Source organism: Hydrogeniiclostridium mannosilyticum (assembly GCF_003268275.1).
Classification (GTDB): Bacteria; Bacillota; Clostridia; order Oscillospirales; family Acutalibacteraceae; genus Hydrogeniiclostridium; species Hydrogeniiclostridium mannosilyticum.
This window is the reverse complement of record NZ_QLYR01000001.1, coordinates 633,634-691,304: the sequence shown is the minus strand read 5'-3', so window position 1 is coordinate 691,304 and position 57,671 is coordinate 633,634. Positions and strand designations below refer to the sequence as shown.

Genomic DNA, 57,671 nt, shown 5'->3' with positions numbered 1-57,671 from the left:
AGTGCTTGGCATGAAAGCAGATTATTTTATCCATTATGACTATGGGTATTATGGCTATAAGGAGTATTATGCCTACGGGGAAATCAAGGTCATGGCTTCTGATGAGGAACACATGGGAGTATTTTTGGAATTAAAAGGGGCAGGCTCACGCAACATGGAATATGTTTTACAGGCACAGAACAGGGATTGGTATTCATTCTTAAACCGCTGTCTTGACTGTGGCGGTGTTATCCGACGTTTTGACTTGGCAATCAATGATATGTGCGGTCTGCTGGATATTCCTGTTTTATCTGAAAAATACAGAAATGGCGGTGCAGATTGTCGCTGTAAAAACTATGAAAATGTGCAGGGCGGTAAACTAAGCGGAAAAAACCGCAATTTAGCAAGCACCCTTTATATCGGCTCAAAGACAAGCACAAAATATTTCTGCCTGTATGAAAAACAAAAGGAACAGGCAACGAAAAAGAAACATACGGATATTATCAACCGTTTTGAAATCCGTCTGCGTGACAAAAAGGCAGTACAGGCAGTTGAGGAACTGTTATTGACCTATAACCCTCATGGGCTGGTGTTTTATCTCATTACTGATTTTGTGGACTTTCCCGACTATCCGTTGTGGGAGATATTCATTTCCCATAGCGATTTACCGTTTGAAATGAACCCCGTACCCGTCAATATGGAACGTACTCTGCAATGGCTGGAAAGACAGGTCATGCCGTCCATTGTGATGATAGAGGAAATCGACAGGCTGACAGGCTCAAATTACATGAAGATGATTGATGAATGTACCCACCTTTCCGAAAAACAGGAAATGCTTGTGGAACAGATATGTACGGATATAGCAGACGTAATCGAAAGTGAGGGGGTGTTTTATGAGTAATGCACAGGATATTCCCGTATGGGAAAAATACACCCTTACCATTGAAGAAGCGTCAAAGTATTTCCGTATCGGAGAAAACAAGCTAAGACGATTGGCAGAGGAAAACAAGGACGCTGGCTGGCTCATTATGAATGGCAACCGCATACAGATTAAACGCCGACAGTTTGAAAAGGTCATTGATAAATTGGACGTAATCTAGTGAAAAAGGAGCTGGTATATGTTATGATGAGAATAAGTCATATCGGGACTCTTTCAGAAGTGGAAAGGAGCGAAGATGAGCGAAAAAAGACGGGACAATAAAAACCGTGTTTTACGCAATGGAGAGAGTCAACGTAAAGACGGAAGATATATGTATAAGTATGTAGATAATGCTGGAAATGTGAAATATGTGTATAGTTGGAAATTGGTAAAAACCGATACCATTCCACAAGGAGCAAAAGATGATATTCCCTTACGGGATAAGGAGAAACAGATACATAAAGATTTAGAAGATGATATTGTTTCTTCGGGTGGAGATATGACAGTCTTGGAGCTTGTGAAAAAATATATTTCACAGAAAACAGGCGTAAGGCATAATACAGAAGCAAACTATAAATTTGTTATCAATATCATTGCTAAAGAAGCCTTTGGAAAGAAACGGATTGACAAGGTAAAACTATCAGACGCAAAAGGCTGGCTCATTAAATTGCAGGCAGACGGTAGAGGGTACAGCAGTATTCATTCTATCCGTGGTGTTGTAAGACCAGCGTTTCAAATGGCTGTTGATGATGATTTGATACGAAAGAACCCTTTTGAATTTCAGCTTGCAACGGTGGTTGTCAATGACAGCGTAACAAGAGAAGCTATTACAAGAAAGCAGGAGAGAGCGTTTCTTGAATTTGTAAAGCAGGACAAGCACTTTCGTAAGTATTATGAGGGCATTTACATTCTATTTAAGACAGGACTTCGTATTTCTGAATTTGTTGGATTGACGATTTCTGATATTGATTTAGAAAAAGGTGTTATCAATGTCAATCATCAGTTGCAACGTAAGCGTAATATGGAATATATTATAGAGGACACAAAGACAGACAGCGGTACAAGACTTGTGCCTATGACTGATGATGTAAAGGCGTGTTTTCGTAAGATTATTCAAAACCGTAAAAAGTCAAAATCAGAACCTGTGATAGACGGTAAAAGTGGTTTTCTGTATTTAGACAAAAATGATATGCCTATGGTTGCTTTGCATTGGGAGAAATATTTTCAGCATATTTGCGAGAAGTATAATAAAATATATAAACAGGAATTACCTAAAATTACACCTCATGTTTGCCGACATACCTTTTGTTCTAATATGGCAAAGTCGGGAATGAACCCTAAGACATTACAGAAGATTATGGGACATTCTGATATAGGAGTTACGCTGAATACATACACGCACTTGGACTTTGACGATATTCAAAAAGAGATGAAAGAAGTCTGCAATCGGTAAGTTGTAAAGTTGTAAAATAAGGGTAGTTTTACAACTTATTTTACAACTTTTGACTGCCAAAACATGAGAATTTATAAGAAGATACAGAAACTACAAGAAAAATGAAAGTTGTAAAAAACCTTTAAATACAAGGAAATATGACGATTTAAGGAGTTCTAAGAACATGATAAAAGTACTATTCATTTGCCACGGCAACATTTGCCGTTCGCCCATGGCGGAGTTTGTACTGCGGGATCTTGCTGAAAAACGCGGGCTTTCCGAGGAGGTCTCCTGTGCTTCCGCTGCAACCAGTACGGAAGAAACCGGCAACCCCGTCCATCCGGGCGCCCGGCGAAAGCTTGCCGGTGCGGGGATCTGCTGCTCGGGCAAAAGGGCGCGGCAGATTACGCAGGCTGATTATCAGGAGTATGACCTACTCATTGGAATGGATGAAAATAATATCAGGAACATGCGGCGGTTCTGGCACGGAGATCCAGCGGGCAAGGTGCACCTGCTGCTTGAATATGCCGGGAGGGTGGAGTCGATTGCAGATCCTTGGTATACTGGGAATTTTGAGGACACATGGCGGGATGTGCAGGAGGGGTGCCGGGCGCTGCTGCGCACATTGACAGAGGGAGATCAGGGTTAAGTCGGCTGTAACGGCTCTGTGGGGAGTCCGGGGATAAAAGGGCTTTTATGTGATATGCTATCACGGAGGGCGCGGCGCATTTTGTTTTGCCGCGGTGGAGCATTTGTGGTTGTAAGGACTAAAAAGAAAGCGCTTGACAAATGCTGCATTTTATACTATGATAATAATACCCCACGGGGGTATTGTGTTCTAAAGGAGGCCTTGATATGGCAAAAGAACGTTTTGCTGTTACCGGAATGACCTGCAGCGCATGCAGTGCGCATGTTGAAAAAGCGGTGCGTAAGCTGGAGGGGGTGCAGGATGTCAGCGTAAACCTGCTGCAAAACAGCATGCAGGTTTCCTTTCAAAGCGACCGGGTAAAACCAGAGCAGATCGTCCAGGCGGTTGAAAAGGCTGGCTACGGCGCCGCGCTGCAAACTGCCGCCGCGCAGAAAAAAACAGCGGCTAAAAGAGATGGCCGGGTGGAGGAGCAGGTGCGCTCCATGAGAAACCGTTTAATTGTGTCGGTTTGCTTTTTGGTGGTGCTGATGTATGTGTCCATGGGCCACATGATGGGGCTGCCGCTGCCGGCTTTTCTGCTGGGAACGGAAAATGCCCTCACGCTGGCCTTCACACAGTTTCTGCTGACGCTGCCAATCCTGCTGGTCAATCAGAAATATTTTACAGTCGGTTTTAAAACCCTATTTCAGGGCGCGCGACAATGGACAGCCTGATCGCAATCGGTTCGTCTGCGGCTGTCCTCTACGGTATTTTTGCTATTTATTCCATCGGCTGGGCGCTGGGGCATGGGGATAGCATGATGGCGATGCACTATTCCATGGACCTGTATTTTGAGTCGGCGGGGACGATTGTTACCCTGATTACGGTCGGTAAATTTCTGGAGACGCGCTCCAAGGGAAAGACCTCCGAGGCTATTACAAAGCTGATGGACCTGGCGCCCAAAACAGCGCTGGTAGTCCGCGACGGCGCGGAGGTGGAGATCCCGGTGGAAGAGGTACGGCCGGGGGACATCATTCATGTAAAGCCGGGCCAGAGCGTGCCGGTTGACGGCGTGATTACGCAGGGACAGTCCGCGGTGGACGAATCCGCTTTAACGGGTGAGAGCCTTCCGGTGGAAAAGACAGCCGGGGACCGGGTGACTGGCGCGACGGTAAATAAATCCGGTTGGTTTGAGATGCAGGCCCTCAAGGTGGGGGACGACACGGCCTTGGCGCAGATTATTCACCTGGTGGAGGATGCCAACAGCTCCAAGGCGCCCATTGCCAAGCTCGCCGATAAGGTCAGCGCGGTTTTTGTGCCCACAGTCATTACCATTGCGGTGCTGGCCACAATTGTCTGGCTGCTGCTGGGTTATTCTTTCCAGTTTGCGCTTTCCATCGGCATCGCGGTGCTAGTGATTTCCTGCCCCTGTGCGCTGGGGCTTGCTACGCCGACAGCCATTATGGTAGGCACGGGCAAGGGGGCAGAGAACGGCATTTTATTTAAGACCGCTGAAAGCCTGGAGGCATCGCGGGCCGTCGATACAGTGGTGCTCGACAAAACGGGGACTGTCACCGAGGGAAAGCCGTCGGTCACGGATTGCATCCCCGCCGGTATTTCTGAAAAAGAGCTGCTTGCGCTTGCGGCCGCGATTGAGAACCCTTCTGAGCATCCGCTGGCCCGCGCGATTGTGGAGTATGCCGCGGCACAGCGCATTCAACTGCCGGCGGTTACCGGCTTTTCATCGGAAACAGGGTTCGGCGTAACGGGAGACATAGAGGGAAAAACAGTTCTTGCCGGCAACCGGAAGCTTATGCAGAACCGTAAAATTGCAACAGAGGCATTGGACAAGGAGGCCGAACGGCTGGCAGGCCAGGGCAAAACGCCCATCTACTTTGCCTGTGCGGGCCGCCTGTGCGGTTTGATCGCCGTGGCGGACGTGGTAAAGCCCAGCAGCCACCAGGCAATTGCCGAATTAAAGGAAATGGGCGTTGATGTGGTCATGCTGACCGGGGACAACGCGAGAACGGCTGCCGCGATTCAGAAACAGCTGGAGATTTCACGGGTGGTAGCAGAGGTTCTGCCTCAGGATAAGGAACAGGAAATCCGGCGGCTGCAGGCTGAAGGCCACCAGGTAGCGATGATTGGGGATGGAATCAACGATGCTCCGGCGCTGGCCCGCGCCAACGTGGGCATTGCCATTGGCGCCGGGACGGATGTTGCCATTGAGTCGGCGGATGTAGTGCTGATGAAGAACGACCTGCTCGACGGGGTCACGGCGTTACAGTTAGGCCGTGCTGTCATACGGAACATCAAGGAAAACCTCTTTTGGGCTTTTTTCTATAATGCCATCGGCATTCCGCTGGCAGCAGGAGTGTTTTATACCCTGCTGGGCTGGAAGCTCAACCCGATGTTTGCCGCCGCGGCGATGAGCCTGAGCTCCGTCTGTGTGGTCACCAACGCCCTTAGGCTGCGCTTTTTTAAGCCGCGTTTCCGGCGCGCGGACTTGGCTCCGGCGCCCGGTGAAAGCTGCCCGGTTGCCTGCCGGTCTCTCAACCGTGAGCCGGCGGATCCCATAAATCAAGAAAACGAAAAAGGAGACTCTAAGATGAAAAAGACAATTGAAATTGAAGGCATGATGTGCGCGCATTGCTCCGCTCATGTGGAGAAGGCCCTAAACAGCCTGGAGGGTGTTCAGGCCACCGTGAACCTGGAGGCCAAAAACGCGGTAGCCGAGGTGCCCGAGTCTGTGACCGATGCCATGCTGAAGCAGGCGGTGGCGGACGCCGGTTACAAGGTTACCGGTATTCACGATTAACGCGCACCAAAAACAGCGGAAGGATGTGGGGATGTGAAGGCGGATAAGGCGAAGGTGGCCCGCTTGCTGAAAACGGCCCGAGGGCAGATTGACGGCGTCCTGAAGATGATTGACGGGGACCAGTACTGTATTGACATCGCCAATCAGATCATGGCGGCAGAGGCCGTGCTGCAGCGGGCAAATAAGGAGATTATCCGGGCGCATATGGAGTGTTGCGTTCTGGAGGCGACCAAGTCGGGCGACGAGGAGGAACGGCGTAAAAAATTGGATGAAATTGCGGCTGTTCTGGATAAGCTTGCCCGCTAGGCCGCTGTTAAAAGGCGGAGCCCTTTTGTATGTACTATACAGAAGGGCTCCGTTTTTTATGCCGAAAAGCGTACGCTGTAACCGCAGCGCCCAAGAGAAACGGAAAATCCGGGCCGATGGTTTGCGCGTTGCCGCTTCTTCGGGAATAAATACCGGAAAGATGGCGAATCAATGAATAAAAAATGAATAAACTATTGATTTTGAAAAAATTTGTTGTATACTATAGGTAGTTGATTCCCATAAAGACATCCACTGGTGCTTGCTGCCGTTCTGTTTCAGCATGCTTTGAGGGCTTTAGATGGGGGTCAAAAATTTTTTCTAACAGGAGCGTGAATCTCTTGGAAAAATTCTTTAAGCTCAAAGAGCATGGCACCACGGTCCGTACTGAGGTTATCGCCGGTATTACGACCTTCCTCGCAATGGCGTACATATTGGCGGTAAACCCCACCATCCTTTCCGAGGGCGGCATGGATAAGGGCGCGGTCTTTACGGCGACTGCTATTTCGGCGGCGTTTGCGACCATTATCATGGGTGTGTTTGCCAATTACCCGGTGGCCCTGGCGGCCGGCATGGGCCTGAATGCTTATTTTGCGTATTCAGTAGTGCCGATGGTAAAGGAAATGGGCGTCCAGGACCCCTGGAAGGTGGCCCTTGCTGCAATTTTGGTCGAAGGCATCATTTTCATCATCCTCTCTCTGTTTAAATTCCGTGAGGCGCTGGTGAATTCCGTTCCGGCAAACCTGAAGTACGGTATTTCTGCCGGTATCGGGCTGTTTATAGCCATTGTCGGGCTGAAGGGCGCCGGGGTCATCATTGGGGATGCCTCCACGCTGGTAGCGCTTGGCGATGTCGGCAGCGCCGCTGTGGTGCTTTCCATTGTCGGCCTGCTCATTATTGGCGTTATGTGGCACTTCAAGGTGCGCGGCGCTATTTTGTGGGGGATTTTAATTACCTGGGTGCTGGGGATGCTGGCGGAGGTCAGCGGCTGGTACAGCGGCGCTTCCACCATTCCCAACCTGGCGCCGGAAAACCTGCTTCCTCCTTCGCTGGCGCCGACCTTCTTCCAGTTTGACTTCAGCTTTGCCTCTTCTCACTTAATGGAATTTATCATGGTGGTGTTTGCCTTCCTGTTTGTCGATCTGTTTGACACGGTCGGCACCTTGATTGGTGTTGCAGACCAGGGCAACCTGCTCGACAAAGACGGCAAGCTCCCGCGTGTTGGCGCAGCCTTGTTGAGTGATGCAGTCGGCACTGTTGCGGGCGCCTGCCTGGGTACCTCCACGGTTACCAGCTTTGTAGAGTCCACCGCAGGTGTTGCCGAAGGCGGCCGCACCGGCCTGACGGCACTTACAACTGCGGCAATGTTCATTATTGCACTCTTCCTCTCTCCAATCTTCCTGGCGATTCCCAGCTTTGCCACCACACCGGCGCTGGTATTTGTCGGCCTGCTGATGATGAAGTCTGTGCTCAAGATGAAATTCGACGGGGATATTGCGGATGTAATCGGCGGTTTTGTCGCCCTGATTATGATGCCGTTCTCCTACTCCATTGCCAACGGTATTATGTTCGGCATTATCGTTTGGGTAATTTTGAAGGTTTGCACCGGCAAGATCAAGGATATCCATCCGGTTATGTGGGTGGCTTTCGCACTCTTTGCCATTCGGATTGCAACCCTGATTATCGGATAATTACTGCTCTGAAAAAAGAGGCCCGGTGCTTTAGAAAAAGCACCGGGCCTCTTTGCGCTTGACCTTGGAGTGCCGCCGGGTTCTGCCCGCAATTTGCGCCCCGCTCAGCGGACGGCTATAGCGGCAACGCTGCAGGCGGGGAGCTCCAGGTCGAAGCAATCCCTGCCAATATCAACGTTTTTCAGCGGCGCCGGCTGAATGCGCTGGGGGGCTTCAAAGTCATTTTTACCCTGAATTGCACCGGATAATACCTGCGCCGAAACGGTGCCGATTTCCTCCATACCTTCCAGTGTGGTGCGTATGGAGCAGGAGCTGGAGGCAGAGAGGTTGACCAGGGTAATGTGCAGAACGCCGTCGCCATCCACAGAGGCGGACTGGCTCAGCAGGGGGACCCGGCAGCCGGCCGGGCCGGTTTCCCCTGCTTCCAGCCAGCTGCCGACCAGTGTGGCTTCTTGGTGAACACTGAACAGGTCGAAGACGTGGTAGGTTGGGGTAAGCACCATTTTGGCCCCCTCGGTCAAAATCATGGACTGCAGCACGTTGACCATTTGGGCGATGTTTGCCATTTTGACGCGGCTGCTGTATTGGTTGAAGATATTGAGCGTTGCGGCGGCGGCAATGGCATCCCGCATGGTATTTTGTTGGTAGAGAAACCCGGGGTTAGTTCCCGGCTCCACATCGTACCAGGTGCCCCACTCGTCAACGAGCAGCGCGACGTTGTGCGCGGGGTCGTATCGGTGCATGATTTGCAGGTGGCTGGAAACCAGCTCTTCCATCCGCAGCGCATTTTTTAGGACAACATAATAATCATTTTCGTCAAAATCAGTCGCGCTGCGGTTTTTCCCAGGCTGTGTGTAGTAGTGGAGCGTCAGGCCGTCCATGTAGGGGCCGGCAATTTCCATCAGCTTCTGCGTCCAGTTATAATCGTCCGCATTTGGGCCGCAGGCTATGCGGAATACTCTATTATCGCCGTAGTTGCGCACATAGGTCTGGTAACGGCGGTATTCGTCAGCATAATACTCGGGGCGCATACTGCCGCCGCAGCCCCAGTTTTCATTACCCACGCCGAAGTAGTGAACGCGCCAGGGCTGTGGGTGGCCGTTTTGGGCGCGCAGCTCGGCCATGGGGGAGATGCCGTCAAAGGTCATGTATTCCATCCATTCGCTCATTTCCTGAACGGTTCCACTGCCGAGGTTCCCATTTACATAGGGCTCGCAGCCAAGCTGCCGGCAGAGCTCCATAAATTCATGGGTGCCGAAGCTGTTGTCCTCTACCAGGCCTCCCCAGTGGGTATTGACCATTTTCTTTCGGCTTTCACGCGGGCCAATGCCGTCCTTCCAGTGGTATTCATCGGCAAAGCAGCCGCCCGGCCAGCGCAAAACGGGCACCTTAATTTTTTTCAGGGCCTCAACTACATCCTGGCGCATGCCGTTGATATGGGAGATGTCCGAATCCTCCCCTACATAAATTCCTCCGTAGATCCCGCGGCCCAGGTGCTCGGAGAATTGGCCGTACAGGTTGCGGCTGATGGTGTTTTTTCGATTGCGCAGGTTAATAGATAAATGGTTCATTACAAAACCTCCCAACTGTTTTAGCCTTTATTTGCTGGTTTTACTTTATCACAGGAGGGGAAAGGATTCAATCCTGTTTTCATCCTCCCCGGGGAAAATAAAATAATTCACTGTTTTTACACAATATTTTTATAAAAAGCAGTGGCTATTTCTTTAAAAATCAGGTACAATAGGGGCGTAAAATCGTTTTTATAAATTGTGATAATATTTTTTTGAGAAAGGTTGAAGCTTATGTTGGAATCAGCACTGAACCCTCAGGCCGGAAAGGCCCAGTGGATTTGGTATCCGGGTGATTTTGAGATGATGCTGCTTTTGCGCGTTCATTCCAGGCGCTATGAACGCGGTATGCAGATTACACCCTGCTGGCATATGGATACTTTTTTCCCAAATATTAAGTTTCGCCGCCGTTTTCATTTGGAAAAGCCGGTGGTGTTTCAAGTGCATGCGACTGGGGAGGTTGCGGTTGAGGTAGACGGCGGCGGCCGCTATTGCTATGATTATCAAGACGGCGTTCGGTTGGAGCCCGGCAGCCACGATCTGTGCATCACGGTTTTCAACCCGCATGAGCTTCCGGCGCTGTACATCGATGCGGACGGCCTTCAAACCAATGGCGCTTGGGAGGCCAGCAATGTAGACAGCCGCTGGCTCCCGGCAGGAAGCTGGAATTTTACCAGCCCCTCATGTCCCCCGTCGGATTTCCGGCTGGAAATGCAGCCCTTGCAGCCTGTCTCCGTCGAAAAGATAGGTCAGGGCGTTCTGTTCGATTTTGGCAAGGAGATGATGGCTTCCTTAAAAGGCGAGGGCTTTAAGGGCGAGGGTATTTTACATATCAGCTATGGTGAATCCCGCGAAGAAGCGCTGAATTATGCGGAATGTGAGGTCCGTGAGGATGTGAAGGTCACAGAGGACTGTTTTGAAACCACCCTGCCGCGCGCGTTTCGCTTTGTGTTCCTGGCCCCGGAGGGCGGCCTCAGTGCCGGCGGTTTAACGGCCTTATACGAATATCTGCCCATTGAGAATAAGGGCAGCTTTGAGTGCAGCGACGATCTGCTCAACCGGATTTATGACACGGCGGTCTATACGCTGCATCTGAATTCCCGTGAATTTTTCTTTGACGGTATTAAACGCGACCGCTGGGTATGGGGCGGAGATGCCTGCCAAAGCTACCTGCTCAACTATTACAGCTTCTTTGACTCCGAGCTCTGCAAACGCACTATGCGTGCCTTGCGCGGCAAGGACCCTGTTCACCAGCATCATAATACCATTCAGGATTATACCTGCTACTGGTTCATCAGCCTGTATGATTATTACCTGTATACGGGCGATGCCGCCTTTCTGCGCGAGGTTTACCGGAATGCCCGCACGCTGATGGACTTTTGCCTGGAGACAACCGACGAGCGCGGCTTTATGAACGCCCGTCCGGAGGATTGGGTATTCGTGGATTGGGCCCCCATCAACAATAAGGGCGACGTCAGCCTGATTCAGATTCTGTTTGCGCGTTCGCTGGAGGTAATGGCGCTGATTGCCGGGCTCTGCGGCGACGAGAACGGGCGCGCGTTCTATCATAGCCTTTGGCAGAAATGTCTGAAAAACTGCTTTGAGATCTTCTGGAGCGCACGGTATAACTGCTTTACCCATGGCCCGGCAGCCGCATCGGATGCAGTGGTGACCAAATATGCGAATATGTTTGCGCTCTCCTTTGGCTACCTTTCGGAGGAGCAGAAGGCGGCGGTCATTCAGAACGCGCTGCTGAACGAGACGGTTCTGCCCATTACAACGCCCTACATGCGCTTTTATGAGCTGGCGGCACTTTGCGATGCAGGCTGCTATGAGGATGTGATGGGCTTCCTGCGGGAATACTGGGGCGGCATGCTGCGGCTGGGAGCGACCTCGTTCTGGGAGGCCTATGACGCCGCCGAGCAGGGCGCGCAGCATTATGCGATGTATGGCCGTCCCTTTGGCAAGAGCCTGTGCCACGCATGGGGAGCCGGGCCGATTTTGCTGGCGGGCAAGTACTTTCTGGGTGTGCGGCCGGAGGCCCCGGGTTATGAAAAATTTACGGTATCGCCTCACCTCGCGGGTCTCGCGTATATTCGGGGAAGCGTCCCCACCCCGGGCGGTACAATTGACGTATTCTGCGATGGAGAAAAGGCGGAGGTTGTAAACCATACGCCGTTTGAGGGCGCCTTGGAATGGAAGGGGCAGGTGGTGGCTGTTCCGCCGGGGCAGACGGTTTCCCTGGGCTGAGGCCTTTTTAGCTTTAATATGCATGGTTCCAGGGCCCGATGCGCCTCAGCATTCATTTAATGGCAATGCCGGCTGTATGCGGCCGGGCGTGGATTTCAAAGCGGGTGAGCGCTATAAAACCTGAGAGTAAAGGAGATGGAAAAATGGACCCTAGATTGCAGGAAGCATTGAATGGGGCCGGCGAAAATTATATCGCGCCTTTTTTCTGGCAGCATGGTGAAGAGGACGGCATTCTTCAAGAGGAAATTGAAAAAATTTATCAGAGCGGTATCCGGGCCGTATGTGTGGAGTCCCGCCCGCATGAGGGCTTCTGCGGCCCTTCGTGGTGGGAGGATATGGATCTGATCCTTCGTGAATGCGAGCAGCGGCAGATGAAGGTGTGGCTGCTGGACGACAAGCATTTTCCCACTGGCTATGCCAACGGCATATTGGCCCATAAGGACCCGGCGCTCCGGCGTTGGGAAATTCGTGAGCAGCATGTGGATATCATGGGCCCTTTAAAGGACGGAGCTGTGCTTGCGGAAGGGCGCTGCAGGGGAGAAGACCGGATTATTGCCGTGCTTGCCTGCGAAAGGATTCCGAACGGGGAAAAGCTGACCGGCCGTGTGCTGGATATTACCGGGGGCCTTTCCGACGGTATGGTTTATTTTGACTTGCCGGAGGGCTGCTGGCGGGTTGTGTTCCTGCTCCAGACCCGCAGCGGGATGCCCGAGTGGCGCAGCCTGTACTGCGACCCGCTTTCCAGCGAGTCGATGGATGCCCTGGTGGAAGCGGTTTACGAGTCGCACTATGCGCATTACCGGCAATATTTCGGCGGTACCTTTGCGGGCTTCTTTTCAGATGAGCCCTGCTTTGGCAACAATGACCCGGAGGACGCGATGCCGTCCCTTGGCAACCGGTATTATGCCTACCCCTGGCGGGATGAGCTTTTTGCCGCGCTGGAAGAAGAACTCGGCGAGCCGGCGCTTCCGCTTGTCCCCGCTCTGTGGTTTGACCTGGGGCCGCGGCTGACGGCCAAATTCCGGCTGGCCTATATGAATGTTATCACCCGCCTGTACCAGCGGAATTTTTCCGAGAAGCTCGGCGATTGGTGCCGCGCGCACGGCGTGCTGTATATTGGGCACGTGGTGGAGGATATGAACGCGCACACCAAAACAGGCTGCAGCACAGGGCATTTCTTCCGCACTTTGGAGGGCCAGGATATGGCGGGAATCGACGTGGTTCTGCATCAGATTATTCCCGGCCTCGCAGAGTACATCAATGCCGCCAGTGTAGGCTACCAGATTGCGGACCCGGAGTTTTTCCATTATACGCTGGCGAAATTGGGGGCCTCGCATGCGCATTTGCAGGGCCTGAAGCAAGGGCGCGCCATGTGCGAGATTTACGGCGCTTACGGCTGGGCCGAGGGCCTTAAAACCATGAAATGGCTGACGGACCACATGCTGGTGCGGGGTATTAATTTCTTCGTTCCGCATGCGTTCTCGCCTAAATTCCCAGATCCCGATTGCCCGCCGTATTTTTATGGCCGCGGGCATAATCCGCAGTACCGCGACTTCAGGCGCCTGATGGAGTACATGAACCGGATGTGCCACCTGCTTTCAGGCGGCGTCCATAAGGCCTCGGCCGCTATTTTATACCAGGCTGAGGCGGAGTGGTCCGGCGCGGACTACATGCCGATGCAGAAGGTTGCCAAAAGGCTGTATGATGCCCAGCTTGACTATGACTTTATTCCCTCGGACTATTTGGAGCGGGCGCGTGTGGAAAAAGGCCAGCTTTGCCTGGAGCAGGAAAAATTCCCCTGCCTGGTCATCCCTTACGCGGAGTGCCTGCCCGGTTCGTTGCTGAAAAAACTAAATGAACTGAGCGCGCGGGGGGTGTCGGTCCTCTTTATCAACCAGTTCCCGGCCTTTACGCCGGCAGGGGAACGTGCCTCACAATTACTGGCCCCTTCTCCCACGCTCCAGACCATTTCATTGGACAGCCTGCCCGCCTGGCTGCGGAACCGCGCGATGGACGATGTACAGATTCATCCGGCAAATTTGTACCTCCGGGTTTACCATTACGTCCGAAACGGCTTGGATTATTATATGCTGTTCAATGAAGATGTCAACCACGATGCCATGGTGTCCTTTTCCTGTAAGGCCTTTTCCGGAGGGGACTACCTGGCATATGATGCGATGGATAATTATTTGCATAAGCAGACGGCTGCCGGCAGTAAGATCATGCTGCGTCTGCCGCCCTATCATTCGCTGCTGCTGATTTTCGGCGATGCCGGCGAGCTGGAGATTCCAGAAACAGCCAGGGGGTGGGATCTGCCGCCTGTTATGCCGCGCATGGCGCCGGCTACAGCTGTAAATGGCCCGTGGCAGGTGTCGCTGTCCACTGAAGAGGAGTACCCGGCGTTTACCCCTTATGCGCAGCTGGAAACACTTGAAAATATGAGCGGAAAGGGGCGGCTGCCGCGTTTTTCGGGGCATTTCCGCTATGAAACCGTCTTTACATTCCCAGCAGTGGCCCCCGCGGCACGCTATTTCCTGAATTTGGGTGCGGTAGGCGAAACAGCCGCCGTTACTTTGAATGGTAGGACAGTTGGCACAAAATTGGTTCCACCCTACCGCTTGGAGGTGACGGACGCCCTCGTGGAAGGGGAAAATAAGCTCTGTATAGAGGTTACCAACCATCTGGGCTGGCAGCAAAGGGATATGTTCTCACGCTTCCTGGCCTTTGAGCCCTCCGGCTTGTTGGGCCCGGTTCAAGTAACGGAAGAAAAAAATCAATCGGTATAAAATGCAGGGGGAGCCTTTGTGGGCTCCCCCTTTCTCCGCCGCATCTGCAAATGAAGGAGAAAAAATTAAACTGGAAGCGTGTTTGTCTTGGAATCGACAAAAGACAGCTGTTATGATTTTAAGCGCGGCTGGATAGGCTTTGTCCGCCGGCACTCCTCCGGGAGGAGAATTTTTTATTACGGATCTGCGTTTGTTAAATTTGCAACAAATAATATAATAAAATTCGTTAACATGGATTTATTTTTAAGAGAAAGCTATAAAAGTATTGATATTCTTTTCAATTATGATATGATTAAGTCATAATGGTAACAGCTGTCCGTATGAATGGTTTTTAGCATGAAGGGAGCGCTTCTTGTGGCGGTAAATGGTGAACAGAAAAGACTGGATATGTGTGAACAAGGGAGCGTCCCGCTATACCTATTTCACCAGGGGACGAATGCGAAGGCCTATGAATACCTCGGGCTGCGCGCTTATTCAGGCGAGGAGGGCGCCATGTCCTGCAGGGTGTGGGCGCCAAACGCGCTGGCGGTCTCATTGGTGGGGGATTTTAACGCCTGGAACGAGGAGGCGCACCCCCTGCATAAAGTCAGCGATGGTGTGTGGACGTGCTTTCTGCCTGAAATGCTGCCGGAGTTTACCCTGTACAAGTTTTGCGTGACGGCAAAGGACGGGCAAAAAACCTATAAGTCAGACCCGTATGCCTATCACTACGAAACGCGCCCGGGCAACGCCTCCCTTTACTATGAGGTGGACGGCTATGTTTGGCAGGATGAGGCCTGGCAGCGCGCCAAAAAGAGAAAGCCCCATTATGCTCAGCCGGTGAATATTTATGAGCTGCATGCGGGCTCCTGGCGCAGATATCCGGACGGCAACCCTTATTCCTATGAAAAGCTGGCTCAGGAGCTGGTTCCCTATGTCCAGGAGCTGGGCTATACGCACATTGAGCTGATGCCGCTGACGGAATATCCCTACGACGCCTCCTGGGGCTATCAGGTGACAGGCTATTTTGCGCCGACATCCCGTTATGGCACGCCCAAGGGCTTTATGCGGTTCGTGGATGCCTGTCACGCAGCTGGGATCGGTGTTATTATGGACTGGGTGCCCGCTCATTTTCCCAAGGATGAAGCGGGACTGGCCCGGTTTGACGGCACCCCCTGCTATGAGTACGGCGACCCACGCAAGGGGGAGCACAAGGATTGGGGAACCCTAGTTTTTGATTATGGGCGCAATGAGGTGGTCAGCTTTTTGGTTTCCAGCGCTGTTTTCTGGCTGGAAAAATACCATATCGACGGCATCCGGGTGGATGCCGTGGCCTCGATGCTCTACCTGGATTACAGCCGGGAGGATGGGGAGTGGCTGCCCAACAGGGACGGCGGCCGGGAAAACCTGGAGGCGGTGGCGTTTCTGCAAAAGCTCAATGAGACCGTTTTTGCCCTTTTTCCCGAGGTAATGATGATTGCGGAGGAGTCCACGGCGTGGCCCATGGTAAGCAAGCCGACCTTCTGCGGCGGCCTGGGCTTTAATTATAAGTGGAATATGGGGTGGATGAACGACATGCTGCACTATATGTCTCTGGACCCCATCTACCGAAAGTTTAATCATGATAATATTACCTTTTCCTTTTTCTACGCATTTTCGGAGAACTTTATTCTGCCGGTCTCGCACGATGAGGTGGTTTACGGGAAGGGCTCCTTGGTGCAGAAGATGCCCGGCAGCTGGCAGGAAAAGCTGGCGGGCGCACGGGCGTTTGCGGCCTATATGATGGCGCATCCCGGCAAAAAGCTGATGTTTATGGGCAATGAGTTTTGCCAGGTTAATGAATGGAACTTTGAAAAGGCGCTAGACTGGGACCTGCTGCGGGAGCCCAGCCATTACCGGCAATGGACATTTTTTAAGGCGCTGAATACCTTTTACAGCCAGAATACGCCCTTGTGGGAGATCGATTTTAGCTGGGAGGGCTTCAGTTGGATTTCAAATGACGATTACACCCAGAGCGTGATTGCCTTTCGGCGGGTGGATAAAAAGGGAAAGGAATTAATTGTCGTTTGCAATTTTGTCCCGGTTCGGCGGGAGCATTACCGCATCGGGGTGCCTTGGGAGGGCATCTACGAGGAGGTTTTTTCAACGGACTGCGCCGAGTTTGGCGGCGGCGGTGCTACAAACGGGAACCAGATCCGCTCGCAGCCGCTGGGAATGCACGGCTTTGAACAATCGGTGGAGCTGACGCTGCCGCCGTTGAGCGTGTTCTACCTGCGCTGCCGCCGTAAAAAACCGCAGCCCAAGCCGGCGGTGGCAGAGCTTGAAATCGGCCGTGGGCAGGGTGCTGCCCGCGGCGCGCAAGGGGCCTATATGCAGGGGCGGTAGCCCGGTTTGGCTTATCGCCCGTGGTTTTCATTTGTAAAGAACGTGCAAGGAGGATTACTATGCTGCCAAAACAAGAAATTGTGGCAATGCTGCTGGCCGGCGGCCAGGGCAGTAGGCTAGGGGTACTGACAAAAAACATGGCGAAACCGGCGGTACCCTATGGAGGAAAATACAGGATTATTGATTTCCCTCTGTCCAATTGTGTAAATTCGGGCATTGATACGGTCGGTGTTTTAACGCAATATCAGCCGCTGGAGCTCAACGAGTATATTGGAAGCGGCCAGCCCTGGGACCTGGACAGTATGAACGGCGCGGGAGTACATGTGCTGCCCCCTTTTCAGGGCAACCAGCGGTCGGATTGGTACAAGGGGACGGCTAACGCTATTTTTCAGAATATCCCTTTTATTGAGCGCTATCACCCCGAGTATGTAATCGTTCTCTCGGGGGATCACATTTACAAGATGGATTATTCCAAAATGCTCGCCTACCATAAGGAAAAAGGAGCGGATTGTACCATTTCGGTCATTGAGGTTCCCTGGGAAGAAGCGCCGCGGTTCGGAATCCTCAACACCAATGACGGCGGCGCAATCTATGAGTTCGACGAAAAGCCCAAGCAGCCTAAATCCAATAAAGCGTCTATGGGAATCTATATCTTTAATTGGGAAAAGCTGAAGGCGTATTTGACGGCGGACGGCGCGGACCCGGATTCTGACAACGATTTCGGCAAGAACATTCTTCCTGCCATGCTGCATGCGGGCGAGCGGATGTATGCCTATGAATTTGAGGGGTATTGGAAGGACGTAGGTACCATTGAGAGCCTATGGGAATCCAACATGGATTTGCTCAACCCCAAGGTTCAGCTAGATTTAAGTGAAGAGCGCTGGAAGATTTATTCCCGCAATCCAGTCATGCCGCCTCAGTATGTGGCAGCCGGGGCCAGGGTGCAAAATTCCTTGGTTGCGGAGGGCTGCAGCGTTTACGGTGAGATTGATTTTTCAGTGTTGTTTGCCGGGGTTTATGTCGCGCCGGGCGCAGTGGTAAAGGACTCTATTCTCATGCCCGGCAGCCGTGTGGAGGAAGGTGCGGTGGTCCAGTACGCGATTGTGGCAGAGGATGCCGTTGTTCAAAAGGGTGCCGTTGTCGGCGCACGGCCGGAGGATATTGAAAACAAGAACGAATGGGGAGTTGCGGTGGTTGGCGCCGGCGCGGTGGTTTTGCCGGGGGCAGTGGTGCCGCCCCGGGCAATGGCAGAACCCGGGAAGGATTATGAAGGGGAGGCTCGGTAATGCGCGGCAATAATATTTTAGGAATTGTTTTTTCAAATATACACGATGAAAAAATACGGGAATTAACGGAAAAACGCGCGATGGGCTCTGTCCCATTTGGCGGGCGCTACCGTTTGATCGATTTTCCGCTGTCCAACATGGTGAACTCCGGCATCAATAAGGTAGGGGTGATTACGAAGAGCAATTATCAGTCGCTGATGGATCATCTCGGCTCCGGAAAGGCCTGGGACCTATCGCGCAAGCGCGAGGGGCTGTTTATCCTGCCGCCCTTTGGCCGTGAGGCTTCAAATACGGACAGCCGCATCGAGCTGCTCAGTTCCATCAGTTCTTTCCTGCGCAACTCCAATGAGGAGTTTGTGGCGCTGTCGGACTGCGATATTTTGTGCAGCATCAATTTTTCGTCTGTTCTGTCGTTTCATCTGCAGCATGATGCGGACATCACGATCGTCTACCGCCATGGACGGATTCCACTGGATATGGCGGATCCGGCCGTATACACCGTCGGCCCGGACGGCCGGATTCTGGATATGCTGATTTCGCCGCGGACAGACGGCGCATGCGACTTCGGCATGAGCTTTTTGCTGATCCGCCGCGAGTTGCTGATGTGCCTGGTGGATGATTGCATCAGCCGCAACCAGTATCATTTTGAGCGGGATCTCCTGCAGCGCAATTTGGCGAAGTATAAGGTCTGCGGCTACCAGTACACAGGCTATATGAGGTTGATTGGCTCTGTGCAATCCTACTTTGAGGCCAACATGTCCCTAATGCTGCAAGAGGTGCGGGAGCAGCTGTTTGCCAAGGACCGCCCTGTGTTTACCAAGGTGCGGGACGATATGCCCGCCCGCTACGGCCTCGGGGCCAGTGTGTCCAATTCCATCATTGCAGACGGTTGTGTCGTGGACGGAACAGTAGAAAACTGTGTGCTTTTCCGGGGCGTAAAGGTCGGCAGGGGAACCGTGCTGCGCAACTGCGTGATTATGCAGGACGGCGCCATCGGCGCGGGCTGCCAGCTGAGTTATGTAATTGCGGATAAGGATGTGGATATTAAAAACGAACGGTCGCTGATGGGGTTCCAGTCTTATCCGGTATTAATTAGTAAAGGCGCGGTCGTATAGCAAGGCCCCGGTGTTGTGTAAAATCATCCGGGTGGGCAGGGGCCTTTCATCAATATTGAAAGTGTGGGGAGCGTGACTTATGAAAGTGTTGTTTTGTACCAGTGAGGCAAGGCCGTTTGCGGCAACGGGAGGGCTGGCGGACGTTTGCGGTTCCTTACCGCAGGCACTCCGGCTCCGGTTGGTTGGATGCCGGATTGTTATGCCGCTCTACGAGGATATCCCGCCGGAGCTGCGGGAAAGTATGAAGTTTATCACGAGCCTGTCGGTTCCTGTTGCCTGGCGGCGCCAGTATTGCGGGGTGTTTGAGGCGCGCTCCGGCGGCGTAATTTATTATTTGCTCGATAACCAGTACTATTTCAAGCGGAAAGGCCTCTATGGCCATTATGACGATGCCGAACGCTTTGCGTTTTTAAGCCGGGCCGCGCTGGAAATGCTTCCCTATATTGATTTTAAGCCCGACGTCATCCATTGTAATGACTGGCAAACCGCCTTGACGCCGGTGTATTACAGCCTGTTTTACGCGGGCCGGGAGTGGTTCCAGGGCATTAAAACCGTATTTACCATTCACAATATCCAATACCAGGGGAAATATGGCATGGAGCTGCTGGAGGATGTGCTCGGCATCCCTATGAGCGCGGCCTCGCTGCTGGAATATGACGGCTGCGTCAACCTGATGAAGGGCGGCATTGAAGCGGCAAATTGCGTCACCACGGTGAGCCCGACCTATGCGAAGGAAATTTTGGACCCCTGGTACGCACATAAGCTGGAGGCTATTTTACGGGAGCGGGCCTGGAAAATTACCGGGATTTTAAACGGCATCGATACGGTCAGCTATGACCCAGCGGCGGACCCCGACCTGTATGCCCCCTATTCCGTACAGGACAGGAGCGGAAAGGCCCTGAATAAAAGGGAGCTGCAGGCTCGGCTGGGCTTGGAGGAGAATCCCGGCGCCCCGCTGATTGGCATGGTTACCCGAATGGTGCAGCACAAGGGGCTGGATCTAGTCAAGGAAACGCTCGGCCAGCTCATGCAGGAGTCAAATGCACAGTTTGTCATTCTGGGGTCCGGGGAATATGAATACGAGATGTTTTTCCGCGCTATGCAAGACCAATATCCGGGGCGTTTATGTGCGTGCTTTGGCTTTATACCGGAGCTGTCCAGAAAGATTTACGCCGCGGCGGATATTTTTCTGATGCCGAGCCGGAGCGAGCCCTGCGGGCTTTCTCAAATGATCGCCCTGCGTTATGGGGCAATCCCGGTAGTGCGTGAAACCGGCGGGCTGAAGGACTCGATTCAGGACAGCGGCGACGGTAAGGGCAACGGCTTTACCTTCTGTAATTACGACAGCGGCGACATGCTCTATGCGGTCCGACGGGCCCTGAAAGGTTATGAGGACCAAGCAGGCTGGCAGCTCCTGGTGGACCGGGCTATGGAGGCGGACAATTCCTGGGGCCGTTCCGCCAATGAGTATATCCGCCTTTACCGCGATTTGCTCAAGGAAGATTGACATATCGTCTATTAAAATCAGCTAAACCGGATTCCTGAAAATAAAGGAATCCGGTTTTAATCATGGCTATTCGCTTGACAGAACGGACGGAAAGATGGAGAATAAAAAAAGACAGAATGAGAGGGGGATGGGCTTGACGGGACGGAGAGGCTGGAGGGGCGGCGGAAAAACAGTGCTGCTGACCGTGGCTTTGACGCTGGCGGCCGTAGGCGTGGCATATGGGGCGCTGAGGCTTTCCAATCTGCTGGTGTGGAACGGCAGCGGGGCGCAGTCGTCAACGGCGGAGCTTCCGCTGGAGAGCCGTTCCATGCCGGAGGAGGGCTCCGCCGCCGCTGCTTCTGAGCCAGCGGTGTCTCAGCCGGAGAAAATCGGGATGGGGAGGCTGTCTATGCAGGATTTATTTGCCGGTTATTACAAGGCCGCCGAAAAAAAGGCGGAGCAGATGACCGTGCGGGAAAAGGTGGGGCAGGTCTTCCTTTTTCGCTGCCCGGCTTCGGGACAGCTCGAGGCGCTTGAGACCTATCAGCCCGCCGGCTATTGCCTGATGGCCGATGCCTTCGCTGATAAGACGAAGGAGCAGGTGCGCGCCATGACGGACTCCTTTCAGGCAGCAAGCGACATCCCGCTTGCCTTATGCTGCGACGAGGAGGGCGGCACGGTCGTCCGTGTCAGCCGCTACCCTGCCCTTGCCGGTCAAAGGTTTCAATCGCCGCAGCAGGTTTTTGCCCGGGGCGGCATGGATGCGGTCCGGGCGGACACCGTGGATAAAATTGAGCTGCTGCGGGAACTGGGGCTAAATATGAATTTGGCGCCGGTAGCGGACGTCTCAACCAACCCCTCGGATTTTATCTATGACCGCAGCTTCGGCCGGCCGGCGGAGGAAACGGCGGCGTTTATCCGCACTTCTGTCAATGTTTACGAGGCCAACGGGTTTTCTTGCGTGCTTAAGCATTTTCCCGGTTATGGGAACAATGCGGACACGCATACCGGCATCGCCTATGACAGCCGCAGCTACGATACGTTTCTAAACTCGGATTTTATTCCCTTTGAAGCGGGCATTTCGGCGGGGCCCCCTGCATCCTGGTAAGCCATAATATTGTAACCGCCATAGACCCGGATGCACCGGCGACGCTGTCGGGCAGGGTCCACGAGGTTTTGCGGGAGGAACTGGGCTTCAGCGGGGTGGTCATCACCGACGATCTCAGCATGGAGGCTGTTCCGCAGTATACCGGTGGGAAAAATCCTGCTGTTCAGGCCTTTAATGCCGGGAATGACCTGCTGCTGTCCACCTATTATGCGGACGATTTTACGGCCTTATATGATGCGGTGCAGAGTGGCGTGGTCAGTGAAGAACGGCTGGATGAATCCGTGATTCGCGTGTTGGCCTGGAAATATGCAATGGGAATCCTGTATTAATTAGATGGAAGCATTTAGGAGGTTAAAGATGGAGCTGACATGGAGAGAAAAGCACCTGCTGAGAGCGATTGGACAGGCCTGCCGTTACCCGGTAGCCCGTTTTGAGCTGCACAGCGACAGCTCGGAGGAGCTGGTAATGACGGCGCTTGATTATGTGCGGATTACAGAGCCGGAGGACTCAATGGAGCTGATTAAGGAGCGGGCCGGGGCCCTGAAGGCCCTGCGCCAAAAGGGGCTTATAGCCGCCGACTTTTCCGTAAATATCTGGGTGGCCGGCGATTATGACGTTTATTACCGCAGCGCTGTCTATGAGCTGCTGTGCCATACGGCGATGGAGGCGGCTAAGCGGCCGGATACGCTTTTTACCATTCCGATGCTGGTCAAGGGGTATCTTCGTTTGACACGCCGGGGAGAGCAGTATTGTAAAATAAAATAAGTTTTTTGCGTTGGATATCCGGCCTTAGAAGGCTATAAAAAGCACAACCAAAGCCCACGCTTTTCATGGCTACACGGGCCTTTGCGGGCCTTTTGGCTCCGCGGGGCTTGCCGCGCGGCTTTTTAGAAATAAGCGCACCCGGTCCAGAAGCTGGGGCTGGATTTCAGGATATGTCCAGTTGGCGGGCGGCTCGGTAAACAGCTCGATGCGCTCCATTTCGAACTCAGCAGGCAATGGCCCAAGGGTTTGAATCTCAGCGAAATAGAGCATTCCGTAGCTTTCCTCACCGCTTTCCGGTTGGTAAACGGAATAGCTGCAGACCGGCGCCAGACGGTAGTCCTTGGCGCCGGTTTCTTCATACAGCTCGCGTGCGGCGGCCTGGTCAACCGGTTCGCCGGGTTCCCGGTGGCCTCCGGGGCATTCATAGGTGTTGCGCTTCCGATGCTTGCAAAAGACCCACTGCCCTTGATAGCGGGCAACGATGACGGCGAATTTGAGCAGGCGGTCGTCTGCTTCCAAATAAAAACGAACCTCTGGCATAGCAGGAGCTCCTTTCTCAAAATAGAATTTTTACCGGAGGATTGACTTTCATGAAACTAGCTTGTATGATGAAGCTAATTGAAAAGGGGGAGTAACATGGCGACATTACAGGAGATTCTGGCGGCCCGGAAACTTCCGGAGCTCATGACGATGAACGACGGCGGGGCCGTTGCCGGAATAGGCGGCTGGGAAAAACGCAGAGTGGAGCTGCTGGACGTTTTAGCACAGGAGGTTTACGGGGTTTCGCCCGCGCCGGTTCCGGCTTCATGGAAACTGGAGGAAGAAGCGGCGGCTTATGCGGATAAGGCGGTAGAAAAACGCTTTACAGTAAGCTTTGATACGCCGAAAGGGGTATTTTCCTTTCCTCTTTACCTGGCGGTGCCGCGGTCGGAGAAGCCGGCGCCGTGTATTCTGCTCATGAATTTCCGTGCACAGATTCCCGACGAGTATTATCCGGTTGAGGAAATCCTGGACCATGGGTTTGCCACGGCCTGTGTTTATTACGAGGACGTAAGTTCGGATGATGCCGATATGGAAAACGGCCTTGCCGGCTGTTATTCTCTGGCAGAGAGAAGGGACGGCCAGATGGGAAAAATCGGCTGCTGGGCTTATGCAATGAGCCGGGCGGCCGATGTTTTGCTGGAACAGCCGGAGCTTCGCAAAGACGGCATTATAACAGCGGGACACTCCCGGTTGGGAAAGACCTCTCTGTGGTGCGCGGCGCAGGACAGGCGGGTCGCTGGGTGTATTTCAAACGATGCGGGCTGTTCCGGCGATGCCGTTACCCGCGGCAAGCTGGGGGAGCATATTGTGGATATTACTGCCAACTATCCCTTCTGGTTTAGTGCCTCCTATCAACGCCACCGCAACCGCGAGGAACAGATGCCCTTTGACCAGCATTTTCTGCTGGCGGCTATTGCCCCGCGCCCGTTGGCGATTGGGTCCGCACAAATTGACGAGTGGGCGGACCCGCAGTCTCAGCTGCTTTCCTGCATAGCGGCCGGCCCTGCCTGGCAGCTTTATGGCCTGGGTGCGTTGGCAATGCCGCAGGAGATGATTCCGGTTGACAGCGCTCTACAGGATGGGGCGGTGAGCTTCCATTACCGCAGCGGCACACATTTTCTTAGCCGCCGGGATTGGCAGTACTATCTCAATTTTTTTGCCAAAAAACTGAAGCTGTAAGGCAAGATTGCGTACCTGGGGGGATCGGCCCGGGGTAGAGAACAAAAAGAATGCCCTGCAATTCACCGCTGAATTGCAGGGTGTTGTGTTCTTTTCCGGTACGGCTGCGGGGCTCGCACGGCTTTTATTTTTTCTTTTCCTTTTTAACGCCCATACGGCTCTCCGCATTCTGAATGAGGTTAAAAAGCGAGGCCGCAAACAGCGGGTAATCTGTTGAGAGCTGCTCTGGAGAAAGCGCTGGAGCGGCGCCCTTTTTCAGCCCCTCCAGCTCCTCCACATCCATGCCGGCCGCCAGGCAGACGGCGTTGGCCTCGGCAATATCCTGTGCGGCGGCTGAGCGGCTGTCGCTGAGCGGCTCCGGAATGGAGAAAAGCCCCTGGGGGTTCTTCTCATTCGCCGAGTATAAAATGCGGAAAGAACGGTACACGGCGGCGTTCAGGCCGGCCGAGATCTCGCCCGTCAACGCTTTGTTGTTGCTTTTTTGCAGAAGATCGTAGATAATATTAAGGGAGTTTGCTAAAAGCTTTTTGTTCAGTGTCGGCAACAGGCTGCCGCGGAACACATTTTCCTTCCCGGCGGCATCGGGCTCGGGAATATCCTCGACCGAGAGGATGGCGCCGTTGCGGTTGGGCGACCTGCCCAGCAGGTAATCGCAGGAAACATCGTAAAAATCAGCGGCGCGGGTCACAAAATCAAGTCCGCATTCACGGATTCCTTTTTCATAGTGGGAGAGCAGGGCCTGGGATACGCCGAGGGCCTCGGCCGCCTTTTTTTGACTCAGCTTCCGCTCCTTCCGCAGAAGCGTAATGATTCTGGGAAAATGGTCATTCATTCTCAGTAAGCCTCCGTTGAACAATGTAGAATCAGGGCAGAAAATCAAATAACTTATCGTAAAGTATACAGGAATTATAACCATTTGTAAAGGGCTAGATACAGTGTTTGCCAGGCTGTCGAACCACATTTTACCCGTCGTTTCCCACAAAATGCGCGCTTAAAAATTGGGCGGCGCCACAGCGGCAATAAAAAACCTTACAAAAGTCAAGGAGAAGAGGTTGAAAGCATGCAGTCTTATGTCATTCATTTTATACGGCACGGCCTGACGGAGGGCAACCTGCAGGGCCGCTATGTCGGGCGGACGGATCTGCCGCTTGCTCCGGCCGGCCGGGCCCAGCTCGAGAAGCAGCGGCGGGCTGGGGGATACCCCGCCGCGCAGGCCTATTTCTGTGCGCCGCAGCTGCGCTGCCGGGAGACATTGGAGGTTTTGTACCCACAGGCACGGCCCGCCTTGGTCGATGGATTCAGCGAATGCGATTTTGGCGCGTGGGAGGGCAAGACTGCAGGGGAGATTGCCCAGGCCGACCCGCACTTTATGGAGTGGATGAACGGCGGCCCCCAGGCCGGCCCGGCCGGCGGTGAAAGCAACCAGGCCTTCATGTACCGGGTATGCGCCGCGTTTGAGGCCCTGGTTGAGCAGCTGCTGCGTACGCAGACGGTCAGCGCCGTTGTGGTGGCCTCCGGCGGGGTGATCATGTCCCTGCTGGCGGCATATGGCTTGCCGCGCGCGCAGGCCTATGAGTGGATGATGGATGCCGGCTGCGGCTACTCCGTGCGGATTACGCCTGGCCTGTGGATGCGCTCCATGGTGGCGGAGGTCTACGCACAGCTGCCGCCGCGCGAAGATCCGGCGGAGAACGGCGGCATCCTCAACCTGGCCCGGGAGGCGGCAGCCCGTAGCTATGGCGGCCAGGATGAAGAAGCGTCTCGGCAGGAACCGTAAACAGGATATGATAAAAGGGGGATCTATAATGGCGGAAAAGATGAGTGAAGGGTTCTGCAATATTCAGGAGCAGGCGCGCACGGCGGCAAAGGAACTGCTGGAGCAGGCAAGGCTGGAAACGGGCAGCCTTTTTGTAGTCGGCTGCTCTTCCAGCGAAGTGACCGGCCATAAAATCGGATCCGATTCCAGCATAGAGGCGGCGCGCGCGGTGTTTGCGGGTATTTACCCGGTACTGCGGGAGCAGGGGGTTTACCTGGCGGCGCAGTGCTGCGAGCACTTGAACCGCGCTCTGATTATTGAGGAGGAGGCGCGGCGCGCATACCGGCTGGAGCGTGTCAATGTGGTGCCGCAGCCCAAAGCGGGGGGATCTTTTGCCACGACGGCCTGGGAACAATTTGTCCACCCATGCGCGGTTGAGGCGCTGCCTGCCCGTGCGGGCATGGATATTGGCGGGACCCTGATCGGCATGCACTTGGTCCCGGTGGCGGTTCCGGTGCGGCTTTCGGTTGCTAAAATCGGTGAGGCGGTTTTGATTTGCGCCAGAACGCGGGCAAAATTTGTCGGCGGCGCCCGCGCGCGTTATCAGGAGGAGCTCCTGTGACGGCCGGAAATTGCAGTGAATTTTCAGCTTGACATTTTAAAAGACCGGTTCTATAATAAGAGTAATATCAAAAGGCAATGAAGGGAACAAGACGCATTGCTGAAACCGTCAGAGAGCGGGCGGCTGGTGAGAGCCCGCGGTTAGCTTTGTGTGTATAACTCATCCTGGAGCCGCCGGTTCGAAGAGGGCCGGACGCATGGGCTGCGTTAAAAGCTAAGGCCTTGTTAGAGGTTAGAGGGTACTTGGTGTACTGAATTTGGGTGGTACCGCGAATGGTTGATTCGCCCCGAAATTCCGTTGAGGAATTTCGGGGCTTTTTGTTGCTCCTCTAGTGTCTTTCGTGCCTTTATTGTCTTGCCATTTTTAAAATAGGAGGAATCTGTCATGTATCAAGGCTTTAAGAAGTACATTCCATTCCAGCCGGTTTCGCTGCCGGACCGCACTTGGCCGGATAAGGCGATTACCAAGGCGCCGGTATGGTGCAGCGTGGATCTGCGCGACGGCAACCAGGCGCTGATTGACCCGATGAACCTGGAGGAAAAGCTTCAGTTTTTTAAAATGCTGACGGATATTGGCTTTAAGGAGATTGAAATCGGGTTCCCTTCCGCTTCGGAGACGGAGTATGAAATCTGCCGGGCGCTGATTGAGCGGAATTTGATTCCTGACGACGTGACCATCCAGGTGCTGGTGCAATGCCGCCCGCACCTGATTCAAAAGACCTTTGAGGCAATCGACGGCGCTAAAAACGTCATCGTCCATTTTTACAATTCGACCTCTACCCTGCAGCGTAAGGTAGTCTTTAAGACGGATATGCAGGGGGTGACGGACATTGCCATAGAGGGTGCGAAGCTGGTGCGCGAACTGACGGAGAAGGAGGTTGCCCGCACGGGTGCCAATATCCGTTATGAATATTCGCCGGAGAGCTTTTCCGGTACGGAGATGGACAATGCCGTATATATCTGTGAGCAGGTGCTGGAGACATTGGGGGCGACCCCGGAAAAGAAGGTCATTCTCAACCTGCCCAACACGGTTGAAATGTCCACGCCCAACCACCATGCGGACCAAATTGAGTACTTCTGCCGTCACCTGAAGCATCGGGAGTGTGCCATCATCAGCCTTCATCCTCACAATGACCGTGGTACCGGCACGGCTGCGACAGAGCTGGGGCTTATGGCCGGCGCGGAGCGTGTGGAAGGAACACTGTTCGGCAATGGTGAACGGACCGGCAACGCCGATATTTTGAATATCGCCATGAATCTGTATTCCCAGGGTGTGGATCCGCGGCTCGACTTTTCGGATATCCCGCAAATCCGCAAAATCTATGAAAAATGTACGCGCATGACGGTGCATCCCCGCCACCCCTATGCGGGCGACCTGGTGTTCACTGCGTTCTCGGGTTCTCACCAGGATGCCATCAGCAAGGGTGTACAGTATATGAGTGAAAGCGGCACGCCCTATTGGGAGGTTCCGTACCTGCCGATTGACCCCGCCGATGTGGGGCGTGAATATGAACCCATCATTCGCATCAACAGCCAGTCGGGCAAAGGAGGCGCGGCCTTTGTCATGCGCCAGAGCTTTGGCTATGACCTGCCCAAAGCGATGCATCCCGAGTTTGGCGCCATGGTTACGGCGGCATGCGACGAGGCTGGCCGCGAGCTGAAGCCGGAGGAAATTTTCTCGATTTTCCGCAGGGAATATTTGGACCTGCGCTACCCTTACAATCTAAAGCAATATAAGCTGTTTGAAGAAAATGACACCGATTCCGACAATACCGTCGTTCATTTTGACGGCATCCTGCGCTTCCGCCATGAGGACCATCCAATCAGCGGTAAGGGCAACGGCCCCATCGCCGCGTTCTTCAACGCGCTGCGCGGCGTGGGTATTACCGATTATAAATTTGTATCCTATAGTGAGCACGCGGTCGACAAGGGCGCTGACTCCAAGGCGCTTTCCTATATCCAGCTGCGTACGCCGGAAGGCAAATCCGTGTTTGGCGTGGGGATGGACGGCAACATCAGCCTGGCCTCCATCAAGGGGATCATCTGCGCCATCAACCGGGCAGCCAATGAAAAGGAGCAAAAAGCTTAAGGCTCAACTATATATCGTTATGGAGGATAAAAAGATGAAGGAATATCAAGTAGTACTGCTGAAGGGCGACGGCATCGGCCCGGAAATTGTAGGGCAAGCGGCGCGTGTGCTGGAAAAGGCCGGGGAGCGTTTTGGCTTCTGTATGAAATTTGAGGAGGCGCTGCTCGGCGGCTGCGCCATTGATGCGGCGGGAACTCCGCTGCCGCAGGAAACGATTGACAAATGTATGCGTGCGGACTCTACGCTGCTGGGCGCCGTGGGCGGCCCTAAATGGGATGGGCTGCCGGGCAACCAGCGCCCGGAAAAGGGGTTGCTCGGCATCCGCAGCGCGCTGGGCCTGTTTGCCAACCTCCGTCCGGCGGTGATCTTTCCGGAGCTGCGGGAGGCCTCTCCGCTAAGACCGGAGATCATCGGTGAAAAGCTCGACATCATGGTGGTGCGTGAGCTGACAGGCGGCATCTATTTTGGGGAGCGCGGCCGTAGAACGCTGGAGGACGGCGCCGAGGCCGCCTATGACACAGAGCAGTACAGTGTGCCGGAGATTGAACGCATCGCGCGCGTGGCATTCTCCATGGCGCAGAAGCGTTCCCGAAAGCTGTGCAGCGTGGATAAGGCCAATGTGCTGGAGAGCTCCCGCCTGTGGCGCGCAACGGTGGAAAGGGTGGCGCAGGAGTACCCGGAGGTTGAGCTGAACCACTTGTATGTGGACAACTGCGCCATGCAGCTGGTGCGCAATCCCGGCCAGTTCGACGTGATCCTGACTTCGAATATGTTCGGGGATATTCTTTCGGACGAGGCGTCCATGATCAGCGGCAGCATCGGCATGCTGGCGAGCGCAAGCCTAGGTTCGGGCCGTGCGGGCCTTTATGAGCCGATTCACGGCTCCGCGCCTGACATCGCGGGCACCGGCAGCGCTAACCCGCTGGCAACCATTCTCTCTGCCGCAATGATGCTGAAATATTCTCTGGATGAGCCGGAGGCTGCCGCCGCCATTGAAGGCGCTGTCTCGGAGGTGCTTAAGCAATACCGTACACCCGACATTTATACGGAGGGCGCCCGGAGGGTCACCTGTGAGGAAATGGGCGGCCTGGTTTGCGAATATCTTGCAAAATAACGCGCGCTATATATGAAAAAACGATCGGGTGACAATATGCCAGAACAAAAACCTTCGGCGCTGACCTTTCGCAAGGGGCTGAGGGACGGCCTGCCTATCTGCCTGGGCTACATCAGTGTGTCGTTTGCCTTTGGCATGACGGTGGTGCAGGACGGCCTGCCCGTCTGGCTGGCGGTGCTGATTTCCATGACAAACCTGACCTCGGCCGGGCAGTTCGCGGGGCTTGCGCTGATTGTGGCGGGCAGCTCTTATGTGGAAATCGCTGTGACGACCTTTGTTATCAATATTCGCTATATGCTGATGTCGCTCTCCCTCTCGCAAAAGGTTGACGAGGCGATGACGGCCCTGCAGCGCTGGACACTATCCTTTGGTATTACGGATGAAATCTTTGCGGTTGCCAGCCAGCAGAAGGGGGCCGTCAACGCGCGCTATTTTTCCGGGCTAATTTTGATGCCGTATATCGGTTGGGCGCTGGGGACCCTGCTGGGGGCAACGGTAACGGAGCTGCTGCCGCCGGTTCTGCGCAGCGCGCTGGGCATCGCAATTTACGGGATGTTCCTGGCCATTATTATCCCGCCGGCCCGTAAGGCGAGGCCGGTCCTGTGGGTGGTGTTGTTTTCCATGGGATTGAGCTGCGCTTTCAAATGGACGCCGTTCCTCTCCGGGATTTCTTCCGGCTGGGTAATTATTATTTGCGCGGTGGCAGTCTCTGCTTGGGCGGCGATGCGCTACCCGGTGGACGATGTGCCGGCGGAAGAGGAAGGGGGCGCGCCGGCGTGAACTACCCTAGAATCCTCATCTGCGTAGCGGTTATGGCCCTGGTGACCTATCTTCCGCGGGTGCTTCCGCTCGCAATTTTTCGTAAAAAAATCAATAACCGCTTTGTCAAATCCTTTCTGTTTTATGTACCCTATGCGGTTTTGGCGGCCATGACATTCCCGGATATTTTATATTCAACGTCCAGCATGGTTTCCGGCCTGGCCGGCCTGCTGACGGCGCTGCTGCTGGCGTATTTCGGCAAGGGCTTGCTGACAGTGGCGCTCGGCGCTACAGCGGCGGCGTTCCTCACCGAGCAGCTTTTATTGCTTTGCGGCATGCTGGCCTTCTAATGCTTATGCGGTTTTTCTGCGGCAAGTCCGTGGGAGGGCCGCTTTGTTTTTTTATAGATTTATGGTAAAATAACAATTAAGAGATCTTGCAGAGAGGATCTCTGCCGGGATGGGCTTTACCGCGCGAAAAGCACGCGGTTGTTTTTACGGCTATATTACTGAACGGATGGGGGTACCGGTTTGATTAAGCTGATTGCGTCTGACATGGATGGAACGCTGGTTAAAAGCGACGGCACGCTGGATGGGGAAATTTTTCCGCTAATTGAGCAGCTTACCGCACGGGGTATTATTTTTGCGGCAGCCACCGGCCGGCAGCTGCTCAATATTGAGGAGCTGTTTGCGCCTGTTGCGGAGCGGCTTTTGTACATTACACAGAACGGCGCGCATGTTTCCTACCAGAAGCAGACCCTGGCCTCGTGCGGGCTTTCAGCGGAGTTGGTGCTTTCCTGCCTTGACGAGGCAGCGTCAATCCCGGATTTTTACCCGATTGTCTTCGACGAAAGCTACGGCTATGTTCAACATGAGGACGAGCGCTTTCAACGGATGCTGGAAAAGTTTAACATCATTCATCGTAAGGTGCCGGATCTCAGGGCTCTGGCAGAAACGCACCCGCTTTTACGCTTTACCGGCTGTGATTTCAGAGACACGGAGCAAAACGGCTGGAAACGCCTGCAAGCCTGTATTGGGGCGCGGGCGCAGGTTACCTTTTCCAGCGCCATGTGGCTGGATGTGGTGGCAAAGGGGGTCAGCAAGGGCGCGGCGATGCAGAGCATCCAGCAGCGTTTGCAGATTGCCCCTGAGGAGGTGATGGCGTTCGGAGATTTTTACAACGACCTGGAGCTGATCGGCGCCGTTGGGCACAGTGTAGCAATGGCGAACGCCTGCGAGGCGGTGAAAAAGGCCGCCCGCTATGAAACACGCTCCAACGATCAGGGCGGGGTGGTCTGGGCGATTCAGCATTATTTGCGGGAAGGGAGCCTATGTAGCCTGCGGCGCGTTTAAACGCCGCAGGCGCTTGCCGGGCCTTAATCCCGTTTTTGAAGCTCCCGGATATTTTCCCGAAGGGCTTCAGCGGAATGCCCGCTTTTCTGGAGCAGGCGCAGCTGTGCATCCTCGGGAAGTGAAGAAAAATAGCCCTCAAAATCAGAATCGCCGTGCAGCAGGTCAACGCCGCCTAAAGCGATATAAAGGCCAGAATTCCATCCGGCTTCTTCACCGGGCAGGCCAACAGGGATGTTATTGATCATCGGTTGTGCCCTTCTTTCATGATAGGCCGGTTGACAGACCAAATAAAATCGAATCAGGAGAAGGGAGGCCTAATTTTATTTTATCTCCCGGCTGCGGTCAAAATCGCAGCCAAGCTGTATTCGTTCTTGCGCTTTTAAATCAAATTCGTTTATAAAATAAAATTGCGGCTTCGCTCCTCGTTACTTATTTTATCTGGAACCGATGCGCTTAACCGTGTTAATGCCTGCCAGTTTTGTGAGAAATTTGCAAGAAAAAGCTGCCGGTCATGTTCCGGCAGCTTTAAAAAAATATTTTTTCAAATTAATTCAGCTCGGCCATCCAATACTTGCGGTCCAGGCTGCGGTACTGCACAGCCTCGGCGGCATGGTATGGCTGAATGATTTCACTGCCGTCAAGGTCGGCAATGGTACGGGCAACCTTGAGTACCCGGTCGTACGCACGGGCGGAGAGCCCCATGGTTTCAAAGGCTTTTTTCAGCAAAAGCCTGGCGTTGTCACTCAGAACACAGATTTTTTGCAGGCGGTCGGGGGTGATTCGCGCATTGCAAGAGATATTGCTGCCCGTGTAACGTTGGTTTTGCAGCGTTCGCGCTCTGTTGACGCGCTCCTGGATAGCGGCGGAGGACTCTGCGGGTTTCGTTGAGGCCAGGGCGTCGAATTCAACCGGCGGGACCTCAATATGCAGATCCAGCCGGTCCAGCAGTGGGCCGCTGACCCGCGACAGATAACGGGAAACAGAAGCCGCGGTACAGGTGCACGCCCGCGTGGGATGCCCGAAATAGCCGCAGGGGCAGGGGTTCATGGCGGCGACGAGCATAACGGAACAGGGGTAGGAAACCGTACCGTTGACACGGGAAATCGTCACCCGTCCATCCTCAAGCGGTTGCCGGAGGACCTCCAGCGCCGCACGGGAGAAAAAGGGCAGCTCGTCTAAAAAGAGTACGCCGTTGTGGGCAAGCGACAGCTCCCCGGGCCGGGGAAGGGTTCCTCCGCCGGACAGCCCCGCAGGGGATACAGTGTGATGCGGCGAGCGAAAGGGCCGATGGCGTACAAGAGCGGAGCCGTTGGGAATGGTGCCGGCGATGGAATGAATTTTTGTAGTCTCAATCACCTCTTCAAAGGCCATGTCCGGCAAAATGGAGGGAAGCCGCTTGGCGAGCATGCTCTTACCGGAGCCCGGCGGGCCGATCAGAAGAATATTGTGGCCGCCCGCGGCGGCGATCTCCAGGGCGCGTTTGGCCTCTTCTTGGCCGCGTACCTCGGAAAAATCCGGCCAGAAGGTTTGACTTTGACAATCCTGGCCCGAGGGGCTGCAGGGCGGAAGGCGCTTTTGACCCGAGAGATGGAGAAACAGCTCCTCGACGGTCTTCGGCGCATACACGGTAAGCCCGTCGACGGCGGCGCCTTCCGCACCGTTTTCAGCCGGGACAAAAAGCGTGTGAAACCCGCGCTCCCTTGCGTGTATGGCCATGGGCAGCACACCGCGAATCGGCCTCAGCTCGCCGCTTAGAGAGAGTTCTCCCACCAGAGCGCAGCCGTCAACGGCTTCCGCGGCAATCTGCCCCGTAGCGCACATCAGGGCGGTGAAGAGCGGCAGGTCATAAAGCGATCCCTCCTTGCGCTGATCGGCAGGGGCAAGGTTAATAGTGATTTTGTTGACCGGAAAGCTGAACCCGCTGTTCTTCATGGCGGAACGAACCCTGTCCCGAGACTCCTTTACAGAGGCATCCGGCAGGCCGACAATATCAAAGGCGGGGATTCCAATGCTCAAATCGGCCTCAACCTTCACGGTAAATGCATCCATTCCCCATAGGCCCATGCTGTGTACCTTGGCGACCATAGGCGCACCTGCTTTCCTGTTTGTTTTTTTGTATTATACCCCAGCTAAAGAATTGGTTTAGTTCATTATTGGAATAAAAGACTGAAATTTGACAGAAAACCGAAATAAAAGGCGGAATATGTATTTTTATTTAGAATAGACAGAGCTTATATTGCCGCTTTAAAAGGGGTTCTGGCGGTGAAAATTCCTAAAATATAAAAGGCGTCGAAAAGTATTTTATCTTTTTAATATATTTTTAGCAAAAGTGAGCAGAAAATCAGTTGACTTCTCCAGAGGAATGATGTATGATTATCTAAACTAAAAGAATGTTATTTCCGTTGGGGTGTTTTAGCTTGCAGAATGTTTGCCAGGAAGATGACTGGGGGAACCATACGGACAGCCAGCTTTCTGCTCTGGTGCGGGATGGCGTGGCGGAAGCTTTTGTTGAATTGGCGGACCGTTTTATGCCTTTGATTAAAGTGAAGGCGCGTTCATTCCACAGTATGTCGCTTGAAATAGATGATTTGTGCCAGGAAGGGCTTTTGGGGCTACTGGATGCAGCTGAACATTATCAGTCAGGCAGTGAAACCGCTTTTAAAGCATACGCCGGTGTCTGTATTCAAAACCGAATGATGATGGCTTACAGAAAGACGAAAAGCCAAAAGCGTTTGGGGTTGGGCCGTTTCGTGTCGCTCAGCAACATGGAAGAGGAAACGGACTTGCCGGACTGCTCTCAAAATCCGGAGGATCTGGTGCTGGACGGCGAGAATGTAAGCCGGATTAAAAGGCAGATCAGCCGTTCGCTTTCACCGTTTGAACAGAAAGTCCTTTTCTATCACTTAGACGGATGCCCTTATGCTGAAATTTCGGAAAAGCTTTCCGTTACAGAGAAAGCGGTGGACAATGCCCTGCAGCGTGTGCGCAGGAAATTGAAGCAATCCTTTCATTAATCATGTTGCGTGTTCAACATTCTATATGCCCGGGTAGCTTAATCTAGAGCGTTGTAAATCAAAGGCGTCGGTTGAAATCCGTCTATGGGCAAAATATCTTTATTTCAAAGCGAGGTAAATTCAAATGTACGAAGACAAGACTCTCATCTGTAAAGAATGTGGCGCTGAATTTGTTTTCACCGCCGGTGAGCAGGAGTTCTATGCTTCCAAGGGCTTTGTAAACGAGCCCCAGAGATGCAAGGCCTGCCGTGATGCGCGCAAGAATGCTTCCAAGCCTGAGCGCGAGATGTTTACCGCCATTTGCGCGAGCTGTGGCAAAGAGGCAAAGGTTCCCTTTAGACCCCGCGAGGATCGTCCTGTATATTGCAGTGAGTGTTTCGCAAAGATGAGAGAAGAATAATATAGATCCGTATTTTCTTTTCGTAAAATACCCCGTGGGTTTACCCGCGGGGTATTTATTTTTGGTATTGCAAAAGAGAGAATGGGGTATTATAATAAAAACCAAGGTTTTATGAAGAAAAGGAGGTATATCTAAATGGCTTCAATTACAAAAGATACACTGATTGGCGATATTTTGACGCTTGATGAGACAACGGCGCCCTTTTTCCTGGAAATGGGTATGCATTGCCTGGGCTGCCCGGCTTCCCGCGGCGAGTCCTTGGAAGAAGCATGCATGGTTCACGGTGTGGATGTGAATGAGATTTTAAATAAGATCAACGAGCACATCAAAGATAAGTAAGCCGGAAAACCGCCGCCCGCCTGATTGACGGGCGGCTTTTTTGTGAGGTGAGTAAAATGCCGCGCCCTTTGTTTACACTTGAGCCTCGCCTTCAGCTGTGCGCGGATTGGGTGCGCCCCGGGGTAAAGATGGCGGATATTGGCACAGACCACGGCTATCTGCCGATCTGGTTGGCAAAGCAGGGAAAGATTTCACACGGAATTGCAGCAGATATTGCGCTGGCTCCTCTGCGGGCCGCCCAGCGCAATATCGACCGCTACCATGCGCAGGGCCTTGTTCATGCGCGCCTCTCCGACGGACTGGCGCAGGTTTTTCCTCATGAGGCGGACGATGTGGTGATTGCCGGCATGGGCGGTGAAAACATCCGGGAAATCATCCGTGCGGCAGCATGGCTGAGAAACCCGGAAAAGCATTTGATTTTGCAGCCCATGTCCTCCGCGGAAGACCTGAGGCTTTATCTGGCTCAAGCCGGATTTTTCATTGAAAGAGAGCAGGCTGTGGCGGAAAAAAAACATATTTATTCGGTGCTGTTGGTCCGCTACCTGGGCGCGGTGGAGGTTTTCAGCGCTGCCTACCCGTATATCGGCAGGCTGGATGCCGCCGCTGCGGAGAATAGAGCCTATCTGAGGCAAAAGCTGGCCGGCCTGCGCAAAATGGAAACAGGAGCGCGCTGTGCGGGCAAAACGGCTGAGGCCGAGCAATATGCGGCCGCAGGGGCGGAGATAGCAGCCTTGCTGGAAAGCGCGGAAGGGAACGGTGAAGCATGAATACAGTCGGGGAAATCTATCGGTTTATAGATGAAATCGCTCCGTTTCATACGGCTATGGACTTTGACAATGTGGGTTTGCTGGTTGGGGATGAGAAGCAGGCAGTTGATCGGGCCTTGGTGGCGCTGGATATTACTCCCGCGGTAGTGGAAGAGGCCTCGGCCTGCGGTGCACAGCTCATTGTCAGCCATCACCCGGTTATTTTTACCCCGCTGCGCCGTCTTACGGCGGGCAGTCCCCCTTTTTTGTTGGCTCAAAAAGGAATTTCCGCCATTTGTGCACACACCAATCTGGACCTGGCGGCAGGCGGAGTGAACACGTGTCTGGGCGAGGCCCTGGGGCTGAAACAGCTGAGCCTGTTAACAGAGTACCAGGGCTCCGGCTTGGCGGAGACCATGGCCGGGGAGTTGGATCAGACGCTTTCTCCGCGCGCTTTCGCGGCGTATGTGAAACAAAGGTTGGGCTGTGAAGGGCTGTTCTATGTGGAGGGCCGCTTGCCCGTTCAAAGAGTCGGCCTTTGCAGTGGCGCGGGCGGGGGCCTGATGCCGGGACCCGAGGCGGGGATACAGGCGTTTGTCACCGGCGAGGCCAAGCATCATGAGCTGCTACAGGCGGAAGCGGCAGGCATCACGCTGGTGGCAGCCGGGCATTATGACACGGAGGCGGTGGCGGTTTCTCCTCTTGCCGCCCGTTTGGCACAGGAGTTCCCCTCAGTGGCGTTTCAGGCCGCGAAAACCATGCGGCGGCCTGCGCGTTATCTATAAGGTGTGGGTAATAACAAGTTGAAGATGGAGAACAGGGGATCATGCCTATTATTTTGGGCGCCATCTTTTACGTTCGGCCGCGGCCCGGGAGAGTCAGCCGCAGCCGGTAAGGACGGAGGGTACCGTCGCCAAAGCAAAGCCTTTGGGCGATCTGTAAACAAAAGTTAGAGAGGCATGGTAGGCGAATGAGGGCACTGCCCAGAACGGGTAACGGGCCGGCGGCCCGCAAGCCGGCATTCGCCACACAAACAATTCCGGCCGTGGCCGGGAATCAAACCGGATTGAAAAGGAGGGTGTGACCAGTGGCGCTGGATGGTTCTTTTTTAAGGCATTTAAAGGTAGAGCTTGAGTCCCGGGCACTTGAGGCCAGAGTGGACAAGGTCTACCAGCCAAACAGGGAAGAAATGGTTTTGCAGATGAGAACGCGTACGGATCATTTTAACCTGCTGCTTTCTGCTCGAGCGAACAGCGCGCGCATTCATTTTACCAGGTCCATTCCGGAAAATCCCAAGCAGCCGCCCATGCTGTGCATGCTAATGCGCAAACGGCTGTCCGGTGCCCGCCTGCTACGGGTAGAGCAGCAGGGGCTTGACCGTGTGCTGCGTCTGGTCTTTGACGCCGTAAACGAGCTGGGGGACCGGGTGGAGCTTTCTATTTACATGGAGATTATGGGGCGCTACAGCAATATTATTTTTGTGGACGAACAGAATAAGGTCATCGATTCGCTGAAGCGGGTGGATGCAGAAATGTCCTCGGCACGCCTGGTGTTACCGGGACTCAGCTACCAGGCGCCGCCGCCGCAGGACAAACGATGCGCGCTTGAGGTACCGGCTGAAGAGGTGGTGGCGGGCCTCCGTACCGGCAATAGCGACATTGCGCTTTCCAAAGCTCTGCTGAATACCCTGCAGGGTGTTTCGCCGGTTGTGTGCCGGGAGCTTTCCCACCAAACGCTGCGCGGGGCGGACCGCACGCTGTATGAGCTGACCCCGGAGCAGTGGGATCGGCTGCGTTTTTTCCTCTCAAGGCTTTTTGATACCGTTCGCCGGGCGGACGGCGTGCCCCATATGGTTGCAGATATGACTGGAAAGCCAAAGGATTTTTCCTTCATACCGATTGAGCAATACGGCTTAAGCGCCATTGTCAGCCGAAAAGAGACATTCTCCGTGCTTTTGGAGGACTTTTATGGGGAGAAGGACCAGATTGAGCGCATGCGCACGCGTGCCCAGGATATTCTGCGCCTGCTCACCAATACGGCGGAACGGCTGGAGCATAAAATTGGCAAGCAGCGCCTGGAGCTGGAGCAATGCGCCAAGAGGGAAGAGCTGCGCTTGTGCGGCGAGCTGATCAACGCCAACCTGTACCGGCTGCAAAAGGGAATGGCGGCGGCTGAGCTTGAAAATTTTTATGAGGAGGGCCTGCCCCTGCTCCGCATTTCGATGGACCCGCTGCTTACGCCCGCGCAGAATGCCCAGAAATATTTTAAGGAATACCGAAAGGCCAATACAGCCGAGAAATATTTGACGGAGCAAATCGCCCTGGCGGAGGAAGAGCTGCAGTACATCGACACGGTCTTTGAGGAGCTCAGCCGTGCGCAGACAGAACGGGAGCTGGCGGAAATCCGGCAAGAGCTGGTGGAGCAGGGCTATATCCGTCCACCCAAGGGCAAGCAGAAACCGCCGCAGGGGACGCAGCCGCTTTCCTTCCTGTCCAGTGACGGCCTGCCGATTTTAGTCGGCCGCAACAACCGGCAAAACGATCAGCTCACCCTAAAAAAAGCTGCCAATAATGATTATTGGTTCCACACTAAGAACATTCCCGGTTCCCACACCATTTTGGTTACAGGGGGAAAGGAGCCGCCGGAGAGCTCCATGCTGGAGGCTGCTCAACTTGCGGCTTATTTCAGCAGGGCGCGCGAGTCCGCCCAGGTGCCGGTGGATTATACACAGGTGCGCAACGTCAGCAAACCGAGCGGCGCGAAGCCCGGCCGGGTGATTTATGTTGGTTACAATACTGTTTATGTAACGCCGGGCCCGGCGTTGCCAGAGCAGCTGACAAGGTCATGAGGCGCGCCTGAAAAAGCGTTTTCCGGATATTTACAATATTGAAGGAAACCTCCGCCAGATTTAAAGATAATTTGTGAATTTTTTCTGTTTCGTCGGGAAAAGGGTTGCATTTCTGTAACAACTATGATAGACTGTAACCAACTTGTTACAAAATGGTTACAGTTCAAAAGAAATCAATAACAAAAATGAGATAAATTACAGGAATGTTTCATGACTGGTTCAGGGAGGGACCCTTCTCCATGCGAAAAAAAGTTTTTAAGCGTGTAATGGCTGCAATGATGGCGTTGTTTACAGCGGCTGCGGTTCATATTGCCGCCCCGGCAACCGTTGAGGCGGCGGGCGGAAAAACCGGCGCCGGCCTGGCTGAATTTGCAATTATGGCTTACAATCAGGGCTGGAAATATCAATACGGCGCAGCCTCTTGGGGGGTAACCGATTGCTCCGGCTTGATGTATGTTTATACGAACGGCGCTACACCGCGGAGCAGTTCCGGGCAAATCAACGGCTCCAGTGAATCGGGCCCTATTTCCTCCATTCCGAGAATACATGGCCTGGGCCTATGGAAACCGGGACATGTGGGCGTCTATGTGGGCAACGGCATGTTTGTGGATAACAGCGAGCCCGGCGTCAATATGCGTTATCAGGCTGTCACCACAAGGCTATGGGGAACATCGGCCCGCTGGTATAAGGTGCCCGGCGTGTCCTATCCTACAACGGGCTGGGTGACATTTAACGGCAATAAATATTATTATGAAAACGGCCAGTATGTAGTCAGCTGTACCAAAACCATCGACGGCACGTCTTATACCTTTAACGCCAACGGAACGGTCCAGGGCGGCGGCCCCTCGGGCGGGGATACCGCAAATCAGGTGGCGGCGCCGGCTGGCGGCAGTGGACAGGCTGCCGCGAAAAGCGGCTCCTCCAGTACGGCGAGCCCGGCCCCAAAGACTGTACAGGAGCCGTCCTATACAAAGCTGTCCGTGGGCGCTCAGGGATCGGCGGTCAAGTCCATGCAGCAGCGTCTGAGCGACCTGGGTTATTATTATGAGGGAATCAACGATTATTACGATTATGCGCTTTATGATGCAATCGCGCTCTATCAGAAGGAAGCGGATCTGGAAGTGACTGGCGAGGCGACGGTCGAGACGCAAAAAAGCCTCTTCGGCAGCAACGCGCCGGAAAACCCCAGCAAGGGAACCATTTACCCTGACATGCACAGCAGTCTGGTTCATCAAATGCAGGAGCGTTTGGTGGAACTGGGCTACATGAGCGGAGAAACAAGCACCTTTTATGGCGAGGCGACTAAGGCAGCGGTTTTGAAATATCAAAAGGCTGTAGGCTTGGAAGAGAACGGCATTATGGATGCCGCAGCGCTGGAGGGGCTTTATGCCGAGAGCGCGCCCAAAGCTGTCCGTGTAGAGGATCTTGCGGATGCCACCGCTTTTCTGTGTAACCTAGCGGTGGACACTACGGGCCAATATACGCCGGTATCTTCAGAAATTTCCACCGCTTCTCTTACGAGGAGCGACGATACGGCCAGTAAAGCTGCCCGATCGGCCTTTATTCCTACGGTTGAAGCTGCCGTGATGACGGCGGAAATTGAGCCCGCCGAGGAGGACAATGGCAACAGTGTGGTTGCTTTCCTGCTGGTAGTGCTTTGCGTTAGTCTGACCTCGGTGATCTTTGTATTCCGCAAAATGCGGATAAACGGCCAGACAGTGGTTCTTGCGGAGAGAGTGCAGGGTATGGCAGGCGGCCTATTGAAAAAAATAAAAAAATAATCCTGCTGGAATTTAGCACAAAGCCTTCCCGCTGCGTTATATCGCGGCAGGAAGGCTTTCATTTTACGGAATATTTTGTAATAAAGGCGCCCGCGTGCAGGCTTCTTTCCACAATGGACGCAGGCCGGAAGAGCGCTGCGCCAGAGAGGCTCAGCTGTCCGCTTCCGTAAGCTCTTCGGAAAAATCGGTTACGATCTGCCGGCTGCAATCTGCCGGAGAATAGGTGAAACGATCCATATGTGCGCCTTCAAAGAAATAGACCGGCGCACTGGGACGATATGTATAATCGAAGGTGTCAATGATGACGAGCTTTACCTTCATGCGGTTGGGAAGAATGCTTTTAATATATACACTTGCCTGCTGGCCCGGCAATACGTTTTCCTTTGCCTCCGCAAGCCCCGCCAGATTTGGCGCCAGCTCAACGAAAATCCCATAGGGCTCTACGCTGCGGATAATTCCCGCAACGGTTTCCCCAGCATGAAAGCGTGAGACGTTTTCCTCCCAGGTGCCAAGCAGTTCTTTATGGCTCAGTGTGATGCGGTTGCCTTCAATAGACTTGACGACAGCCCTGATATCCATGCCCACGGCAAAGCGCTCTCTCGGGTGGTCAATGCGGGAGACGGAAATGGCGTCGATTGGCAGCAGCGCTACAACGCCGCAGCCAATATCCGCGAAGGCGCCGAAATTCTCCAGGTGGGTAATTCGGGCGTTGACAACATCTCCTGGGCTTAATTGGCGGATGTAGCTGTTCAGGCAGTCTTCTTGCGCGGCTCTGCGGGAGAGAATGGCGGTTGTGCGGCCTTCCTCATCCTTTTGAAACCCGGTTACGGTAAAGCAGACAGGGCGGTTTACACGGGAGATAATGGCAATATCCCGCACGCTGCCTTCTTTTATACCCAAAGCGCCCTCTTCACGGGGAATAATCCCCTTGCAGCCGCCCAAATCCACCAGTAAATTATGCTCGCTGTCGCAGACAAGCGCCCGTCCCTCTAAAATAAGCCCCTCTGCGCAGGCCGCTGTAAGCGTGGATATATTTTGCATGGCCGTTCTGTTTTCGGGGGTGTCAATTCTCCACCCTTCAGGGCTGAAATTGCTGTTCATTAAACAAACCTCCTCTTTTATCTTCCGTTTATCTATATGCGCCGGATTTACCGCGCATACTGAAAAGGGATGTAAATTAGGATTATTTTCTAAAGTTTTCCAGGCGGCTTGCATAATTGGCCGAAGTATATTAAAATGGTAGACAACCGAACAAGGTATTATATTTGGAAGGATGTTTGTTAGTATATGAAAAAAATAGTTGCGGCTTTGTTGGCCGGGGTAATGATAGTGGGGGCGGCCGCGGGCTGCCAAAGTGAACCAGCGAGCGGCGGTACAGAGTGGAATATTCGCCCGGACGATGGCAAAGAGGTTGGCTACCAGCTGGATAAGCCGGCAGACGGCGAAGAAATCGCGGTTCTGACCACCAACATGGGTGAAATCAAAATCCGTCTTTTTCCGGATGCCGCGCCAAAGACCGTACAAAATTTTAAGGAGCTGATTCAAAAGGGCTACTACAATGGCGTGACCTTCCACCGCGTAATCAACGATTTTATGATTCAAGGCGGAGACCCGGAGGGAACCGGCCAGGGCGGCGAGAGTGCTTTTGGAGAAGATTTTGAAGATGAATTTAATACCAATCTGCTGAATCTGCGCGGCGCGCTGTCTATGGCGAATGCCGGCGCAAACACCAACGGAAGCCAGTTCTTTATTGTACAGTGCTCTGATAAGCTGACGGATGATACCGCCGAAAACGCTATGCTGACCATGTACATGAATCGTTTTATACGCGTAGCAAAAAAAGAGCTGGCAGATAAACAGGCGGCAGGGGCCAGCGATGAGGAGCTGCAAACGCTGGTCAATGAGCTGAACCAGGAATTGTCGGATAAACAGGCGGCGGGCGTCCCGGAAGCGGATAAGGCTGTTTTAGAGAAAGCGGTTGATGTTTACAGGCAGATCGGCGGTACGCCGCACCTCGATTATCTGCATACGGTTTTCGGCCAGGTATTTGAAGGCATGGACGTTGTAGATGCGATTGCCGCGGTTGAAACCGCTGACGATAAGCCGGTGGAGGATGTCGTGATTGAGAAGGCGGAGCTGGTTACCTATCATGCGGAATGATCGGTTATTTTCGGACAATACCGAAAAATAACGGACCCGTGCCATGGGTAACGGCACACGGTAGGTGCAGGGGCTCGGCGCTTCTCGGAAAATAGATTAAAAAGCATATGAGAAAAGGGGTGCTGGAAATGGCTGAAGTCATTCACGCAACAAAAAATGATTTTGATAAGCTGCTGGCAGATAACGCGGTGGTCTTGGTAGATTTTTGGGCGACCTGGTGCGGTCCCTGCCGGATGGTTGCGCCGATTATGGAGCAATTAGCGGTTAAATATGCCGGGCGCGCGGTGATTGCCAAGGTCGATGTAGATGAACAGAATGAACTGGCGGAACGGTTTTCCGTCATGAGCATTCCAACGGTTATTGTCTTTAAAAACGGGACGGCTGCCGCAAAATCGGTTGGCTCACGTTCCTTTGACAATTACTGCGACATGCTGGACGGAGCGCTGGCATAAAACCGGCGGCCTCGCTGCCGTATATAAAAACAGGTCCCTGCGTACGGCTGTTTCCCCTGATGCGGGAGGAGCCGTACGCAGGGATCTGTTTGTTCATGCGTTTTTTCTGTGCGGAAGCCCAGCAGCGTTTTCATGAGAAACTAAAAAAGGGTCTTGTTATCGGGGGAAAATCATGCTACAATAGCGGCGAAATGAAGACCGGCCAGAATGGTTCCGGCGGGAGGAGTTTGACTATGAGTAAAAATCCCTTTGGGGCCCTGCGCCTCATCCATGATTTTCCCTATGAGGCCCAGGCGGCTATTGAAGAAAAGAAACGTGTGGCGGCAGAGACGCTGAAAATGATTCAGGGCCTTGGCTATGCCGGCATCGTTACCAATGTGTCGGCTAAAAATAATTATTTGCAGGATGAAGAGGAATGGGAGGTTCTCCGTTTTGTGCTTGAGCAATGCGGCCGGATGGATCTGCGTGTTTGGCTGTATGACGAAAAGGGCTACCCCAGCGGCGGAGCCGGAGGCCAAACAGTGGCGGAGGACCGCTCCTATGAAGCCCGGGCGCTTGTGCTGCTGCACCGGCTTGTGCAGCCGGGTGAAACGGCGGAGCTGGCCTTTCCCCATGGGCATACGCGCGGAATAGCCGCTTATGCATATCTGGTGCCCGATGAGGGGATACAAGCTATCCATGCGGAGTCGCCGTACCGTACCTATGCGGTGCGCGACACCCAGGAGAAGATCACGGTGGTCAATGAGAGCGGGCGGGAGCTGCTGCTGGTTTATTTTATTGAAAAACCGTTTTATGAAGGCGCGCATGCGCAGCATAATGTCTGCGAAAGCCGCCGCTATATCGATGTTTCCAATAAAAAAGCAGTGGCTGCCTTTCTGCGCAACACATACCAGAAATATACGGACCACGTCGGCGACCAATTTACAGGCAACGGCGGCGGGATCGAAGCGATTTTTACCGATGAACCGTCCTATATGGGCAAATATATCAATGCCGGGCTGTACCCGGACGATGTTTACGACCCATTTGATGACACCATTGCGCTTTATCCACCGGTAAATTGGGGCCCGGACGTGGAACGAGCCTTCGAGGAGAAGAGGGGCTACGCCCTAGCGCCGGTGCTGCTTTACCTGTTTTTGGGCAAATCAGAACGGGCAAAGCAGGTGCGCCGCGACTTTTACCAGACGCTGACGGATTTATACGAAGCCAGCTTTTTTATGCAGATTGCGGAGTACTGTAAGGAGCATGGACTGCCGTTTTCCGGCCATATACTGCTGGAGGACGACATCCGTCTCCATCCCGTTTTTGAGGGGAATTTCTTCTCCTTATTGCGCCACATGACCTACCCCGGAATCGACATGCTGAGCTCCGTCCCCGAAAAGAACTGGGCGGATGCCTTTACGCCCAAGTTGGTTTCGTCGGTGGCGGCGGCCTACGGCAGAAAGCATGTGATGAGTGAGTCCTCCGCCCATGTTGAGGGCGGCAAGGTAAGCAAGGAGCAGATGCTTGCAGCGCCGCTGCTTCAGCTGGCGCTGGGCGTGGACATTTTTACCTCGTATTATCTGGACACCGCCCAGCCCCAGCCGGATTTTCAGGTTTGGAACCGCGCCATTTCCGGTACGGCGGAGCGGATGGCGGCGGGAAGACTCCGCACACCGTATGCGCTTTATTATCCCATCGAAACCATGAACGCCTATTATGTGCCGGAGAACGGCCTTGGAGACCCTGCCTTGCAGAATATGATGGATGCCTCCGCGGATAGTATGTCAGAGGCAATGTACACCATCCTGGGCCACCAGTCCGATTTTCGCTTTGTTGATCTGGAGATCCTGCAAAAGGGGACCTGTGAACAGGGGGCTTTCCGCTTTGGCGATATTGCGGTACAGGCCTTGGTGCTGCCGGCCTGTGAGACGGGCGAGGCGCTGCTGAAGGCTGTAGAACGGCTGGTAAAAGAGGGGCTGCCGGTTTATGCTCAGGACTGTGAGGCGTTCCATGCGCACTGTACGGCACTGTGCGGCGCAGGCGCCAAGGCGTTCAGAACGCAACGGGAGCTGGTCGAGCTGCTGGAAATTCCGAGCCGTGCGCCCATCGTTCTTGCTGAGCCCCAGCCGATGCTGATGGCTATGTGCAAAGAGGGCGAGGAGGGCACCAGGGTATTGCTGGTGAACAGTAAAGACAGCGCTGTGCGGCAGGAGATCACACTTCATTTTGCCGGGCAGGCCGAGGTTTACTCCCCCAGGGTGGATGCAGTCATCGGGACGCTTCGTTCAGGGGATATCCTGCAGCTTCAGCCCTACGAGGCTGTAATTCTGCTGGGGCCCGGGTGCAAGGCATAAGCAGGGCGTTTTTCTCGGTTTGGGGCTCAAAATGTTTTCCTACCGTTAAAATCGGATAAGATTTTTCCAAAATAGTAAATTTGTTCATAGAAGTTTTGGCGGGAGTTTGATATACTGGACTCAAATCAGAACCAAAGAAAAGAGGCTGTGAATATGAATACAAGAGCTTGGCTGGAGGATTTGAAAAAGGCAGAGCATAAAAAGGCAATGCCGGTCTTGTCCTTCCCGACAATTTCATTATTAGGCATAACCGTAAAGGATTTGATCAGCGACAGTGATTTGCAGGCCGAGGGCATGAAGCGGGTTGCCGACCGTGTGGATTCGGCGGCATCTGTCAGCATGATGGATCTTTCGGTAGAGGCAGAGGCCTTTGGCGCGGAAATCCGTGTCAGCGACGATGAGGTCCCCACGGTAATCGGTACATTGATTCATGATGAGGATGAGGCGAAGGCGCTTGCCGTTCCCCAGGTTGGGGCGGGGCGTACCGGGCTGTATATTGAGGCGATTGAGAAGGCCTGCAAGCTCATTACCGATCGCCCTGTATTTGCGGGCGTAATCGGCCCCTTCTCGCTGGCCGGCCGTCTGATGGACGTGACAGAGGCGCTGATTAACTGCTATACAGAGCCCGACATGGTTCATATTTTAATGGAGAAGGCCACGAAATTCCTGATTGAATATATTAAGGCGTACAAGACAACCGGAGCAGGCGGTGTGGTTATGGCGGAGCCGCTGACCGGCTTGCTTTCGCCGGACATGGCCGCGGAATTTTCCGAGCCCTATGTCAAGCAGATTGTAGATGCGGTTCAGGATGATAACTTCCTGGTAATTTACCATAACTGTGGGAATAATACCATCCTGATGATTGATTCGATTCTGAGAACGGGGTCCGCTGCCTATCACTTCGGCAACGCAATTGACATGAAGGAAATGCTGGAGCATGTTCCCGCAGATATTGTCACCATGGGAAATGTCGACCCGGCACTGCAATTCAGAAACGGAACGCCGGAATCCATCAAGGCTGAAACAAAGCGTATTATGTCCGAATGCTGCGGCCATTCCAATTTTGTTATTTCCTCGGGCTGCGATATTCCGCCCGCCAGCAGTTGGGAAAATATTGACGCTTTCTTCGAAGCGGTTAAGGAGTTTTACGGCGAAGCTTAAGTGCTGCCCGTTTATTCGTTTCATAGTTTACAGGCCTCGTCTGGTTTTTTCCAGGCGAGGTTTTTTGTTTGAAAACAAAATATTTCCATTGTGTAAACTTTGGCGGTTTCATATTGACGAATCAAAGCCTCTGTCTTATACTTAAATTGTTAATATCATTAACAATTTATTTAATGAATAATTAATGAACAAAGGAGGGATAGGAATGGAAGAAGAAAAAACGAGTAAAATAATTGATACGTTTCAGCGCTTTCATCAAAGCCAGCGAAAACCATTTGCACCAAAGATAGAAGGTATTACACAAAATGATTTTTTTCTGCTGCATCATTTAATGATGTGCCTGAAGCAGAAAAAGGAGCTGACCGGCGACACCGGCGAGCGCCTGGGGATTCAGATTTCGGTGCTGAGTATGGCGGCAAATATGAGTAAGCCGGCAGTGTCACAGGCCTTAAATTCCCTGGAGGACCGGGGGCTGCTCGAACGGTTTACAAGCAAGGGGGACCGCCGGGCGGTATATGTAACCATGACCGACAGGGGCAACCAGGTCATGGAGCAGGGCTGGAAGGTATTTGTCAGCTTTATGGACCGTGTTGAAAAGGAAATGGGCGAGGAGAATACCCGCCGGTTGGTCGAACTGGTCGAACAGTTTATGAACATTATGCAGCAGGTTCGCGGCGAATTTGAAATGGAGTCGGACAATGGAGGGAATAAATAAGCTATGACGAAGCTAGCCCGTTATTTAAAGCCATATATTCTGCCACTGGTGTTTTGTGTGCTGTTTCTGTTTGGGCAGGCCATGTGCGATTTGAACCTGCCAAACCTGATGTCTGACATTGTAAATGTCGGCATACAGCAAAGCGGAATCGAGGAGACAGTCCCCAAAGCGGTCAGCGCAAAGGGGATGAATTTTTTAAAGCTCTTCATGACGGAGGAACAAAAGAGCGCAATTGAGCAGAGCTACACCCAGGTTTCGGCAGGAAGCAGTGAGGCGGAGGCCTACTCGAACGACTACCCGCTCGTAAGTACGGAGGATATTCTGGTGCTTCGGGCAGATGCGGATACGGAAGCGGTGGAATCGTCCTACGGGCAAGGAATTATGACCTTTGTCAGCGCCATGAAGGAAATGGCGGAACAGGAAGGCGCTTCGACGGAGGGCACCGGTGCGGATGACTTGGAGAATGTAGATTTTTCCAAGCTTTATGAAATGCAGCCCATGCTGGAGCAGCTGCCTTCGTCCTATTTTGATTCCGCCCGTGAAAGTGCCGGGGCGGTAGACAGCTCCCTGCTCTCTCAGATGGGGGTTGTTGTAACAAAGGCGTTTTATGAGGAGTTGGGCATAGATACCGGCGCCCTTCAAATGGCCTATATTCTGCGGGTGGGCCTGTATATGCTTCTGCTCACCCTGGCAGGCGCGCTGGCGACCATCGGCGTTGGGCTGCTGGCCTCAAGAATTGCTGCGGGCGTTGCGAGAGCGCTGCGCCATGACGTGTTCAGCAGGGTGGAAAATTTCGGCAGCCGCGAGTTCGACGAATATTCTACCGCTTCCCTGATTACGCGTACAACCAATGATGTTATGCAGGTGCAAATGCTCCTGATTATTGGAATCCGCATGATCTGTTATGCGCCGATCATGGGAATTGGCGGCGTCGTTATGGCTGTCAACAAGAGCGTGTCCATGAGCTGGATCATCGCCATCGGCGTGGTGGTATTAATTGGCCTGATTCTCCTAATTTACGTGCTGGTTATGCCGAAGTTTAAGATTGTGCAAAAGCTGATCGACCGGCTGAACCTGGTAACGCGTGAGAACCTCAGTGGAATGATGGTCATTCGGGCCTTCGGCACCCAGCAGTTTGAGGAGAAACGCTTTGACGGGGCTAACAAAGATTTGACGCAAAACAACTTATACATCAACCGGGCCATGACCTTCATGATGCCGGCTATGATGTTTATGATGAATATCATTACGCTGATTATCGTGTGGGTCGGCGGCCACCAGATTGAGCAATCCGCTATGCAGGTCGGCGACATGATGGCGTTCATGCAGTATGCCATGCAGGTTATTATGAGTTTCCTGATGATTGCAATGATGTTCATTATGGTGCCACGTGCCGCTGTTTCGGGTGAACGAATTGCAGAGGTACTGGAGACAAAACCGGATGTGCTCGACGCCAAAGCGCCGGTTCACTTTCCGGAAAAGGTCCGGGGCGAGGTGACGTTTGACGACGTGAGCTTCCGCTACAATAAGGCGGAGGATATGGCGCTGGAGCATATTACCTTTACCGCCCGCCCGGGGCAGACGACTGCGATTATTGGCTCTACCGGCAGCGGTAAAAGCACGCTGGTCAATCTGATCCCCCGGTTTTATGATGTGACAGAGGGACGGATCTGTATAGACGGTGTGGATGTAAGGGCAGTGCCCCAGCATGAGCTGCGGGAAAATATCAGCTTTGTGCCGCAGAAGGGCGTGCTGTTCTCCGGCACCATTGAGAGCAACCTTTCCTATGGAAGCCCGGCAGCCTCTAAAGAGGCAATCGAAAAAGCCGCTGAGGTAGCGCAGGCCAAGGAATTTATCGAGGCAAAGCCGGAGGGCTATGAGGAACCGATTTCTCAGGGAGGAGACAATGTCTCGGGCGGTCAGAAGCAGCGTCTTTCCATTGGCCGGGCGCTGACAAAAAACGCGCCGATCTATGTGTTTGACGACAGCTTTTCCGCCCTGGACTTTAAGACGGATGCCGCGCTGCGCCGGGCATTGAAGCAATATACCGGCGATGCGGCAGTGTTGATTGTCGCCCAGCGGGTTAGTACCATCATGAATGCGGAACAGATTTTGGTTTTGGAGGACGGTCGTATTGTCGGCCGTGGTACACATAAGGAGCTGCTGCAAAATTGCAGTACCTACCGTGAAATCGCCATGTCACAGCTGTCTGAGGAGGAGTTAAAATGAGCGCAAATCGAGAAACTTCACCAAGGCTGCCGGATTTTTGTGTTGAAAAGGCAGGTGAGGCGTGATGAAAAATAAAAAAGCAATGGGCGGGCGTGGCCCGATGGGCGGCCCAATGATGCCGGGTGAAAAGCCGAAGAATTTTAAAAAGAGCTTTGGCATGCTCCTGAATTATCTCGGCCAGTTCAAAATCCACATTGTTATTGTCATGCTGTTTGCAGCGGCCTCCACGGTTTTTGCCATTGTCGGCCCCAAGGTGCTGGGGCAGGCGACTACGGAGATGTTCAACGGCATTATGGGGAAAATTTCCGGAACCGGCAGCGGCATTGATTTTGGAAAAATTGGCGGAATCCTGTTGACCTTGCTTGGACTCTACCTCGCCAGCGCCGCTTTTTCGGTGATTCAGGGCTGGCTTATGACGGGGGTTTCGATGAAGGTGACCTACCGTCTGCGCAACAGCATTATGCAAAAAATCAACCGCATGCCGCTGGGATACTTTGACCGCGTTAATCACGGCGAGGTACTTTCCCGTGTAACGAACGATGTGGATACATTGAGCCAGACGCTGAATCAAAGCATCACGCAGGTAATCACGTCGGTTACAACGCTGGTCGGCATCCTGGTAATGATGTTTTCCATTAGCTGGGAACTGACCTTGGTGGCGTTGTGCATTTTGCCGGTTTCAATGGTGTTTGTCTCCATCATTGTCAAGCATTCCCAGAAATATTTTAGGGCACAGCAAGAGTATTTGGGCCATGTCAACGGCCATGTTGAAGAAATGTACGGCGGCCATGTGGTAATGAAGGCTTTCAACGGGGAACAAAGCAGTGTGGAGAAGTTCGATGCCTACAACAACCAGCTTTATAATTCTGCATGGAAGTCTCAGTTCCTTTCCGGCCTGATGATGCCGGTGATGAATTTCGTCGGCAATGTGGGCTATGTGGCCGTCTGTATTTTGGGCGGCTGGCTGGCGGTAAACCGCGGCCTCCCTGTTGGCGATATTCAGGCTTTTGTTCAATATGTGCGGCAGTTTACCCAGCCGATTACGCAAATTGCCAATATCAGCAATATTTTACAGCAGACCATGGCGGCAGCCGAACGGGTCTTTGAGTTTTTGGACGAAAAGGAAGAAGAACCAGATGCCCCGACTGTTTATTTGGCAGACGGCGCAGCGTCCCGTCCCGGCGCGCGGGTTCAGGTAGATGGAAGCGTTCAGTTCTCCCATGTACACTTTGGCTACACGCCGGAGAAGATTATTATTCACGATTTTAGTGTGGACGTAAAGCCGGGGCAGAAGATTGCGATTGTCGGCCCGACCGGCGCCGGAAAGACAACGATGGTTAAGCTGTTGATGCGTTTTTATGATGTCAATAGCGGCAGCATTTCGGTAGATGGCCATGACATCCGCAGCTTTTCCCGCAATGAGCTGCGCTCCATTTTTGGAATGGTGCTTCAGGAAACCTGGCTCTATAACGGCACGATTATGGAGAATATTCGCTATGGCAGGATGAATGCGACCGACCGGGAAGTATTAGCGGCAGCCGAAGCCGCGCAGGCGGACCATTTTGTGCGTACGCTGCCCGGGGCTTACCAGATGGAACTCAACGAGGAGGCCAGCAATATCTCTCAGGGGCAGAAGCAGCTGCTTACAATTGCGCGGGCAATCCTTTCCGACCCGAAGATCCTGATTCTGGACGAGGCGACATCAAGTGTTGATACCCGGACGGAAATCCTCATCCAAAAGGCGATGGATAACCTGATGAAGGGGAGGACCAGCTTTGTTATTGCACATCGCCTGTCTACCATCCGTAATGCGGACTGCATTCTGTGTATGAATAACGGCGATATTGTAGAGCAGGGCACGCATGATGAGCTGATGGCGAAAAATGGTTTCTACGCCAATCTCTATAACAGCCAGTTTGAACGCCCGAGCCAGCTCCAGGAGGCTTAAGGACGATATAGACAACAAAACGCGCTCCGGCATCTTAACTGCTGAAGCGCGTTTTTTATGCTCAAGTCTCGTGCCGGCGGGTTGTCACACCTACGGCAATTCAGGGCTGGTAGCCGGTTTTATCCGCCTCTGTAATGGAACGGATTACCCGGCAAGGGACCCCGGCGGCGATGACATTCGCGGGAATATCTCTTGTGACAACGCTTCCGGAGCCAATGATGCTGTTCTCGCCAATGGTGACGCCCTGGTTGATGTGTACGCCTGCGCCGACCCATACATTGCTGCCGATTTTGACAGGCTTGGCGTAACAGCCGCCGTGAATGCGCTCGTAGGCATCGGCGGCATGATTGGCAGTGTAAATACCGACACGCGGGCCAAAGAGGACATGGTCTCCGATTTCGATGCCGCCGCAGTCCAGCAGGATGCAGTCAAAATTCGCAAAGAAATAGCTGCCGATGGAGATATTTGAGCCGAACTCACAGCGGAGGTTGGGCTCAAAATGAACCTGCTCGCCAATGGAATTAAACAGCCTTTTTAAAACAGCTTCCCGCTCGGCATGGGGCCGGCCATAGCTGGCGTTGTATTCATTGGTTAAAATTAGGGCGTTCTGCCGGGCTTTGTTGAGCTCCGGCGTCAAGTCGTTGTACATGGCCCCGGACAGGATCTGTTGCATCTGTTCATTCAAATTCAAATAAATTCCTCCTCGCCAATTGCTGAAACCGTGCATATTTTAGCACATTCGTCGGGGAATGTCACGTATTCCGAAGCAGAAAGAAGGATTTTCCATAAGCCGGTAGCTTTTAGCAGCTGGACATGCTAAAATATAACTAAGTTCATTCTGGGAGGGATTTGTCTATGTGGCCTAAAACGGTGTGCAAAGTAGTGATTATTGACGGACAGGGCGGCAGAATCGGGCGTGAATTGGTGGAGGCAGTCGACAAAAATGAGGATCGTGTAGAGGTTATTGCAATCGGGACCAACAGCACCGCCACTGCCAACATGCTAAAGGGCGGCGCACATCAGGCGGCAACAGGGGAAAATGCCGTCCTGGTTGCTTGCAGGACGGCCGACATTATCGCCGGGCCCATCGGAATGCTGGCGGCAGATGCGCTGCTGGGAGAAATCACACCGGCGATGGCCGCCGCGGTAGGACAAAGCACGGCCCGAAAGATTTTGCTGCCAGTCAACCGCTGCGAGATGGTCGTGGCCGGTGTTGCCGAAAAAAATACCGGCAAACTGATTGCGCACGCTGTAAAGCTTATTGAGGAGGCTGTCGCCGCGTACTTTGACTTGGCAGGGGCCTGCCGTTGACAGTGGGGAATATTTTTGTTATACTAATTGAAACACACACAGAAGTGCGGTGTTATTTCTGTCAGAAGACAGAAGCTTTTGCAGCAGTTTGTTCTTTGTTCAATGAAGGCCGATAAAAGAAGAATATATCTTGTATTGAGTGACGATATCCGGGAAGGTATCCGTTTCCAGAGGGAAACAGAGGCCTTCTTTTTATTTTTGTTAGGAGGAAAAAGATGAAACAGGTAAAATATTTGGTAATGACCGCCTTGTGTGTTGCACTGGGCGTAGTACTGCCGGTTACACTGCATGCAATTCCGAATGCCGGCAGCATTTTGCTGCCCATGCACATTCCGGTTTTGCTCTGCGGCTTGGTGTGCGGTCCCGTTTACGGCCTAGCGTGCGGCATACTCGCGCCCCTGCTTTCGAGCTTGATTACCAGCATGCCGCCAATGGCAATGCTTCCCAGTATGATTTGTGAGCTGGCGGTGTACGGTTTGGTGGCCGGTATTCTGATCCGTGTTATTAAGACAAGGTATAATATCGCAAATTTGTATCTTTCGCTGCTGGGCGCCATGTTGATTGGGCGCGTTATCTACGGTGCGCTGAATTCACTGATTTTCCGCGCCGGTGAGTATTCGTTACAGCTTTGGCTTACAGGGGCTTTTGTAACAGCCCTTCCAGGCATCGCCATTCAGCTTGTGTTGCTGCCGGTTTTGGTACTGGCCTTGCAAAAGGCCCGCCTTGTCGAGGCGACGGTGTAAAAAATAACAATAGGGGGAGCCACGGATAATTATCCGTGGCTCCCCCGCTTTTTACTGCCTGTGAGCCGGTTGAATCTTTCGCTCAATAGATTCGACCGGCAGATAAACAAACAGGAGCGGCTTTTATAATAATGCTAATAGCTGGGAAGGAGAATCGGCAGAAGCGTAGGGAGAAATATCCTTTGCATCGGAAAAACCGAACCCATAAGTAACGCCGATAAAGGAAACACCGGCTTTTTCGGCTCCCTCGGCATCATATTGGCTGTCCCCAATCAATACGGCTGATGCGTTCGTCTGTCCCATCTCTTTTAATGCGGCCTGAATGATATCTGATTTTGAGAGCTGTTCTTTTGTGTCAATGCCGGCGATCACATCGAAGTATTGTTTCAGGTTAAAATGTGCCAGTATTTTTTGGGCAGTGTCTTCCCGTTTCAGTGTGGCCACCCCCAGAAACCGGCCTGAATTTTTTAAATTTTGCAAAAGTTCTGAGATCCCGGGGTAGTGCTGCGCTTCAAATAAGCCGCGCTCACTTCCATATTTTCGGTGGAAAAAGGCAGCCTGTTGCGCAATAGCTTCGTCAACGCCAAAGATCCGTTTGTAGCTTTCCACAGGCGGAGGACCGATAAACTCCCGTAAACGACTATCGGGAAGAGAGGGGAGGTTCATTTGTTGCTGGGCATATTTTACTGCCCCCAAAATCCCTTTAGAGGTGTCGAGGAGTGTTCCATCCAGATCGAATAGAACCGTCTTATAATGCTTCATTATCGTCCTCCTTTTGATATAAAGACGGCGTTACAAAATGAAGCTTCATTTTTTCTGTAACTAGGTTACAAAAAAGAGGACCATAATACGGTCCTCCTTTCCTGAACACAAAGATAACTACTCACACAAATTATTTTTTCTCAAAAATTCTCTGAAGTTTAAATATTTTTCTTTATAATGACGATTGAACTCAGAGTAGTCTGCTAATTCGTAATAGTAATCAATTGGTTTTTCTCTATCGAATTCTTCCATTCTTATACTTGGTAAATGGAAAAAGTCCGTTAATTCCTGCGTTCTGGAATCCAAAGTTAAAAATAGAGCTGGTATATTCTCCCATAGACAAATTACATTGCCATGAAATCTTCCACCAAATGAAAAATCATGTCCTCTTATTCCTGTTCTCCATGAATCCGTATCAAAATATAATTTAGTATTTTTAATTAACCAGTTATTTATATAATTATAAAAACGTGAATCATTAACAGAAGAAATTAAAAAAGGTAATGAGGTCTGTTCTACAAAAGTGTAATTTCTATTGGCACAATATGTCAAATAATGTTTTTCTGATTTAGTCAAATTCCCATAAAATGTTCTGAAATTACATAAAACTTTTTTCCCTATAAATTCTTTTTTCTCGAACTGAAAATCCGGGTTTTTAGTCCAATATAAGGATGGACATCCGATTATAGAAATATTAGTTATTCCGTGTTTTTCTAAAATAGATGCTGTATACTCTCCTCTTACTCCTAGAATAGCCCGTTCCTGCATAGCAGATAAAACTTTTAAGCACGATGAATTCAAACGGAAGTCTGGATCCAATTTCCCAGCCTGTAGCCCAATACTAATCGGTACAAATGGTGTCTGCACTTTACTTAACCGTTCATACAAATAATCAAAATTAGAATTTTGATTAATCCAAATCAGATCCGTAGTTACTACAGCTTTTATATCATTTAATTGAGAATGGTCTTTCTGTATTTTATTCCACGGACTGACTTCTAAATTCAATATCTTTTCTAAAGAAGAACTAAATACTTGATTTCCAGTATTCATACCTACTGATTGAAAAGCTTTTTCTTTTGTCTCTAAGTTCAAATCAGATTTAAACATAATAACTTTACTGCCGATCTTATGTGATACATCATCTGCTTGAACATCAGTAGAGCTAAAATAAGAAATTCTTGTAGGATAATTTACCACTCCATATTTTTCACCATATTGGGGGAATTTTTCGACTAAATATTTCGCTACCGGATTTGTATCTTGAAGTTTTTGATTATGAGAAAGTTTTTTAATAATATCCGCCCAAAAAATAACCGGAATTTGAATTTCTCCGTTTTTTAACATTTCCAAATGTTTTTGATACATTTCCTGTGTCATTGGGAAGCCAAATTCTTCTGGTGAAAAACCTTCGGCCAGAATTGCATATAAAGTACGCATACATTTTTCACATATACAACAATTTTTTCCTGTAAGTGTCATCCAACAAACTCTCAAAAAAACGATATGCCAGTTCTTTTTGAAAAAGAACAAATTTTTCTAACTTTGTCAGCACGGCTATTTTCAAAGCCTTCATGCAATACTTTACAGCCACAAAAACGCACATTATTATCTATTGTAGGAAATGAAGCGCATGTATATACTTCGTTTCCTTTAATGGAGTCAGTGGAAGCAATGTATATTTGTTTAATTCCTTCAAGATACGCAAGAGGAGCTGAATGAGTAATAATCGCGATACCATGTTGAAATCCATGCCACCAATTTTCATGATTAGGTTTTGCAACCCGTTCATTTAAAAAATTATAGTTAATAACGCTCCGAAAGGATGTCTTAATAAAACTATAAGGTAAAGAAAACTTTTCAGCTGTTTGTTTAACAGCATCCTTTACATTATTCCATCCATCAATATTATGGAAAAAAATATCCGAACCCAATAAGGTGACCAACATAGGTTCTTCATTAAGTGTTGAGATTAAACTCGCGGTTGCATCCACACCACCGCTAAAAAATAATAAACTTTTATTTAAGCCTTTTATAACCGAATTTTTGACCTTTCTTTTAATAGATAAGGAGCCTTTAAAATCAATTGCCGGATACATTTCTTGATATCCTGACTTAATTTCGTCAATAGAATAAAGAAAATCTTCATCCACTTCATTTATTACAATTTCTGCATCAAACACCCATGAAATAGGTAAAAAATTACCTAAAAATGGTATAACTGCAATAGAGTCTGGACACCATGTCATATCTCTATCGTACTTCACAAAATAGGATTGTTGTTCTTGAAATGCATCTTTCCATTCACCTTCTACATAGTAAAAATATTCTATAGATTCTCGACATTTTAATATTTTGGTTAAAGTTAATTTATTGAGAGACATTATTTCCACACCTCACTGATAATAATTCATTTAAAAAACTTCCCAGCGATCTTTTTTATCCTTTCCCTGGCCTTTCCGCCTTTAGGAAATTTCTTATTGATCCAATGATAAAAACTCATAAAGACGCCATCAGTATAAATCTCCTTTAATTCCTCCGGGATCTGCTGTTGGACAACAGGACTTTCATTTTGTTTCCAAAATCCTTGAGTTACCATATCTTGTGCCCAAATTTCCGACAGAGAAATTCTTGAAAGTCCTGCATATACTTCGTCTTCCATGTAACAGCAGGAAAATACCGCCCGATCAAAATCTGTGGCATGGCATAAAAAGTTTTCAAAGGGAGCAGCTAATTCTGCCCCTCTTAGCTCAAACATATCCAGTTTATCAGAAAAATGCGTTAGAATTTCTTGAGTAAAGTCCAATACACCCCG

The 57,671-nt window shown here is 52.3% G+C and carries 50 protein-coding genes, 1 pseudogene and 1 other annotated feature (2 of these 52 only partly in view); of the genes and pseudogenes, 40 read left to right on the top strand and 11 right to left on the bottom strand.

What is annotated here, in order from left to right; translation table 11 throughout:
- The 7 genes and pseudogenes from DPQ25_RS03240 to DPQ25_RS03210 all read left to right on the top strand — a co-directional run.
- Positions 1-880: the 3' portion of a replication initiation factor domain-containing protein gene (locus DPQ25_RS03240; RefSeq protein ID WP_112331722.1), read on the top strand. The gene continues 263 nt to the left of window position 1, outside the view; 880 of the gene's 1,143 nt are visible here — the last part of the coding sequence; the start codon falls outside the window, past its left edge; its stop codon occupies positions 878-880.
- Complete coding sequence (locus DPQ25_RS03235) at positions 873-1,079, top strand: excisionase (protein ID WP_112331721.1); 207 nt, start codon at positions 873-875, stop codon at positions 1,077-1,079. The genes DPQ25_RS03240 and DPQ25_RS03235 overlap by 8 nt, the downstream gene beginning before the upstream one ends.
- Before the next feature lie 75 nt (positions 1,080-1,154).
- Positions 1,155-2,351, top strand: a complete 1,197-nt coding sequence (locus DPQ25_RS03230; protein WP_024732656.1) for a site-specific integrase — start codon at positions 1,155-1,157, stop codon at positions 2,349-2,351.
- A 163-nt stretch (positions 2,352-2,514) separates the two neighbouring features.
- Positions 2,515-2,979, top strand: a complete 465-nt coding sequence (locus tag DPQ25_RS03225) for a low molecular weight protein-tyrosine-phosphatase (RefSeq protein ID WP_112331720.1) — start codon at positions 2,515-2,517, stop codon at positions 2,977-2,979.
- Between the two features lie 206 nt (positions 2,980-3,185).
- Positions 3,186-5,776, top strand: a pseudogene (locus DPQ25_RS03220) (heavy metal translocating P-type ATPase).
- 33 nt (positions 5,777-5,809) lie between these two features.
- Entirely contained in the window at positions 5,810-6,082 is a 273-nt protein-coding gene (locus tag DPQ25_RS03215) for a metal-sensing transcriptional repressor (RefSeq protein ID WP_112331719.1), read from the top strand.
- Positions 6,083-6,420: 338 nt separating this feature from the next.
- Positions 6,421-7,770, top strand: a complete 1,350-nt coding sequence (locus DPQ25_RS03210; protein WP_112331718.1) for an NCS2 family permease — start codon at positions 6,421-6,423, stop codon at positions 7,768-7,770.
- A gap of 104 nt (positions 7,771-7,874) precedes the next feature.
- Here DPQ25_RS03210 and DPQ25_RS03205 read toward each other — a convergent pair whose 3' ends face one another.
- Entirely contained in the window at positions 7,875-9,341 is a 1,467-nt protein-coding gene (locus DPQ25_RS03205) for an alpha-N-arabinofuranosidase (RefSeq protein ID WP_112331717.1), read from the bottom strand.
- A gap of 231 nt (positions 9,342-9,572) precedes the next feature.
- Between DPQ25_RS03205 and DPQ25_RS03200 the strand changes: the two genes are divergently transcribed.
- From DPQ25_RS03200 to DPQ25_RS03155, 9 genes are all read left to right on the top strand, one after another.
- A complete protein-coding gene (locus DPQ25_RS03200; protein ID WP_112331716.1) occupies positions 9,573-11,588 on the top strand; it encodes an alpha-L-rhamnosidase-related protein in 2,016 nt (671 codons plus the stop codon).
- Positions 11,589-11,731: 143 nt separating this feature from the next.
- On the top strand, positions 11,732-14,374 hold the full coding sequence (locus tag DPQ25_RS03195; RefSeq protein ID WP_177576811.1) for a glycosylhydrolase-like jelly roll fold domain-containing protein: 2,643 nt from the start codon (positions 11,732-11,734) through the stop codon (positions 14,372-14,374).
- A 387-nt stretch (positions 14,375-14,761) separates the two neighbouring features.
- On the top strand, positions 14,762-16,738 hold the full coding sequence (gene glgB / locus DPQ25_RS03185) for a 1,4-alpha-glucan branching protein GlgB (RefSeq protein WP_112332025.1): 1,977 nt from the start codon (positions 14,762-14,764) through the stop codon (positions 16,736-16,738).
- Positions 16,739-16,797: 59 nt separating this feature from the next.
- Positions 16,798-18,024 carry a glucose-1-phosphate adenylyltransferase gene (locus tag DPQ25_RS03180; RefSeq protein WP_112331713.1) on the top strand — a complete coding sequence of 409 codons (1,227 nt, stop codon included), beginning with the start codon at positions 16,798-16,800 and terminating at the stop codon, positions 18,022-18,024.
- Positions 18,024-19,139, top strand: coding sequence for a glucose-1-phosphate adenylyltransferase subunit GlgD (glgD, locus tag DPQ25_RS03175; RefSeq protein WP_112331712.1), 1,116 nt, complete (start codon positions 18,024-18,026; stop codon positions 19,137-19,139). The genes DPQ25_RS03180 and glgD overlap by 1 nt, the downstream gene beginning before the upstream one ends.
- A 79-nt stretch (positions 19,140-19,218) precedes the next feature.
- Positions 19,219-20,646 (top strand): glycogen synthase GlgA, encoded by a 1,428-nt coding sequence (gene glgA, locus DPQ25_RS03170; RefSeq protein ID WP_112331711.1) that lies wholly within the window; start codon positions 19,219-19,221, stop codon positions 20,644-20,646.
- A gap of 133 nt (positions 20,647-20,779) precedes the next feature.
- The gene (locus DPQ25_RS15185) at positions 20,780-21,733 is read left to right on the top strand and encodes a glycoside hydrolase family 3 N-terminal domain-containing protein (RefSeq protein ID WP_177576810.1); all 954 of its coding nucleotides are present in this window, start codon (positions 20,780-20,782) and stop codon (positions 21,731-21,733) included.
- Complete coding sequence (locus DPQ25_RS15180) at positions 21,724-22,062, top strand: glycoside hydrolase family 3 N-terminal domain-containing protein (protein ID WP_112331709.1); 339 nt, start codon at positions 21,724-21,726, stop codon at positions 22,060-22,062. Before DPQ25_RS15185 ends, DPQ25_RS15180 begins: the two co-directional genes overlap by 10 nt.
- 28 nt (positions 22,063-22,090) lie before the next feature.
- A complete protein-coding gene (locus tag DPQ25_RS03155) occupies positions 22,091-22,498 on the top strand; it encodes a hypothetical protein (RefSeq protein ID WP_112331708.1) in 408 nt (135 codons plus the stop codon).
- A gap of 69 nt (positions 22,499-22,567) precedes the next feature.
- Here the strand turns inward: DPQ25_RS03155 and DPQ25_RS03150 are convergent, their stop codons facing one another.
- Positions 22,568-23,038, bottom strand: a complete 471-nt coding sequence (locus DPQ25_RS03150) for an NUDIX hydrolase (protein ID WP_112331707.1) — start codon at positions 23,036-23,038, stop codon at positions 22,568-22,570.
- A gap of 96 nt (positions 23,039-23,134) precedes the next feature.
- Between DPQ25_RS03150 and DPQ25_RS03145 the strand changes: the two genes are divergently transcribed.
- Entirely contained in the window at positions 23,135-24,220 is a 1,086-nt protein-coding gene (locus tag DPQ25_RS03145; RefSeq protein ID WP_112331706.1) for a glucuronyl esterase domain-containing protein, read from the top strand.
- Between the two features lie 124 nt (positions 24,221-24,344).
- On the opposite strand, the gene DPQ25_RS03140 is transcribed toward DPQ25_RS03145, so the two are convergent.
- A complete protein-coding gene (locus DPQ25_RS03140) occupies positions 24,345-25,052 on the bottom strand; it encodes a helix-turn-helix domain-containing protein (RefSeq protein ID WP_112331705.1) in 708 nt (235 codons plus the stop codon).
- A 228-nt stretch (positions 25,053-25,280) separates the two neighbouring features.
- On the opposite strand from DPQ25_RS03140, the gene DPQ25_RS03135 reads away from it, so the two are divergent.
- From DPQ25_RS03135 to DPQ25_RS03105, 7 genes are all read left to right on the top strand, one after another.
- Positions 25,281-25,997 carry a histidine phosphatase family protein gene (locus tag DPQ25_RS03135; protein ID WP_112331704.1) on the top strand — a complete coding sequence of 239 codons (717 nt, stop codon included), beginning with the start codon at positions 25,281-25,283 and terminating at the stop codon, positions 25,995-25,997.
- A gap of 28 nt (positions 25,998-26,025) precedes the next feature.
- Positions 26,026-26,598 carry a TIGR01440 family protein gene (locus tag DPQ25_RS03130; protein ID WP_407928134.1) on the top strand — a complete coding sequence of 191 codons (573 nt, stop codon included), beginning with the start codon at positions 26,026-26,028 and terminating at the stop codon, positions 26,596-26,598.
- Positions 26,599-26,666: 68 nt separating this feature from the next.
- Positions 26,667-26,890 (top strand) — a binding site (T-box leader).
- Positions 26,891-26,982: 92 nt separating this feature from the next.
- Positions 26,983-28,686, top strand: coding sequence for a 2-isopropylmalate synthase (gene leuA / locus DPQ25_RS03125; protein WP_112331703.1), 1,704 nt, complete (start codon positions 26,983-26,985; stop codon positions 28,684-28,686).
- A gap of 34 nt (positions 28,687-28,720) precedes the next feature.
- The gene (leuB, locus tag DPQ25_RS03120) at positions 28,721-29,800 is read left to right on the top strand and encodes a 3-isopropylmalate dehydrogenase (protein ID WP_112332023.1); all 1,080 of its coding nucleotides are present in this window, start codon (positions 28,721-28,723) and stop codon (positions 29,798-29,800) included.
- A 12-nt stretch (positions 29,801-29,812) separates the two neighbouring features.
- Positions 29,813-30,580, top strand: coding sequence for an AzlC family ABC transporter permease (locus DPQ25_RS03115; protein ID WP_242978199.1), 768 nt, complete (start codon positions 29,813-29,815; stop codon positions 30,578-30,580).
- Complete coding sequence (locus DPQ25_RS03110; protein ID WP_112331701.1) at positions 30,577-30,909, top strand: AzlD domain-containing protein; 333 nt, start codon at positions 30,577-30,579, stop codon at positions 30,907-30,909. The genes DPQ25_RS03115 and DPQ25_RS03110 overlap by 4 nt, the downstream gene beginning before the upstream one ends.
- A 180-nt stretch (positions 30,910-31,089) precedes the next feature.
- A complete protein-coding gene (locus DPQ25_RS03105) occupies positions 31,090-31,911 on the top strand; it encodes an HAD family hydrolase (RefSeq protein ID WP_112331700.1) in 822 nt (273 codons plus the stop codon).
- A 23-nt stretch (positions 31,912-31,934) separates the two neighbouring features.
- On the opposite strand, the gene DPQ25_RS03100 is transcribed toward DPQ25_RS03105, so the two are convergent.
- Positions 31,935-32,156: a hypothetical protein gene (locus DPQ25_RS03100; protein ID WP_112331699.1), complete on the bottom strand. Its 222-nt coding sequence runs from the start codon at positions 32,154-32,156 to the stop codon at positions 31,935-31,937.
- Positions 32,157-32,457: 301 nt separating this feature from the next.
- Positions 32,458-33,996, bottom strand: a complete 1,539-nt coding sequence (locus DPQ25_RS03095; RefSeq protein WP_112331698.1) for a YifB family Mg chelatase-like AAA ATPase — start codon at positions 33,994-33,996, stop codon at positions 32,458-32,460.
- Between the two features lie 332 nt (positions 33,997-34,328).
- Here DPQ25_RS03095 and DPQ25_RS03090 point away from each other — a divergent pair, with 332 nt between their 5' ends.
- The 7 genes from DPQ25_RS03090 (at position 34,329) to DPQ25_RS03060 (ending at position 41,039) form a co-directional block, all read left to right on the top strand.
- Positions 34,329-34,925 carry a sigma-70 family RNA polymerase sigma factor gene (locus DPQ25_RS03090; protein ID WP_177576809.1) on the top strand — a complete coding sequence of 199 codons (597 nt, stop codon included), beginning with the start codon at positions 34,329-34,331 and terminating at the stop codon, positions 34,923-34,925.
- A gap of 124 nt (positions 34,926-35,049) precedes the next feature.
- Positions 35,050-35,325: a zinc-ribbon domain containing protein gene (locus DPQ25_RS03085; protein WP_112331696.1), complete on the top strand. Its 276-nt coding sequence runs from the start codon at positions 35,050-35,052 to the stop codon at positions 35,323-35,325.
- A 135-nt stretch (positions 35,326-35,460) separates the two neighbouring features.
- Positions 35,461-35,664, top strand: a complete 204-nt coding sequence (locus tag DPQ25_RS03080) for a DUF1858 domain-containing protein (protein ID WP_112331695.1) — start codon at positions 35,461-35,463, stop codon at positions 35,662-35,664.
- 56 nt (positions 35,665-35,720) lie between these two features.
- Positions 35,721-36,431 (top strand): class I SAM-dependent methyltransferase, encoded by a 711-nt coding sequence (locus tag DPQ25_RS03075; protein WP_112331694.1) that lies wholly within the window; start codon positions 35,721-35,723, stop codon positions 36,429-36,431.
- Positions 36,428-37,195 carry a Nif3-like dinuclear metal center hexameric protein gene (locus DPQ25_RS03070; protein WP_112331693.1) on the top strand — a complete coding sequence of 256 codons (768 nt, stop codon included), beginning with the start codon at positions 36,428-36,430 and terminating at the stop codon, positions 37,193-37,195. The genes DPQ25_RS03075 and DPQ25_RS03070 overlap by 4 nt, the downstream gene beginning before the upstream one ends.
- Before the next feature lie 302 nt (positions 37,196-37,497).
- Positions 37,498-39,258 carry an Rqc2 family fibronectin-binding protein gene (locus tag DPQ25_RS03065; protein WP_112331692.1) on the top strand — a complete coding sequence of 587 codons (1,761 nt, stop codon included), beginning with the start codon at positions 37,498-37,500 and terminating at the stop codon, positions 39,256-39,258.
- Between the two features lie 239 nt (positions 39,259-39,497).
- Positions 39,498-41,039, top strand: coding sequence for a peptidoglycan-binding protein (locus tag DPQ25_RS03060; protein WP_177576808.1), 1,542 nt, complete (start codon positions 39,498-39,500; stop codon positions 41,037-41,039).
- Positions 41,040-41,189: 150 nt separating this feature from the next.
- Here DPQ25_RS03060 and DPQ25_RS03055 read toward each other — a convergent pair whose 3' ends face one another.
- Positions 41,190-42,140: a S1 RNA-binding domain-containing protein gene (locus tag DPQ25_RS03055; protein WP_112331690.1), complete on the bottom strand. Its 951-nt coding sequence runs from the start codon at positions 42,138-42,140 to the stop codon at positions 41,190-41,192.
- A 186-nt stretch (positions 42,141-42,326) separates the two neighbouring features.
- On the opposite strand from DPQ25_RS03055, the gene DPQ25_RS03050 reads away from it, so the two are divergent.
- The 7 genes from DPQ25_RS03050 (at position 42,327) to DPQ25_RS03020 (ending at position 52,040) form a co-directional block, all read left to right on the top strand.
- Entirely contained in the window at positions 42,327-43,199 is an 873-nt protein-coding gene (locus DPQ25_RS03050) for a peptidylprolyl isomerase (RefSeq protein WP_112331689.1), read from the top strand.
- 128 nt (positions 43,200-43,327) lie between these two features.
- The gene (gene trxA, locus DPQ25_RS03045) at positions 43,328-43,651 is read left to right on the top strand and encodes a thioredoxin (RefSeq protein WP_112332022.1); all 324 of its coding nucleotides are present in this window, start codon (positions 43,328-43,330) and stop codon (positions 43,649-43,651) included.
- A gap of 233 nt (positions 43,652-43,884) precedes the next feature.
- Positions 43,885-45,987: a glycosyl hydrolase gene (locus DPQ25_RS03040; RefSeq protein WP_177576807.1), complete on the top strand. Its 2,103-nt coding sequence runs from the start codon at positions 43,885-43,887 to the stop codon at positions 45,985-45,987.
- A 153-nt stretch (positions 45,988-46,140) separates the two neighbouring features.
- Positions 46,141-47,148, top strand: a complete 1,008-nt coding sequence (locus tag DPQ25_RS03035) for a uroporphyrinogen decarboxylase family protein (protein ID WP_112331687.1) — start codon at positions 46,141-46,143, stop codon at positions 47,146-47,148.
- 205 nt (positions 47,149-47,353) lie between these two features.
- On the top strand, positions 47,354-47,863 hold the full coding sequence (locus DPQ25_RS03030) for a MarR family winged helix-turn-helix transcriptional regulator (protein WP_177576806.1): 510 nt from the start codon (positions 47,354-47,356) through the stop codon (positions 47,861-47,863).
- A gap of 3 nt (positions 47,864-47,866) precedes the next feature.
- Entirely contained in the window at positions 47,867-50,092 is a 2,226-nt protein-coding gene (locus DPQ25_RS03025; RefSeq protein WP_112331685.1) for an ABC transporter ATP-binding protein, read from the top strand.
- A 64-nt stretch (positions 50,093-50,156) separates the two neighbouring features.
- Positions 50,157-52,040: an ABC transporter ATP-binding protein gene (locus tag DPQ25_RS03020; RefSeq protein ID WP_242978198.1), complete on the top strand. Its 1,884-nt coding sequence runs from the start codon at positions 50,157-50,159 to the stop codon at positions 52,038-52,040.
- Between the two features lie 100 nt (positions 52,041-52,140).
- On the opposite strand, the gene DPQ25_RS03015 is transcribed toward DPQ25_RS03020, so the two are convergent.
- Positions 52,141-52,731, bottom strand: a complete 591-nt coding sequence (locus DPQ25_RS03015) for a sugar O-acetyltransferase (protein WP_112331684.1) — start codon at positions 52,729-52,731, stop codon at positions 52,141-52,143.
- A 164-nt stretch (positions 52,732-52,895) separates the two neighbouring features.
- Here DPQ25_RS03015 and DPQ25_RS03010 point away from each other — a divergent pair, with 164 nt between their 5' ends.
- Together DPQ25_RS03010 and DPQ25_RS03005 are read left to right on the top strand one after the other, a co-directional pair.
- Complete coding sequence (locus DPQ25_RS03010) at positions 52,896-53,351, top strand: DUF3842 family protein (RefSeq protein WP_112331683.1); 456 nt, start codon at positions 52,896-52,898, stop codon at positions 53,349-53,351.
- A gap of 215 nt (positions 53,352-53,566) precedes the next feature.
- Positions 53,567-54,094, top strand: coding sequence for an ECF transporter S component (locus DPQ25_RS03005; RefSeq protein ID WP_112331682.1), 528 nt, complete (start codon positions 53,567-53,569; stop codon positions 54,092-54,094).
- 123 nt (positions 54,095-54,217) lie between these two features.
- Here the strand turns inward: DPQ25_RS03005 and DPQ25_RS03000 are convergent, their stop codons facing one another.
- The 4 genes from DPQ25_RS03000 to DPQ25_RS02985 form a co-directional block, all read right to left on the bottom strand.
- Entirely contained in the window at positions 54,218-54,856 is a 639-nt protein-coding gene (locus DPQ25_RS03000; protein WP_112331681.1) for an HAD hydrolase-like protein, read from the bottom strand.
- Between the two features lie 117 nt (positions 54,857-54,973).
- Positions 54,974-56,338 (bottom strand): polysaccharide pyruvyl transferase family protein, encoded by a 1,365-nt coding sequence (locus DPQ25_RS02995; RefSeq protein ID WP_112331680.1) that lies wholly within the window; start codon positions 56,336-56,338, stop codon positions 54,974-54,976.
- An 11-nt stretch (positions 56,339-56,349) separates the two neighbouring features.
- Positions 56,350-57,240, bottom strand: coding sequence for a hypothetical protein (locus tag DPQ25_RS02990; RefSeq protein WP_112331679.1), 891 nt, complete (start codon positions 57,238-57,240; stop codon positions 56,350-56,352).
- Between the two features lie 26 nt (positions 57,241-57,266).
- Positions 57,267-57,671: the end of a glycosyltransferase gene (locus tag DPQ25_RS02985; protein WP_112331678.1), read on the bottom strand. 2,685 nt of this gene lie beyond the right edge of the window; 405 of the gene's 3,090 nt are visible here — the last part of the coding sequence; its start codon lies off the right edge, out of view; the stop codon is at positions 57,267-57,269.

Coding starts and splice junctions, on each gene's coding strand:
- DPQ25_RS03080 (WP_112331695.1), top strand. CDS start 35,461: ATGGCTTCAATTACAAAAGATACACTGATTGGCGATATTTTGACGCTT.
- DPQ25_RS03115 (WP_242978199.1), top strand. CDS start 29,813: ATGAAAAAACGATCGGGTGACAATATGCCAGAACAAAAACCTTCGGCG.
- DPQ25_RS03135 (WP_112331704.1), top strand. CDS start 25,281: ATGCAGTCTTATGTCATTCATTTTATACGGCACGGCCTGACGGAGGGC.
- DPQ25_RS03035 (WP_112331687.1), top strand. CDS start 46,141: ATGAATACAAGAGCTTGGCTGGAGGATTTGAAAAAGGCAGAGCATAAA.
- DPQ25_RS03140 (WP_112331705.1), bottom strand. CDS start 25,052: ATGAATGACCATTTTCCCAGAATCATTACGCTTCTGCGGAAGGAGCGG.
- DPQ25_RS03100 (WP_112331699.1), bottom strand. CDS start 32,156: ATGATCAATAACATCCCTGTTGGCCTGCCCGGTGAAGAAGCCGGATGG.
- DPQ25_RS03095 (WP_112331698.1), bottom strand. CDS start 33,996: ATGGTCGCCAAGGTACACAGCATGGGCCTATGGGGAATGGATGCATTT.
- glgA (WP_112331711.1), top strand. CDS start 19,219: ATGAAAGTGTTGTTTTGTACCAGTGAGGCAAGGCCGTTTGCGGCAACG.
- DPQ25_RS03230 (WP_024732656.1), top strand. CDS start 1,155: ATGAGCGAAAAAAGACGGGACAATAAAAACCGTGTTTTACGCAATGGA.
- DPQ25_RS03020 (WP_242978198.1), top strand. CDS start 50,157: ATGAAAAATAAAAAAGCAATGGGCGGGCGTGGCCCGATGGGCGGCCCA.
- glgB (WP_112332025.1), top strand. CDS start 14,762: ATGTGTGAACAAGGGAGCGTCCCGCTATACCTATTTCACCAGGGGACG.
- DPQ25_RS03040 (WP_177576807.1), top strand. CDS start 43,885: ATGAGTAAAAATCCCTTTGGGGCCCTGCGCCTCATCCATGATTTTCCC.
- DPQ25_RS03150 (WP_112331707.1), bottom strand. CDS start 23,038: ATGCCAGAGGTTCGTTTTTATTTGGAAGCAGACGACCGCCTGCTCAAA.
- DPQ25_RS03070 (WP_112331693.1), top strand. CDS start 36,428: ATGAATACAGTCGGGGAAATCTATCGGTTTATAGATGAAATCGCTCCG.
- DPQ25_RS03075 (WP_112331694.1), top strand. CDS start 35,721: ATGCCGCGCCCTTTGTTTACACTTGAGCCTCGCCTTCAGCTGTGCGCG.
- DPQ25_RS03195 (WP_177576811.1), top strand. CDS start 11,732: ATGGACCCTAGATTGCAGGAAGCATTGAATGGGGCCGGCGAAAATTAT.
- DPQ25_RS03050 (WP_112331689.1), top strand. CDS start 42,327: ATGAAAAAAATAGTTGCGGCTTTGTTGGCCGGGGTAATGATAGTGGGG.
- DPQ25_RS03085 (WP_112331696.1), top strand. CDS start 35,050: ATGTACGAAGACAAGACTCTCATCTGTAAAGAATGTGGCGCTGAATTT.
- DPQ25_RS03145 (WP_112331706.1), top strand. CDS start 23,135: ATGGCGACATTACAGGAGATTCTGGCGGCCCGGAAACTTCCGGAGCTC.
- DPQ25_RS03235 (WP_112331721.1), top strand. CDS start 873: ATGAGTAATGCACAGGATATTCCCGTATGGGAAAAATACACCCTTACC.
- DPQ25_RS03055 (WP_112331690.1), bottom strand. CDS start 42,140: ATGAACAGCAATTTCAGCCCTGAAGGGTGGAGAATTGACACCCCCGAA.
- DPQ25_RS03060 (WP_177576808.1), top strand. CDS start 39,498: ATGCGAAAAAAAGTTTTTAAGCGTGTAATGGCTGCAATGATGGCGTTG.
- DPQ25_RS02995 (WP_112331680.1), bottom strand. CDS start 56,338: ATGACACTTACAGGAAAAAATTGTTGTATATGTGAAAAATGTATGCGT.
- DPQ25_RS03010 (WP_112331683.1), top strand. CDS start 52,896: ATGTGGCCTAAAACGGTGTGCAAAGTAGTGATTATTGACGGACAGGGC.
- DPQ25_RS03205 (WP_112331717.1), bottom strand. CDS start 9,341: ATGAACCATTTATCTATTAACCTGCGCAATCGAAAAAACACCATCAGC.
- DPQ25_RS03000 (WP_112331681.1), bottom strand. CDS start 54,856: ATGAAGCATTATAAGACGGTTCTATTCGATCTGGATGGAACACTCCTC.
- DPQ25_RS03180 (WP_112331713.1), top strand. CDS start 16,798: ATGCTGCCAAAACAAGAAATTGTGGCAATGCTGCTGGCCGGCGGCCAG.
- DPQ25_RS03025 (WP_112331685.1), top strand. CDS start 47,867: ATGACGAAGCTAGCCCGTTATTTAAAGCCATATATTCTGCCACTGGTG.
- trxA (WP_112332022.1), top strand. CDS start 43,328: ATGGCTGAAGTCATTCACGCAACAAAAAATGATTTTGATAAGCTGCTG.
- DPQ25_RS03200 (WP_112331716.1), top strand. CDS start 9,573: ATGTTGGAATCAGCACTGAACCCTCAGGCCGGAAAGGCCCAGTGGATT.
- DPQ25_RS02990 (WP_112331679.1), bottom strand. CDS start 57,240: ATGTCTCTCAATAAATTAACTTTAACCAAAATATTAAAATGTCGAGAA.
- DPQ25_RS03130 (WP_407928134.1), top strand. CDS start 26,026: ATGGCGGAAAAGATGAGTGAAGGGTTCTGCAATATTCAGGAGCAGGCG.
- DPQ25_RS03030 (WP_177576806.1), top strand. CDS start 47,354: ATGGAAGAAGAAAAAACGAGTAAAATAATTGATACGTTTCAGCGCTTT.
- DPQ25_RS03155 (WP_112331708.1), top strand. CDS start 22,091: ATGGAGCTGACATGGAGAGAAAAGCACCTGCTGAGAGCGATTGGACAG.
- leuB (WP_112332023.1), top strand. CDS start 28,721: ATGAAGGAATATCAAGTAGTACTGCTGAAGGGCGACGGCATCGGCCCG.
- DPQ25_RS03005 (WP_112331682.1), top strand. CDS start 53,567: ATGAAACAGGTAAAATATTTGGTAATGACCGCCTTGTGTGTTGCACTG.
- glgD (WP_112331712.1), top strand. CDS start 18,024: ATGCGCGGCAATAATATTTTAGGAATTGTTTTTTCAAATATACACGAT.
- DPQ25_RS03225 (WP_112331720.1), top strand. CDS start 2,515: ATGATAAAAGTACTATTCATTTGCCACGGCAACATTTGCCGTTCGCCC.
- leuA (WP_112331703.1), top strand. CDS start 26,983: ATGTATCAAGGCTTTAAGAAGTACATTCCATTCCAGCCGGTTTCGCTG.